57 protein-coding genes, 1 pseudogene and 1 other annotated feature (1 of these 59 cut by a window edge) are annotated in these 56,000 nt (G+C 58.0%); of the genes and pseudogenes, 20 read left to right on the plus strand and 38 right to left on the minus strand.

Going from position 1 to position 56,000, the window contains the following annotated elements:
- Positions 1–1,005: carbohydrate porin (locus tag HMPREF1024_RS10900; RefSeq protein ID WP_032451377.1), on the plus strand; the 1,005-nt coding region annotated here is incomplete at its 5' end.
- Between the two features lie 198 nt (positions 1,006–1,203).
- Here HMPREF1024_RS10900 and phnV read toward each other — a convergent pair.
- The 5 genes from phnV to phnR form a co-directional block, all read right to left on the minus strand.
- Positions 1,204–2,001 carry a 2-aminoethylphosphonate ABC transport system, membrane component PhnV gene (gene phnV, locus HMPREF1024_RS10895; protein ID WP_009308826.1) on the minus strand — a complete coding sequence of 266 codons (798 nt, stop codon included), beginning with the start codon at positions 1,999–2,001 and terminating at the stop codon, positions 1,204–1,206.
- A 2-nt stretch (positions 2,002–2,003) separates the two neighbouring features.
- Complete coding sequence (phnU, locus tag HMPREF1024_RS10890) at positions 2,004–2,864, minus strand: 2-aminoethylphosphonate ABC transporter permease subunit (RefSeq protein ID WP_009308827.1); 861 nt, start codon at positions 2,862–2,864, stop codon at positions 2,004–2,006.
- Positions 2,864–3,976: a 2-aminoethylphosphonate ABC transport system ATP-binding subunit PhnT gene (phnT, locus tag HMPREF1024_RS10885; protein WP_009308828.1), complete on the minus strand. Its 1,113-nt coding sequence runs from the start codon at positions 3,974–3,976 to the stop codon at positions 2,864–2,866. The genes phnU and phnT overlap by 1 nt, the downstream gene beginning before the upstream one ends.
- Before the next feature lie 5 nt (positions 3,977–3,981).
- Complete coding sequence (gene phnS, locus HMPREF1024_RS10880; RefSeq protein ID WP_009308829.1) at positions 3,982–4,995, minus strand: 2-aminoethylphosphonate ABC transporter substrate-binding protein; 1,014 nt, start codon at positions 4,993–4,995, stop codon at positions 3,982–3,984.
- A gap of 178 nt (positions 4,996–5,173) precedes the next feature.
- Positions 5,174–5,893 carry a phosphonate utilization transcriptional regulator PhnR gene (phnR, locus tag HMPREF1024_RS10875; RefSeq protein WP_004145049.1) on the minus strand — a complete coding sequence of 240 codons (720 nt, stop codon included), beginning with the start codon at positions 5,891–5,893 and terminating at the stop codon, positions 5,174–5,176.
- A gap of 141 nt (positions 5,894–6,034) precedes the next feature.
- On the opposite strand from phnR, the gene phnW reads away from it, so the two are divergent.
- Positions 6,035–7,138 (plus strand): 2-aminoethylphosphonate--pyruvate transaminase, encoded by a 1,104-nt coding sequence (phnW, locus tag HMPREF1024_RS10870; RefSeq protein WP_004181579.1) that lies wholly within the window; start codon positions 6,035–6,037, stop codon positions 7,136–7,138.
- 9 nt (positions 7,139–7,147) lie between these two features.
- Positions 7,148–7,957 carry a phosphonoacetaldehyde hydrolase gene (gene phnX / locus HMPREF1024_RS10865; protein WP_009308830.1) on the plus strand — a complete coding sequence of 270 codons (810 nt, stop codon included), beginning with the start codon at positions 7,148–7,150 and terminating at the stop codon, positions 7,955–7,957.
- Here the strand turns inward: phnX and nepI are convergent.
- Complete coding sequence (gene nepI, locus HMPREF1024_RS10860) at positions 7,954–9,147, minus strand: purine ribonucleoside efflux pump NepI (protein ID WP_004186250.1); 1,194 nt, start codon at positions 9,145–9,147, stop codon at positions 7,954–7,956. The two genes, phnX and nepI, sit on opposite strands and share 4 nt — an antisense overlap.
- 211 nt (positions 9,148–9,358) lie before the next feature.
- On the opposite strand from nepI, the gene HMPREF1024_RS10855 reads away from it, so the two are divergent.
- Both HMPREF1024_RS10855 and HMPREF1024_RS10850 read left to right on the plus strand, forming a co-directional pair.
- On the plus strand, positions 9,359–9,718 hold the full coding sequence (locus tag HMPREF1024_RS10855) for a type II toxin-antitoxin system RelE/ParE family toxin (RefSeq protein ID WP_009308831.1): 360 nt from the start codon (positions 9,359–9,361) through the stop codon (positions 9,716–9,718).
- The gene (locus tag HMPREF1024_RS10850) at positions 9,702–10,025 is read left to right on the plus strand and encodes a DNA-binding transcriptional regulator (protein WP_004173862.1); all 324 of its coding nucleotides are present in this window, start codon (positions 9,702–9,704) and stop codon (positions 10,023–10,025) included. Before HMPREF1024_RS10855 ends, HMPREF1024_RS10850 begins: the two co-directional genes overlap by 17 nt.
- Positions 10,026–10,153: 128 nt before the next feature.
- Here the strand turns inward: HMPREF1024_RS10850 and HMPREF1024_RS10845 are convergent, their stop codons facing one another.
- The 8 genes from HMPREF1024_RS10845 to ivbL form a co-directional block, all read right to left on the minus strand.
- The gene (locus HMPREF1024_RS10845; protein ID WP_004889129.1) at positions 10,154–10,606 is read right to left on the minus strand and encodes a DUF1198 domain-containing protein; all 453 of its coding nucleotides are present in this window, start codon (positions 10,604–10,606) and stop codon (positions 10,154–10,156) included.
- A 136-nt stretch (positions 10,607–10,742) separates the two neighbouring features.
- Entirely contained in the window at positions 10,743–12,134 is a 1,392-nt protein-coding gene (uhpT, locus tag HMPREF1024_RS10840) for a hexose-6-phosphate:phosphate antiporter (protein WP_002923280.1), read from the minus strand.
- Between the two features lie 145 nt (positions 12,135–12,279).
- Entirely contained in the window at positions 12,280–13,608 is a 1,329-nt protein-coding gene (locus tag HMPREF1024_RS10835) for an MFS transporter (RefSeq protein WP_009308832.1), read from the minus strand.
- Between the two features lie 11 nt (positions 13,609–13,619).
- Positions 13,620–15,101: a signal transduction histidine-protein kinase/phosphatase UhpB gene (gene uhpB / locus HMPREF1024_RS10830; RefSeq protein WP_020324525.1), complete on the minus strand. Its 1,482-nt coding sequence runs from the start codon at positions 15,099–15,101 to the stop codon at positions 13,620–13,622.
- Positions 15,102–15,118: 17 nt separating this feature from the next.
- On the minus strand, positions 15,119–15,712 hold the full coding sequence (gene uhpA, locus HMPREF1024_RS10825) for a transcriptional regulator UhpA (protein WP_002923282.1): 594 nt from the start codon (positions 15,710–15,712) through the stop codon (positions 15,119–15,121).
- A 150-nt stretch (positions 15,713–15,862) separates the two neighbouring features.
- Complete coding sequence (gene ilvN, locus HMPREF1024_RS10820) at positions 15,863–16,150, minus strand: acetolactate synthase small subunit (protein ID WP_002923283.1); 288 nt, start codon at positions 16,148–16,150, stop codon at positions 15,863–15,865.
- A gap of 3 nt (positions 16,151–16,153) precedes the next feature.
- Positions 16,154–17,842, minus strand: a complete 1,689-nt coding sequence (gene ilvB, locus HMPREF1024_RS10815) for an acetolactate synthase large subunit (protein ID WP_009308833.1) — start codon at positions 17,840–17,842, stop codon at positions 16,154–16,156.
- Between the two features lie 104 nt (positions 17,843–17,946).
- Complete coding sequence (gene ivbL, locus HMPREF1024_RS28920) at positions 17,947–18,042, minus strand: ilvB operon leader peptide IvbL (protein ID WP_002923286.1); 96 nt, start codon at positions 18,040–18,042, stop codon at positions 17,947–17,949.
- A 12-nt stretch (positions 18,043–18,054) separates the two neighbouring features.
- On the opposite strand from ivbL, the gene HMPREF1024_RS31340 reads away from it, so the two are divergent.
- From HMPREF1024_RS31340 to emrD, 5 genes are all read left to right on the plus strand, one after another.
- Complete coding sequence (locus tag HMPREF1024_RS31340; RefSeq protein ID WP_014343455.1) at positions 18,055–18,222, plus strand: hypothetical protein; 168 nt, start codon at positions 18,055–18,057, stop codon at positions 18,220–18,222.
- A gap of 452 nt (positions 18,223–18,674) precedes the next feature.
- Complete coding sequence (tisB, locus tag HMPREF1024_RS10810; protein ID WP_004145059.1) at positions 18,675–18,794, plus strand: type I toxin-antitoxin system toxin TisB; 120 nt, start codon at positions 18,675–18,677, stop codon at positions 18,792–18,794.
- A gap of 90 nt (positions 18,795–18,884) precedes the next feature.
- Positions 18,885–19,331 carry a GNAT family N-acetyltransferase gene (locus tag HMPREF1024_RS10805; RefSeq protein WP_002923294.1) on the plus strand — a complete coding sequence of 149 codons (447 nt, stop codon included), beginning with the start codon at positions 18,885–18,887 and terminating at the stop codon, positions 19,329–19,331.
- A gap of 67 nt (positions 19,332–19,398) precedes the next feature.
- A complete protein-coding gene (locus HMPREF1024_RS10800; protein WP_002923296.1) occupies positions 19,399–20,232 on the plus strand; it encodes a DMT family transporter in 834 nt (277 codons plus the stop codon).
- Positions 20,233–20,407: 175 nt separating this feature from the next.
- Positions 20,408–21,592: a multidrug efflux MFS transporter EmrD gene (gene emrD / locus HMPREF1024_RS10795; RefSeq protein WP_004181587.1), complete on the plus strand. Its 1,185-nt coding sequence runs from the start codon at positions 20,408–20,410 to the stop codon at positions 21,590–21,592.
- A gap of 159 nt (positions 21,593–21,751) precedes the next feature.
- On the opposite strand, the gene dsdC is transcribed toward emrD, so the two are convergent.
- Together dsdC and HMPREF1024_RS31345 are read right to left on the minus strand one after the other, a co-directional pair.
- The gene (gene dsdC / locus HMPREF1024_RS10790; RefSeq protein WP_004150274.1) at positions 21,752–22,675 is read right to left on the minus strand and encodes a DNA-binding transcriptional regulator DsdC; all 924 of its coding nucleotides are present in this window, start codon (positions 22,673–22,675) and stop codon (positions 21,752–21,754) included.
- Positions 22,663–22,809: a hypothetical protein gene (locus tag HMPREF1024_RS31345; RefSeq protein ID WP_032451378.1), complete on the minus strand. Its 147-nt coding sequence runs from the start codon at positions 22,807–22,809 to the stop codon at positions 22,663–22,665. Before HMPREF1024_RS31345 ends, dsdC begins: the two co-directional genes overlap by 13 nt.
- Positions 22,810–22,900: 91 nt before the next feature.
- Here HMPREF1024_RS31345 and dsdX point away from each other — a divergent pair, with 91 nt between their 5' ends.
- Entirely contained in the window at positions 22,901–24,238 is a 1,338-nt protein-coding gene (gene dsdX / locus HMPREF1024_RS10785) for a D-serine transporter DsdX (protein WP_009308834.1), read from the plus strand.
- A 17-nt stretch (positions 24,239–24,255) separates the two neighbouring features.
- Entirely contained in the window at positions 24,256–25,584 is a 1,329-nt protein-coding gene (dsdA, locus tag HMPREF1024_RS10780; RefSeq protein ID WP_009308835.1) for a D-serine ammonia-lyase, read from the plus strand.
- A 3-nt stretch (positions 25,585–25,587) separates the two neighbouring features.
- Here dsdA and HMPREF1024_RS10775 read toward each other — a convergent pair whose 3' ends face one another.
- The 5 genes from HMPREF1024_RS10775 to HMPREF1024_RS10755 form a co-directional block, all read right to left on the minus strand.
- The gene (locus HMPREF1024_RS10775) at positions 25,588–26,010 is read right to left on the minus strand and encodes a hypothetical protein (protein WP_002923302.1); all 423 of its coding nucleotides are present in this window, start codon (positions 26,008–26,010) and stop codon (positions 25,588–25,590) included.
- 74 nt (positions 26,011–26,084) lie between these two features.
- Positions 26,085–26,447, minus strand: a complete 363-nt coding sequence (locus tag HMPREF1024_RS10770) for a DUF202 domain-containing protein (RefSeq protein ID WP_002923304.1) — start codon at positions 26,445–26,447, stop codon at positions 26,085–26,087.
- Positions 26,437–26,784, minus strand: coding sequence for a YidH family protein (locus HMPREF1024_RS10765; RefSeq protein WP_002923305.1), 348 nt, complete (start codon positions 26,782–26,784; stop codon positions 26,437–26,439). The genes HMPREF1024_RS10770 and HMPREF1024_RS10765 overlap by 11 nt, the downstream gene beginning before the upstream one ends.
- 101 nt (positions 26,785–26,885) lie before the next feature.
- Complete coding sequence (locus HMPREF1024_RS10760; protein WP_009308836.1) at positions 26,886–28,208, minus strand: 6-phospho-alpha-glucosidase; 1,323 nt, start codon at positions 28,206–28,208, stop codon at positions 26,886–26,888.
- The gene (locus HMPREF1024_RS10755) at positions 28,205–29,827 is read right to left on the minus strand and encodes an alpha-glucoside-specific PTS transporter subunit IIBC (RefSeq protein ID WP_002923307.1); all 1,623 of its coding nucleotides are present in this window, start codon (positions 29,825–29,827) and stop codon (positions 28,205–28,207) included. Before HMPREF1024_RS10755 ends, HMPREF1024_RS10760 begins: the two co-directional genes overlap by 4 nt.
- 298 nt (positions 29,828–30,125) lie before the next feature.
- On the opposite strand from HMPREF1024_RS10755, the gene HMPREF1024_RS10750 reads away from it, so the two are divergent.
- Positions 30,126–30,848 carry a GntR family transcriptional regulator gene (locus tag HMPREF1024_RS10750; RefSeq protein ID WP_004151520.1) on the plus strand — a complete coding sequence of 241 codons (723 nt, stop codon included), beginning with the start codon at positions 30,126–30,128 and terminating at the stop codon, positions 30,846–30,848.
- Here HMPREF1024_RS10750 and HMPREF1024_RS10745 read toward each other — a convergent pair.
- From HMPREF1024_RS10745 to ibpA, 4 genes are all read right to left on the minus strand, one after another.
- Positions 30,840–32,501: a putative transporter gene (locus HMPREF1024_RS10745; RefSeq protein WP_004187999.1), complete on the minus strand. Its 1,662-nt coding sequence runs from the start codon at positions 32,499–32,501 to the stop codon at positions 30,840–30,842. The two genes, HMPREF1024_RS10750 and HMPREF1024_RS10745, sit on opposite strands and share 9 nt — an antisense overlap.
- A 101-nt stretch (positions 32,502–32,602) precedes the next feature.
- A complete protein-coding gene (dinD, locus tag HMPREF1024_RS10740; RefSeq protein ID WP_009308837.1) occupies positions 32,603–33,427 on the minus strand; it encodes a DNA damage-inducible protein D in 825 nt (274 codons plus the stop codon).
- 136 nt (positions 33,428–33,563) lie between these two features.
- Entirely contained in the window at positions 33,564–33,992 is a 429-nt protein-coding gene (ibpB, locus tag HMPREF1024_RS10735) for a small heat shock chaperone IbpB (RefSeq protein ID WP_004145074.1), read from the minus strand.
- A gap of 116 nt (positions 33,993–34,108) precedes the next feature.
- Positions 34,109–34,522 (minus strand): small heat shock chaperone IbpA, encoded by a 414-nt coding sequence (gene ibpA, locus HMPREF1024_RS10730; RefSeq protein ID WP_004151523.1) that lies wholly within the window; start codon positions 34,520–34,522, stop codon positions 34,109–34,111.
- Positions 34,516–34,591: a sequence feature (ROSE (Repression Of Heat Shock gene Expression) occurs in the 5'-region of heat shock genes and acts as an RNA thermometer to modulate expression.), on the minus strand. Its footprint overlaps the gene before it by 7 nt.
- A gap of 245 nt (positions 34,592–34,836) precedes the next feature.
- Between ibpA and HMPREF1024_RS10725 the strand changes: the two genes are divergently transcribed.
- Positions 34,837–35,169 (plus strand): YceK/YidQ family lipoprotein, encoded by a 333-nt coding sequence (locus HMPREF1024_RS10725; RefSeq protein ID WP_004151524.1) that lies wholly within the window; start codon positions 34,837–34,839, stop codon positions 35,167–35,169.
- Position 35,170: 1 nt separating this feature from the next.
- Here the strand turns inward: HMPREF1024_RS10725 and HMPREF1024_RS10720 are convergent, their stop codons facing one another.
- From HMPREF1024_RS10720 to dnaA, 13 genes and pseudogenes are all read right to left on the minus strand, one after another.
- Positions 35,171–36,403, minus strand: a complete 1,233-nt coding sequence (locus HMPREF1024_RS10720; RefSeq protein WP_009308838.1) for a DUF3748 domain-containing protein — start codon at positions 36,401–36,403, stop codon at positions 35,171–35,173.
- 51 nt (positions 36,404–36,454) lie between these two features.
- Positions 36,455–37,793 (minus strand): annotated as a pseudogene (locus HMPREF1024_RS0126705) (MFS transporter).
- Between the two features lie 177 nt (positions 37,794–37,970).
- Entirely contained in the window at positions 37,971–39,119 is a 1,149-nt protein-coding gene (gene dgoD, locus HMPREF1024_RS10715) for a galactonate dehydratase (RefSeq protein ID WP_004150286.1), read from the minus strand.
- A complete protein-coding gene (locus tag HMPREF1024_RS10710) occupies positions 39,116–39,733 on the minus strand; it encodes a 2-dehydro-3-deoxy-6-phosphogalactonate aldolase (protein WP_004187992.1) in 618 nt (205 codons plus the stop codon). Before HMPREF1024_RS10710 ends, dgoD begins: the two co-directional genes overlap by 4 nt.
- Positions 39,717–40,595, minus strand: coding sequence for a 2-dehydro-3-deoxygalactonokinase (locus HMPREF1024_RS10705; protein WP_004145083.1), 879 nt, complete (start codon positions 40,593–40,595; stop codon positions 39,717–39,719). The genes HMPREF1024_RS10710 and HMPREF1024_RS10705 overlap by 17 nt, the downstream gene beginning before the upstream one ends.
- Positions 40,592–41,281, minus strand: a complete 690-nt coding sequence (gene dgoR / locus HMPREF1024_RS10700; RefSeq protein WP_004145084.1) for a D-galactonate utilization transcriptional regulator DgoR — start codon at positions 41,279–41,281, stop codon at positions 40,592–40,594. The genes HMPREF1024_RS10705 and dgoR overlap by 4 nt, the downstream gene beginning before the upstream one ends.
- 229 nt (positions 41,282–41,510) lie before the next feature.
- Entirely contained in the window at positions 41,511–42,644 is a 1,134-nt protein-coding gene (locus HMPREF1024_RS10695) for a BamA/TamA family outer membrane protein (RefSeq protein WP_009308840.1), read from the minus strand.
- Positions 42,641–43,723, minus strand: a complete 1,083-nt coding sequence (locus tag HMPREF1024_RS10690) for a hypothetical protein (RefSeq protein WP_009485044.1) — start codon at positions 43,721–43,723, stop codon at positions 42,641–42,643. The genes HMPREF1024_RS10695 and HMPREF1024_RS10690 overlap by 4 nt, the downstream gene beginning before the upstream one ends.
- Positions 43,724–43,872: 149 nt before the next feature.
- Positions 43,873–44,685 carry a sugar-phosphatase gene (gene yidA, locus HMPREF1024_RS10685; RefSeq protein ID WP_004151530.1) on the minus strand — a complete coding sequence of 271 codons (813 nt, stop codon included), beginning with the start codon at positions 44,683–44,685 and terminating at the stop codon, positions 43,873–43,875.
- Between the two features lie 201 nt (positions 44,686–44,886).
- Positions 44,887–47,301 carry a DNA topoisomerase (ATP-hydrolyzing) subunit B gene (gene gyrB, locus HMPREF1024_RS10680; protein ID WP_004173845.1) on the minus strand — a complete coding sequence of 805 codons (2,415 nt, stop codon included), beginning with the start codon at positions 47,299–47,301 and terminating at the stop codon, positions 44,887–44,889.
- Between the two features lie 28 nt (positions 47,302–47,329).
- A complete protein-coding gene (recF, locus tag HMPREF1024_RS10675; RefSeq protein WP_004151532.1) occupies positions 47,330–48,403 on the minus strand; it encodes a DNA replication/repair protein RecF in 1,074 nt (357 codons plus the stop codon).
- A 146-nt stretch (positions 48,404–48,549) separates the two neighbouring features.
- Positions 48,550–49,650 carry a DNA polymerase III subunit beta gene (gene dnaN, locus HMPREF1024_RS10670; RefSeq protein WP_004145090.1) on the minus strand — a complete coding sequence of 367 codons (1,101 nt, stop codon included), beginning with the start codon at positions 49,648–49,650 and terminating at the stop codon, positions 48,550–48,552.
- 4 nt (positions 49,651–49,654) lie between these two features.
- On the minus strand, positions 49,655–51,058 hold the full coding sequence (dnaA, locus tag HMPREF1024_RS10665) for a chromosomal replication initiator protein DnaA (RefSeq protein WP_004151534.1): 1,404 nt from the start codon (positions 51,056–51,058) through the stop codon (positions 49,655–49,657).
- Between the two features lie 621 nt (positions 51,059–51,679).
- On the opposite strand from dnaA, the gene rpmH reads away from it, so the two are divergent.
- From rpmH to HMPREF1024_RS10650, 6 genes are all read left to right on the plus strand, one after another.
- Complete coding sequence (gene rpmH, locus HMPREF1024_RS0126710; RefSeq protein WP_000831330.1) at positions 51,680–51,820, plus strand: 50S ribosomal protein L34; 141 nt, start codon at positions 51,680–51,682, stop codon at positions 51,818–51,820.
- 15 nt (positions 51,821–51,835) lie between these two features.
- The gene (gene rnpA / locus HMPREF1024_RS28930; RefSeq protein WP_004151535.1) at positions 51,836–52,195 is read left to right on the plus strand and encodes a ribonuclease P protein component; all 360 of its coding nucleotides are present in this window, start codon (positions 51,836–51,838) and stop codon (positions 52,193–52,195) included.
- A complete protein-coding gene (gene yidD / locus HMPREF1024_RS0126720; protein WP_004151536.1) occupies positions 52,159–52,416 on the plus strand; it encodes a membrane protein insertion efficiency factor YidD in 258 nt (85 codons plus the stop codon). Before rnpA ends, yidD begins: the two co-directional genes overlap by 37 nt.
- A 2-nt stretch (positions 52,417–52,418) precedes the next feature.
- Complete coding sequence (yidC, locus tag HMPREF1024_RS10660) at positions 52,419–54,065, plus strand: membrane protein insertase YidC (RefSeq protein ID WP_004150295.1); 1,647 nt, start codon at positions 52,419–52,421, stop codon at positions 54,063–54,065.
- Positions 54,066–54,259: 194 nt separating this feature from the next.
- A complete protein-coding gene (mnmE, locus tag HMPREF1024_RS10655) occupies positions 54,260–55,624 on the plus strand; it encodes a tRNA uridine-5-carboxymethylaminomethyl(34) synthesis GTPase MnmE (RefSeq protein ID WP_004186273.1) in 1,365 nt (454 codons plus the stop codon).
- Positions 55,625–55,743: 119 nt separating this feature from the next.
- Positions 55,744–56,000 carry the 5' portion of a GNAT family N-acetyltransferase gene (locus HMPREF1024_RS10650; protein ID WP_004151539.1) on the plus strand. It continues 163 nt past the right edge of the window, so 257 of the gene's 420 nt are visible here — the first part of the coding sequence; it begins with the start codon at positions 55,744–55,746; its stop codon lies beyond the right edge, outside the window.

The raw sequence follows: 56,000 nt of genomic DNA on the forward strand, positions 1-56,000 counted from the left end.
ATCAGCAAGGCCTTCAAAAGCGCGCAGGGGGCTATCTGGGATCTCAACGTGATGTTCGACCACTGGAGCGACGAAGTTAACCTGAAGAAGGCCTACGTCGGGGTCACCAACGTGCTGGAATCCAACCCCAACGCCTATATCTGGGCCGGCCGCGACTTCCACCAGCGTCCGCAACAGGGGATCAACGACTACTTCTGGATGAACCACGACGGCCAGGGCGCCGGGGTAAAGAACTTTGATATCGGCGGCGTGCAGTTCGACGTGGCGGCGGTCTCGCAGGTGAAATCCTGCAGCCCGGAAGTGATGGCCGACGAGACCAACCCGTCGCGCATCACCTGTACCGGCAGCTCCGACACCGGCGACAACGGCCACTACGCGCTGACCACCAAAACCCACAACATCAAGGCCGGGCCGATCGACGTCGAGGTGTACGCCAACTACGGCTTTGACTCAAAGGCGGTGGACAGCGACGCGCGTCTCGAAGCCTGGCAGGGCGGCCTGGTGCTGAGCCACACCAACGACAGCGGGGTGAACAAGGTGATCCTGCGCTATTCCGACAACTCGGATAACAGCGTCTACAACAAGACCGACGACCTGACCACGGTCTACGCCAGCTTCGAGGGCAGCCATAAGTTCACCCAGCAGGCGCAGGTGGAATATCTGCTGGCCTTCCATGACTACGACAACGGCAAAGATAATACCGACAACCGCAAAAACTACGGCGCCATCGTGCGGCCGATGTACTTCTGGAACGACGTGCACTCCACCTGGCTGGAAGCGGGCTACCAGCGCGTGGATTACGACCAGGGCGGGGATAACCACGGCTGGAAGCTGACGCTGTCGCAGAACATCGCCATCGGCATGGGGCCGGAGTTCCGTCCGATGCTGCGCTTCTACGTGACCGGCGGCCAGGTGGACAACGAGCATACCGCGAAGGTCAACAACACCCAGGACCAGCAGCTGGATTCGCTGAACGTCGGCGGGATGTTTGAGGCGTGGTTCTGATGCGATAGCGTTGCCGAAGGAGCGTTCCCGGCTGGCGCTACGCTTAGCCGGGCTACGACTGGTGCGCTCCATTTATGCCGGATGGCGGCATAAATGCCTTATCCGGCCTACGTTCCTTCCTGTCGGGCCCCCCCCAGGACCGGCAAGCGCAGCGCCGCCGGGCAGTCAGACCCGTGCCCTGGTGGCGTCATCAATTCTTTATCTCTGGCTTAATCGGCGGGCGATACGCTCAAGCTTCATCATCAACAGCAGCGTGACGCCCACCAGCACAATGGTCAGCGCCGAGCCATCGGCGATATTGCCGCGATCGGTGAGGCTGAAAATAGTCACCGGCAGCGTCGTCCAGCCCGGCGGATAGATCATCACCGTCGCGCCCAGTTCCCCCATCGACAGCGATAAGCTCAGCGCCAGCGCTGAAATCATCCACGGCGTCATCAGCGGCAGCGTCACATGACGCAGGCGATACCACGGCGAGGCGCCAAGACTGGAGGCGACGTTTTCAATATCGGCGGAAATCCGCGCCAGCCCGGTCGTTACGTTGCTGAAGGTAAAGGCGGAAATCAGTACAAAGTGCGCCGCCAGGACGATCCAAAAAGTACCATTCATCTGCAGCGGCCCCTGGCTGAACGCCACCAGAATGCCCAGTCCGACGGAAACCGAGGGGATAGCGCTGGACAGATAAAACGCCAGGCCAAGATATTTCTGTAACTTCGCGCCATACTGGCGCAGCGCCAGCGCCGCCCACATCCCGCACAGCAGCGCCAGAAGGCTGGCGCAGAAGCCCACCATCAGGCTCGAAAACAGCGAATCCCACGCCGCGCCGCGAAAGGCGTTAACAAAGTGGGTAAAGGTAAAGCCGATGGGCAGCAGGCCGTTCCATTGTTTACTCAGGCTGGAGAGTAAAATCACCGCCAGCGGCAGCAGGAAAATGCCGGCAAAAAGCGTCACCGCCAGCGCGCCCGCCGCCGCGCGGCCTTTACGCGACCAAATCAACATCGTTAACTCCTTACGCCAGTGCGCGCCGCCGCCAGCCGATAGAGCATAAACAGCCCCAGCGACAGCAGAATATTGATCAGCGCAATCATGCAGGCCACGCTGTAATCCGACTCCAGAATCGCCTTGCTGTAGACCATCATCGGCAGGGTATTGACCCCTTTGGCGCCAATAAACAGCACGATCCCGAACTCGTTAGTGGTCAATAGCAGGCACAGGCTGCCGCCCGCCATCAGCGCCGGGAGCGCCGCCGGGAAGATAACCTGAGTAATCACCCGTAACGGATGAGCGCCGAGAATACTCGCCGCTTCCAGCTGGCTCTTATCTATCTGCCGCAGTCCCGCCATCAACGGACGCATCACCAGCGGCGTAAAGACGGTAATCTCCGCCAGAATCACGCCGTTAATCGAATAGAGGAAGTCTACCGGCGGCAGTTCAAAAGCAAACAGCGCCATCAGGGTGCCGTTGAGCAGCCCCGCCGAGCCGTAAATAAAGGTGAATGCGAGAGTGATAAGAAAGGTCGGCAGCGCAATAAAAGTATCAATGACCCGGCCCACCAGTTGGCTGCCGGGGAACGGAATAAACACCAGAATCAGCGCCAGGACGCTGCCGAGCACCAGACAGCCAAGGGTAGCGAACACTGCAATCTGTAAGGTATTGAGCAGCGCGCCAATAAAGCGTTTTGAGTCAATCACCTGCCAGAAAGTCTCGAGGCTCAGCTTGCCGCTGGCGTCACGTAATGCCTGTTCGGCGATCAACAGTAGCGGATAGAAAAACAGCGTCGCCAGCACCAGCAGCGGCAATGCCAGCCACAGGTAAGGCCGTAAGTTTCGCGCCGGACGCGCAAGCGTGAGGGTTTGCGCCATCATTGCACCTCGATCAGAACCGCATCGCCAGGTTCGAAGTAGAGCGCCAGCTTGTCCCCCGCGCGCGGCAGCGGGTTCACGTGGGTCATCACAATCCGCACCGCTTCGCCGGCAACATCGCACAGCAGATGCGTCAGATCGCCCTGCCAATGTACCGAGGTCAGGGTAGCATTGAGACGATTACTGGTTGCCGATCGCGGCGCCAGGCTCATGTGCTGCGGGCGAATGCATAACAGTTTGTTGTTGCCATGCAGGCCGCCCCGGCTGAAGGCGTTAATCAGGCCGCCGCCACAGCTCACGCTAACCAGCCCCGGCTCGGGGCTGTCTTTCAGCGCCGTCGCCTGCAGGATATTGGCGCGGCCGAGGAATTCGGCGCTAAAGCGGTTCGGCGGATAGTGGTACAGCTCGTGCGTTTCACCGTGGGCGATCAGCGACCCGTCTTTCATGATGCCGATTTTGTCCGCCAGGGTCAGCGCTTCGGTCTGATCGTGGGTGACGTAGAGGATGGTGAGCTCCGGCAGTTCGCGATGCAGGCGGGCAATCTCTTCCACCATGTTATGGCGAATTTGCGCATCCAGCGCCGACAGCGGTTCATCAAGCAATAGCACCCGAGGACGCACGGCAATCGCGCGGGCTATCGCCACGCGCTGCTGCTGGCCGCCGGAAAGCTGATGCGGGTAGCGGGTGGCGTAATCCGCCATGCCGACGATTTTTAAGGCTTCAGTCACCCGCTCGGCGATAAACCCCCTGGGCTGCTTTTGCGCCCGCAGGCCGAAAGCAACGTTATCTTCCACCTTCATATGCGGGAACAGCGCGTAGTTCTGCACCACCATCGCCAGCCCGCGTTTGTACGGCGGCAGCTGGGTGACGTCCGTATCGCCGATCAGGATCCGCCCGCCAGCCGGTTGCACAAAACCGGCAATCGCCCGCAGCACCGTGGTTTTCCCGGAACCGGAAGGGCCAATCAGCGCCAGCACCTCACCGGGCTCAATGGTCAATGACAGCGGTTTTAAGACCACGTTGCCGTGGTATGAAACGCGCAGCGAGTCCAGGGTGATCCCGGACGTCCCCGCCAGCGACGGGGAAGAAGTGACGGTGGTTTTCATCAACATCAGGCTTACTCGCTATCGGTCACTTTATGCCAGCGGGCAATGTCAGCCGACAGCGATACCGCGACATCATCCCAGTTCGGCTCCCAGCTCTTCACGCCGTCGAGCGCCGCTTTCGCCGCCTTAAAGTTAGCATCATCCGGCGCTACATCGTTGCGTACCGGCAGGCCCCAGGAGCGCGCGCTGACGCTGGATTGCGCCGGTTTATCCAGCAGGAAATTGATCAGCTTTTTGCCGTTTTCGCTGTTCGGTCCGTTCTGCACCAGCCCGATGGTGTAGGGCAGCGCCAGCGCGCTGCGCTCGCCTTTATCATCCGCCGGCCAGAAAATTTTAACGTTCGGGTTACGCGCCATCTGCGACAGGTTCATCTGCAGATCGCCGTTGGCGACGTACAGCTCGCCTTTGTTGACCAGCGCCGTCAGCTTACCGGTCGAGGCCGATGGGCCAACGTTATTGGCCTGCAGCTTACCCAGATACGCAAAACCGGCGTCTTTGCCGCCGAGGCTGTGGAACGCCTGCAGCATCACCGCGGTACCGTCGCCCGCCTGACCCGGCGTGGAGTACTGCAACTTGTTCTTAAAGCGGCTATCCAGCAGATCCTGCCAGCTGGCCGGCGCGCTTTTCAGCAACTGGCCGTTATAGATGAAGGTCAGATAGTTGTTCACCAGCGGCGAATAGCGGTCGTTGGCGCCGGGGATCTGCGCGCTACCTTGCGGGGTAAAGGTTGCCAGCAATTGCTCTTTCGCGGCGCGCTGGATAAACGGCGGCACCGTGACCAGCACGTCAGCCTGCGGATTGGTGCGCTCCTTCGCCAGACGCTCGACGATCGCGCCGGAGCCGCCTTCCACATACTGCACTTTGATGCCCGTCGCTTTGGTGAAGGCAGCGAACTGGCTCTGATACCAGCTGTTATCGCCGTCATGCAGGCCGTCGGCGGAGTAAACCGTGACGACGCCGTCCGCCCAAACCGGAGAGCTGGTCAGCGCGAACAGGGACAGCAGAGCAAGTCGGGAGAGTTTCATCGTGTAAGCCTCATCGGATAGTCAGTTATTCTGGTGTAGACCAGATTTAGCTTCACGCTACCGGGGGTTTATGACAAAACGATGAAAGAAGTGTGTCGAAGGAGTTAAAACGAACGGGATGCGTAGCCCCGGCACGCGCTAGCGCCACCGGGGAGATCAAAAAATTTAACTAATAAAATCAATGGGTATCGACTTCGATCCGCAGGCTGTCATGCCGCCAGTATTCAATATCGTAATCGAGAATACGCCCGTGCTGATCGTAATTCAGCCTGCGCAACAGCAGCGCCGGGCGCCCCTCCATCACCCCCAGCGCCTCGGCGGCCTGCGGCGGCATTGAGGTGGGATAAAACGACAGATGCATACTGGTATAGATCAGGTCGTAGTGAGTTTGATAAATCTCGGTCAGACTGCCGTTGAGATCATGGCGCAGCAGCTCAGGCACCCGCGCGGGCAGACAGTGGTTTTCGCAGTAGCATACCGGCCGCCCGTCGGCATAGCGCAGCCGGGTCAGCAGGTAGACCTGATCGAAGGGCTGCAGCGCCAGCGGCGCCATCACATCCAGCGGCACGGCAGCCAGGCGGCCATCAAGCAGCACCGTTTTCGGTTCGCGCCCCTGTTCGAGACACAGCTTGTGGAAGTTGGTATTTTGCGTCGGATCCAGCCACAGACGCTCCGGCGTTACAAACCAGCCGCGGCGGTCGGCGCGGTAAATCACGCCGCTGGCCTCCAGCTGCGCCAGGCTCTCACGCACCGTAATCCGCGTCGTGTTGAACAGCGCGCACAGCTCGCGCTCGGAAGGCAGCTTGTCGCCGCTTTTGAGGGCGCCGTTTTGAATACGCGCCTGCAGCTGCGCCTTAATCATCAGGTATTGCGGCATCTCGCCAGAGGGTGATTTCATGTTTACTCACTGCCACTTTTCGTGCGCTCATTATACATAGCCAGATGAATTTTTTGTTGCAGCGCCACATTTCCTTTGACCCTTTCCCGGCTTTGTCTCCATGATAATTATAAATCTGGTATAGACCAAATGGTGAGACAAATGACTTCACGAAATTACCTGCTGCTGACCCCCGGCCCGTTAACCACCTCCCGTACGGTGAAAGAGGCGATGTTGTTCGATAGCTGCACCTGGGATGATGATTACAATCTCGGCGTGGTACAGACCATTCGCCAGCAGCTGGTGCAGTTGGCTACCCCGGCCGACGGTTATACGGCGGTGCTACTGCAGGGTAGCGGCAGCTACGCGGTCGAAGCGGTGCTCGGCAGCGTCATCGGCGAACAGGGCAAAGTGTTGATCGTCAGCAATGGCGCCTATGGCGCGCGTATGATTGAGATGGCGCAGCTGATGGGCATCGCCTGCCACCCTTACGACTGCGGCGAAGTCTCCCGTCCGGACGCGGCCGCGATCGAACAGATCCTGCAGAACGACCCGGCGATCACCCATATCGCGATGGTACACAGCGAAACCACCACCGGTATGCTGAATCCGATCGAAGAGGTGGCCGAACTGGCGAAACGGTACGATAAACGCTATATCGTCGATGCGATGAGCAGCTTCGGCGGCATTCCACTGGATATCGCCGCGCTGAATATTGATTACCTGATAAGCTCCGCCAACAAATGCATTCAGGGCGTGCCGGGCTTTGCCTTCGTGATTGCCCGCGAAGCGGAGCTGGCCGCCTGCAAAGGCCGTTCGCGCTCGCTGTCGCTGGATCTGTACGCCCAGTGGCGCTGCATGGAGGACAACCACGGCAAGTGGCGCTTCACCTCGCCGACCCATACCGTGCTGGCCTTCGCCCAGGCGCTGAAAGAGCTGGCGCAGGAGGGCGGCGTCAGCGCTCGCCATCAGCGCTACCGCAACAATCAGCGCCGGCTGGTCGCCGGGATGCGCGCGCTCGGCTTCCGGCCGCTGCTCGACGATAGCCTGCACTCGCCGATCATTACCGCCTTTTATTCACCGGATGCGCCGCAGTATCGCTTTCACACCTTCTACCAGAAGCTGAAAGATCAGGGCTTCGTTATCTATCCGGGCAAAGTATCGCAAAGCGACTGCTTCCGCATCGGCAACATTGGCGAAGTCTACGACGCCGATATCACCGCCCTGCTGGCGGCTATCGACAACGCCATGTACTGGAAACAATAAGGAACCGCCATGAACCGTATTAGCGCACTGATCCTTGACTGGGCAGGCACCACCGTAGACTTCGGCTCTTTCGCCCCGACGCAAATCTTCGTCGAGGCCTTCCGCCAGGCCTTCGATATTGAGATCACCCTTGAAGAGGCCCGCGTGCCGATGGGGCTTGGCAAATGGCAGCACATTGAGGCGCTGGGCAAACTCCCTGCTGTCGACAGCCGCTGGCAGGCCAAATTCGGCCGCGCGATGACTGCCGCCGATATCGATGCGATCTACGCCGCGTTTATGCCGCTGCAAATCGCTAAGGTTGTCGATTTTTCCGCACCAATAGCCGGCGTGGTCGACACCATCGCCACGCTGCGCGCCAAGGGCCTGAAGATCGGCTCCTGCTCGGGCTATCCGCGTCCGGTGATGGAAAAGCTGGTACCGGCCGCCGCCGCCCAGGGCTACGCCCCGGACCACTGGGTCGCCACCGATGACCTTGCCGTCGGCGGTCGTCCGGGCCCGTGGATGGCGCTGCAGAACGTGATTACCCTGGGCATAGACGATGTGGCCCACTGCGTGAAGGTCGACGACGCCGCGCCGGGCATCAGCGAAGGGTTACATGCCGGGATGTGGAGCGTCGGGCTGGCGGTGTCCGGTAACGAATTCGGCGCAACCTGGGAGGAGTACCAGGCGATGTCGAAAGCGGAAATCGCCACCCGCCGCGAGCGGGCGGCAGGCAAACTGTATGCCGCCGGGGCGCATTATGTGGTTGATACCCTGGCGGACCTGCCGGAAGTGATTGCCGACATCAATGCCCGGCTGGCAAAAGGCGAGCGGCCTTAAGCGGGTGAATTCACCTTCACTTTGGCCGCCACCAGCAGGCCGGTAAACAGCATCAATATCCCTGACAACACCAGCGGCGACAGCAGCCCTAAGTGGTCAAGCGCAATGCCGCCGACCGCGGCGCCGCAGGTGTTGGCCAGCTGGATCACCGCCACCTGAATCGACCCGGCTTTTTCCGCCTGATCGGAGAGGGAACGGGTGATCCACGTTGACCACCCCACCGGGATCAGCGCAAACGCGAAGCCCCAGATAATCGCCACCGTCGAGGCGATGATTTTGCTCTCTCCCCACAGCACCAGCGCCACCGCGCAGGCGGTCAGCACCAGCGGCGCGATCGCCAGCGCCGCTTTTACCGAACGCTTGAGCAGCACCGAGGAGAGCGAGGTGCCGATAAAGCTGGCGATACCAAAGCTCAGCAGCACCAGCGTCAGGCCGTCGACGTCAAAACCGGCGAGGGTCATGTAAACCGGGCGAATATAGGTAAAGAAGGCGAACTGTCCGGCAAAGGCCATGAAAATGGCGCACATTCCGGCCATCACCCCCGGACGCTTCAGCAGACCAAACATATTTTGCTGCTGAGAAGCCGATTCACCGGGCAGCGACGGCAGCGCTTTCAGCACCCAGAGCGTACACAGCACGCCCATCACCGCCGCGCCGTTAAAGACGTTGCGCCAGCCGATAAGCCCGCCAAGGAAACTGCCCAATGGGGCAGCAATTACCAGCGCGATCGATACCGCGCCGAAAATAATCGATAGCGCTTTCGGCACCACGCGCATCGGCACCAGCCGCATGGTCAGCGATGCGGACATCGCCCAGAAACCGCCGAGCGCCAGGCCCAGACAGGCGCGCCCCAGTAGTAGCAGGGTGAAGCTATCAGCGAAAGATACCAGCAGGCAGGAAAGGGTCAGCAGCAGCGAAAACAGGATAACCACGTAGCGGCGATCGGTTTTACCTATCACCGTGGTGATAAACAGGCTGGAAAACATCGCGACGAATGCCGTCGTCGTCACCGACTGCCCGGCCATCCCTTCGGAGATGCCTAAATCCAGCGCCATCGGCGTCAGCAGACTGACCGGTAGAAATTCGACGGTAATCAGGCAGGCAACGCAGAAAGCAACCGCGAAGACCGCCGACCAGTTTGGTCGCGCCAGCTCGCGTGCATGGGGTTTGGTTTCATTTGAATGACTCATGAGTGACCTGCGAAGAAAGTGGCTGAAAGCCGCGCAGTGTAACATTTTGTTTGTGACGAATTTAACGTTTTCGCAACTCTCATCGCTTTTCATAAGAGGATGCGTAGCTGCTCGTATGTTTAAAAAAACGATGCTTGCTATCGCTTTAACAAATCTCAGGAGAATTTAATATAGCACTATGTGCTATACTTTTAACGACAGGATGTCAGTAATGCGTATCTTTAAAACCAAATGGTTCGCCAGAGAGGCTAGCTCTCATGGCATTTCCGACGACGAGCTCTATCAGGCAATTCAATCTGCGCTTCAGGGCAAAGTGGTTGATTTAGGAGGAGGGGTTTATAAAAAGCGACTCAACAAGAATCGCGATCGCGCACTCATACTTACCAAAAGCGCAGAGTATTGGTTTTATACCTTTCTATATGCCAAACAGGATATGGCCAATATCAACCATCGCGAATTAATGGGGTTTCGTGAGTTAGCAAAACACTATGCCAATCTCTCTGAAGAGAGAACGACGGCCTTAGTTAAAAGTAAAGAATTAGTGGAGATTTGCGATGACAGCAAAAAATAAATACAAAAGCCCGGCTTTCGAAGCGATCCATAGCGCTGCGTCGGGGCTATTCAGCGTTGGCGCAATCCCACAGGAAACAATGCGCCATTTTGATGAATCTTGTCTCGGTAGCGTAGCCGCACTTCAACCCATTGAAATTAAAGCGCTACGTGAACAACTCAATGTTAGCCAACCCGTGTTCGCTCGTTATCTGAATACCAGCGTGTCTACCGTGCAAAAATGGGAGACTGGCGCTAAACGACCGAGCGGAATGTCATTAAAATTGCTTAGCGTCGTACAAAAACACGGCCTGAAAATCCTACTGTAGTTATCCTGCCGGATGGCGCTTACGCTTATCCGGCCTACAAGTGACGAGTGCGTAAACCGTAGGCCGGATAAGGCGCAGCCGCCATCCGGCACAAAAAGCGATGAACCCCAGGCCGAATAACTATGAGATCAGTGCAGCCAGTGCACGCCGTCTTCCGGGAGAAACAGGTCGTTGTAGCGCTGCTGAAGGTTATGCAAATCGCTCATATCCGGATCCAGCTCGCGCAGAAACCCTTGCGCCAGGCGGATCTGCGCGTCGGTAATCGGCGCCGCTAAACGCGCTTTTTGCATCAGGCGATACCAGTAATGCAGGTTTTTTTCGCTAGCGTCGACAATTGCAACCTGCCAGATCAGCAGCACCTGGGCGGCGTTCTGCAGATGCGCTTCATTCGGCCGCTCCAGGTAACGCAAATACTCATTACCGGCGGTTTTTCCCAGCTGATCGATCATCGATTCCAGCGGGACAGGCGTGATGCCGAGGCGTTCGCTCAGGCGGCGGATCGCGCGGCGTGAATCAGAGGTAAGCACCCGAAATCCCACAACAAACACCACTACCAGGGTGGCCAGTCCTATCCAGATCATGCATCCTCTCATCCAATCGCAGCCTGACTATCATAATGGGAATTTGCCTGCTGTCGACTGTCGGACCTGGCATAATGCGCAAGAAATAAAAAAGCCCGGCGCGAAGGCCGGGCAAGGTTACCAAATACCTGGTGAATCAGGCGGTCTGCAAAATACGGTTCTTTTTCTCGCGGCGAATTTTACGCTCTTCAAAGATAGCCACGATGGCCATCAGGCAGATACAGCCGACGGCGGCGGCGTCCAGCGCCGCAAAGGTGCCGGCCCAGCCGGTCAGGCCGAAGACCGGGGTGCCGTCGGCGATCATCCCGAGACCCAGTTTGGCGAAGCTATCGCCGATCAGATAGGCGAAGGTGCCCTTGATCCCATCGGCGGCGCCGATCGCTTTTTTCGGTACGAAACCGACGGCGGCGACGCCGATCAACAGCTGCGGACCAAACACCAGGAAGCCCAGCGCAAACAACGAGGCCAGATAGACGTACTGGTTGCTGGCGTGTTGGTAAACCCCGAGGGTGGCGATAATCAGCGCCAGCGCGATGCAGGCCACCAGCGCGCGGCGGCCGTTGGCCAGATCCGACAGCCAGCCCCACAGCAGCGTGCCGACCAGCGCGCCGACCTCAAACAGGGTAAAGCCCTGAATCGCCACCTCTTTCGACAGCTTCAGCTCCTGGAAGGCGTACACGGTGGACCACTGATCGATACCGATACGCACCACGTAGAGGAAGATGTTGGAGAAGCACAGCAGCCAGATCACTTTGTTTTTCAGCACGTACTCAACAAAGATCTGCCACTTGGTCATCGCATTTTCTTCGGTCTCTTTGTCCTCTTCGCTGATCGCTTCGCCAAACAGCTCTTCCGCCGTGCCGAGGCCGTAGGATTCCGGAGAGTCGCTACCGTAGCGCAGGCCGATAAAGCCAACGATCAGCGCAATAATCGACGGGAAGATAAACATGCCGATCACATGGCCGTCGAACAGATAGTTGGCGCCAAACAGCGCCACGCCCGCCGCGCCCGCGCCGCCGAGGTTGTGGGAGATATTCCAGAAGCCGAGGAAAGTGCCGCGTTTGCGTCTGGGCGTCCACTTGGTGATGGTGGAATAGCTGCACGAGCCGCCGGTGCTCTGGAAGAAACCGCTCAGCGCATAGAAGGCGATCATCAGGAACAGGCTGGTAGAACCCGCCCCCATGCTGGCGCTAAAGCCCAGCATACAGATGGCGGAGAGGATCAGCATAAACGGCAGGAACTGCTTGGTGTTTTTGCCGTCGGCATAATAAGAGACCAGCGTCTTGCCCACGCCGTAGGTGATGGAGAAGCCCAGGCCAATCATCCCCAGCTGGGTCATGCTCAACCCGTAGGTGGAGATCATGTCGTTCTGCGCGATGTTAAAGTTCTTGCGGATCAGGTACATGGTCAGGTAGCCGATGAAAACCACCAGATAGGACTGCATGAAAGGTTTGAACCACATTTTGCGCCGCACATCGAGCGGCAGATCCAGGGTCGGCTTGCGCACCTGATTCAGAAAGGCCAGCATGGGTATCTCCTGAGCTGATTTTTTATGCCTGCGTAATAACCAGGCATTGTAAAAACCAGCGCGCCGTCTGGCCTGAGACGGCGTCCAGGTAAAACCGGGAAAATTTCTTAGTTTTGCCCCGTTCGCGGCGAAAGGGTGAGCTACATCACGCTTCGCTGGCGGTACGCGGCGCCTGCGCGTTTAAAAACGGCAGCAGCAGCAGCGCGGAAATGCCGGCGGCAATCGCAATCACCACGAAGAATCCGGTCCAGTGCCAGATATCCATCACCTGCGCCAGCGGCCAGCCGGAAAGCGAGGCGCCAAGATAAGCGAACAGGCCGACAAACCCGGTTGCCGCCCCGGCGGCTTCTTTATGCGAACATTCCGCCGCCGCCATGCCGATCAGCATCTGCGGGCCGAAAACGAAGAAACCGGTAGTGAAGAAGCAGGCCGCCTGCATGACATAGCTGGCGAACGGCATCAGCCACAGGCCGCCAACCGACAGCAAAATTCCGGCGGCGAAAATCAGGTTCATCGGCCCACGGTTGCCGTTAAACAGCTTATCCGAGCCCCACCCCGCCACCAGCGCGCCGATAAAACCGCCCAGCTCAAACATGGTCACCGCCGAGTTAGCGGTCACCAGATCGACGCCTAGCGTCTCCGACATATACAGATTGCCCCAGTCGTTAATCGCCGCCCGCACCACGTACACCAGCACATAGTACAGCGACAGTAGCCAGATGTAGGGATTGGCCAGCACGTAGCGGGTCAGGATCGCTTTACGAGACATCCCAGCGCCTTCCTGCTGCTGGGCGATTTCCAGCGCATCGTGACGCCAGTCGCCCACGGCGGGTAACCCCACCGCCTGCGGGCGATCGCGCAGCCGCCAGCACAGATACAGTCCGGCGAGGATCGCCAGACAGCCGGCGATGGTCATCCCGGCACGCCAGCCGTAGTGCAGCGCCGCCGCTCCCACCACCATCGGGATCAGCGCGCCGCCGACGTTATGCGCCGTATTCCATAGCGCCCACCAGCCGCCGCGCTCGGTCCGCGAATACCAGGCCGTCAGCAGTCGGGCGCAGACCGGCGAGCCCCAGCCCTGGAAGAAGGCATTCAGCGCCCACAGCAGCGCGAAAGCCCATAGTGAGGAAGAAAAACCGAACAGAATATTCACCACCCCGGTGGCGATAAGCCCCAGCCCCATAAAATAGCGGGCGTCGGAGCGGTCGCTGACGATACCGGAGAAAAATTTCGACAGTCCGTAGGTGATATAGAACAGCGTGGCCAGCAGGCCAATATCGCTGCGGGTCAGGACGTTGCTGGCGAGAATTTCCGGGACCGCGGCGTTAAAGCTTTTGCGGGTGAAATAGAACAGCGCGTAGCCCAGCCAGATGGTCAACAGGATATGGCGACGCCAGTAGCGATAACGCGCATCAAGCTCGCGTTTATCGCTAATCGGCGCAGCGTCCGGCGGGGCTTTTAAAAAGGCGAACATCGGCGATCCTCTCAGGCGTAACGCAGCGGTAGATTGACGCACACCCGGGTACCATGGGTGCAGGAGATCGTCAGTGTGCCGCCCAGGGCGGTCACGCGCTCGCGCATGCCGGTCAGGCCGAACCCCTGCAGATTCGACCCCGGCGGCAGGCCGCAACCGTCATCTTCCAGCACCAGCATTAGTCGCTCATCCTGCTGCCAGCCCTGCAGAGTGACAGCGCTGGCGCTGGCGTGCTTGACGATATTATTCAGCCCCTCCTGGCAAACGCGAAACAGCGTCACGCGCTGGTTCTCGCTCAGTCCCGCCTCGTTAATCCGCCAGTCGAGATGGCTTACAATGCCGCGGTCCTCCAGCTCCATCTCGCGCATCAACGAACGTACCGCCTGCTCCAGCGGCAGGTCGTCGAGCTGACGCGGACGCAGACGGCCTAGCAGTCTACGCACCGAGTCGTAAACTCCCAGCGACAGCTGTTCTATCAGCTGACCGCTCTGGCGCACGCTGGCATTGTCCGGCGCCAGCCGCTGTACGATCCCGGCCTGGGTGCGGATCGCGGTGATGGTCTGGCCGATATCATCATGGAGCTCGCGGGCGACGTCTCGCCGCACGCTCTCTTCGGTCTCCAGCAGGCGTTCAGCCAGCCGACGATTACGCGCCAGCTCGCTTTGTAATGACTGGTTCAGCTCGCGTAACCGCTGGATCCCCGCCCCCAACAGCAGCCCGGTGAGGCTCTGTGCCAGCAGGGAAAGCAATAAATCGACCGGGTGATCGTGCCAGGTCTGGCTGGCAATCAAGGCGATAGCGTTCATCAGGGTGGCGATCAGCGCGCCCTGCCAGCCGTAGTGCCAGGCGAGGGCGATAATCGGCAGCGCCAGACAAAACGGGGTAAAGCGGGAGAGCTCGGCGGGCAGGCCAAGCTGCAGCCACAGGCTAATGGTGAATAACAGCAGATACCAGATCAGATGCCGCCCGCGCCAGTTAACCGGCTGCGCCACCAGCGCCGGCCCCAGCGGCCGCCAGACGGTGCTGGTAAGATAGTGCCAGAAAACCAGGCAGGTCGGCGCCAGCGTCAGGCCGCCGGTCAGCGTCAACAGCAGGGCGTTAAGCCCCTCGTCCCCCTCCGCCAGCCACGGCAGCGATTGCAGCAGCGCGGCGGCCATTAACGCCCCGCCCTGGCGCAGCAGCGTCAGCCAGTCGCGCTGCTGCCGGTAGCGCGAGATCAACGCCACCGGCAGCAGAGTCAGCAGGCTTCCGGTCATCAAAATTATCGGGTGCGCCAGCGCCACCTCCTGCGCCAGCCAGAAGATAAGCAGCCACTCGGTTCCCAGCAGCACTGGCCAGTAGCCGCGGGGGCATTGCAGCATTAACCCCAGCCGCAGGCCAAAGGGAAACAGCAGCACCGCTAAATCCGCGCGTTCCACCAGATGCAGACTGATGCTCCACAGGCAGAACCAGGCGGCCGCGAAGATAAAGGCGCAGCCGATGACCGACAGCAATCGTGAGACGACGGCCTTCATTGCCAGCTATCGAACATGCGGCGCGCCAGCTCAACGTCGTTGCTGACGCCCAGCTTTTCCAGCAGGTTGGCGCGGTGTACGTGGACGGTTTTCGGCGACAGACCGAGCTCGGCGGCAATCTCTTTCACCGCCATGCCCTGCGCCAGCTTTTCCGCCACCTGACGCTCGCGTTTGGTGAGCGGATCCTGGCGCCCGGCGGCCAGCTTCATGGCGATATCCGGCGTGAGATAGCAACCGCCCGCCGCCACCGTGCGTACCGCGGCGATAAGTTCATCGGGGCTGCAGCGTTTCGACAGGAAGCCGCGCGCGCCGGCGTTCAACGCCTGCTCGATCAGCGCCGGGCTATCGTGTACCGACAGCATGATGGTCGCCATCCCCTTCGGCAGCTGGCTGAGCAGCTCCAGCCCGGAAATATCCGGCATTGAGATATCGCAGATACAGACCTGCACGCCGCGCCCCGGTAGCCCCGTCAGCGCCTCGCGGCCGCTACCAAATTCGGCGACAACCTGAAAATCAGCTTCCAGCCCCAGCAGCTGAGCAAAGCCGGAGCGGACAATCAAATGATCGTCAATAAGGGCGATGGTGGTCATGGTGTGTCCTGGTGCCTGAAAACGCCGGATGGCGGCGTAAACGCCTTATCCGGCCTACGGATTCACTGCTTGTAGGCCGGATAAGCGCAGCGTCATCCGGCAAAGGCGCCTACCTTAGCGATAAGCGCGTGGCTGTTCAAGCCTTGAGCGCTATTCGAAGAACACCGCAATTTTGTTAAACATGGTGGGATCGGACTGGTTACGCGCCACTTTGGTGACATCTTCCAGCTTTTCAATCTGGCTAATCATCTGCCCCAGTCGCTGGTCATCATTTACCAGCAGCCAGATGCGGCTGTGTTCGCTGCCCTGAATTGGCAGACAGAGAATGCCTTCGACGTTAAACGCGCGACGGGCAAAAAGCCCGCACACGTGGGTCATGACGCCGGGATGGTTGCGGACGGTGAGTTCCAGAATGACGTTATCACATTGTTTTTGCATGGCTTATTCCCCCACCATTTCAGTATTGGCCGCACCCGGCGGTACCATCGGATACACTTTCTGCTGTGCGTCGATGCGCACGTGGATCAGCGCCGGCCCCGGACGGTCGATAATCGCCTGCAGCGCCGCCTGCGGATCGACTTCATTATTTAAATCACAGGTTTGCAGGCCAAAACCGGCGGCAATCTGCATAAAGTTAATCATCCCCGGATAGGTGGCGGCAAAAACGCCCTGCTGATAGAACAGGCTCTGCTGCTGATGCACCAGCCCCAGCGCTTCGTTGTTCAGCAGAATAATTTTGACATCCAGCTGATTTTCGGCGGCGGTGGCCATCTCCTGAATATTCATCATCAGGCTGCCGTCGCCGGAGAAGCAGATAACCTTGCGCTGCGGATTCGCCAGCGCCGCGCCGATGGCCGCCGGCAGGCCGAAGCCCATGGTGCCGAGGCCGCCGGAGGTCAGCCACTGGCGCGGACGATTGAGCGGGTAGGCCTGCGCCGTCCACATCTGGTGCTGGCCAACGTCGGTAGTGATGATCGCTTCATCATCCACGCAGGCGGCCACGGCGTTAATCAGGCCGTAATGGGAGAGCGGGTCGCTTTCCTGCGGGATGGCGCAGGGGAATTCGCGCTGCAACTCGGCCACCAGCTGGCGCCATTCCTCGCGCGGCTGCGCCTCAATCTGCGGGTTCAGCTGAGCTAAGACTTCCGCCACATCGCCCTGAATCGCCACGTGCGGTTGCTTGATTTTGCCCAGTTCGGCGCGGTCGATATCGACGTGGATAATCTTCGCGTTCGGGCAGAACTGCTCGGTCTTGCCAATCGCCCGGTCATCAAAACGGGCGCCTAAAACAATCAGTAAATCCGCCTCCTGCAGAATGAAGTTGGTGCTGCGCGCGCCGTGCATCCCCAGCATGCCCAGCGACAAAGGATGCGCCTTCGGCAGCATGCCCAGCGCCATTAAGGTCATGGTGGTCGGCAGGTTGGCTTTTTCCGCCAGCTCACGGATCGCCTGCGGCGCGTTAATCACCCCGCCGCCCAGATACAGTACCGGGCGTTTCGCCGCGTTGATCATTGCCGCCGCTTCACGCACGCTTTCAGGCGCGAATGCCGGTGCCGGGGCGCGCTCGCCAGGCTCAGGCAGCGCTTCCAGCTCAATGGTCGCCGACTGCACGTCCTTAGGAATGTCTATCCACACCGGCCCGGGACGCCCGGACTGGGCAATACGGAAGGCGTCGCTGATCACCTGCGGCAGCTCGGCAATGTCGCGCACCAGATAGTTATGTTTGGTGATGGGGATAGAGATGCCGTAGGTGTCCACTTCCTGGAAGGCGTCGGTACCGATCATCGAGGCCGGTACCTGGCCGGTGATGCAGACCAGCGGAATCGAATCCAGGCGGGCATCGGCGATCGCCGTCACCAGGTTCGTCGCCCCCGGGCCGCTGCAGGCCATACAGACCGCCGGCTTGCCTTCGGTACGCGCCATCCCCTGGGCGATAAAGCCCGCGCCCTGCTCATGGCGCGCCAGGATGTGGCGGATCTGCGTGCTCTGGCTTAAGGCATCGTAGATAGGCAGGATGGAGCCGCCCGGAATGCCGCTGACCATAGTGATACCCTGGCGCTCCAGTAAATGAACAACCAGCTGCGCGCCGGTAAAGCGCATTGTGTTTGATGTGGTGCCCGAACTTGCCATGCTCCAGTCCTTTTCTTCTGGGCCGACTTTACCGGGGGGCTCGCCAACAAAAAACCCCGCTCGGTTTGCGCCGGCGGGGTTTGGAATTCGTGTTGTTCCGGACCCTACGGCGCATTGCCGACGACGACCACCACAGACACGACGACCACCGCGGCTGGCGCGGTTTTTAGTAGGGTCGAAGCGATCAGGGTTGCGTTCATTAGGGACCTGTTGTGTCGAAAAATAAGCTGAATTTATACAAACACAGGTTTTACGTTTTCACAATGGATTTATTTTCATCCACGAAAATTTGCGCGAAAGATCACAGTTCGGCGCAAAAGGGCAGAAAACAAAAAACCCCGCCGGAGCGAGGTTTTTATCAGCATGGTTACAGGTGGTAGCCGCAAGCACACTGTATTACGTCAACGCCAAAAGTATACGCGATCGCTGCAGTTCGCGCAATTTAAGGTCGGTTTTTCTCTGTCATAGAGTATGGATGAGAGGGGCGGATTTGTCCAAAAAATACTGTTCATCCATACAGTATTTATCTATACTGGGTGTGTTCACTTTGTGCCATTCGGGGGCCGCAAGTTTGACCGGCGCAACGAAGTCCTGGCTGAAACGGGTGGTGCCGTCAGTGCCTTAACCCCGAGAGAGCACACTGTGTTACGTCAACAACGTGCAGTCACTGGCCCGCGCGGCAACACGTGGTTCAGCGCTGCGCACCCCTGTCGTTGCAGGCGGCGGGCCGGGAAGCCGTTCATGGAAAGGACGAACTATCGGCCAGGGCAGACGCCGCCGGCGACAGGCAGGGATAAGCTGGCAACGGGCAGCGGAAAGGTACGTCAGCTTATTGTGCTCCTTAACCACAGGAGACGCGCGTATGGGCGGAATGGATATTATTATTTTGATCCTGAAACTCATGGTTGCTGTGTTGCAACTACTTGATGCAGTCCTGAAACAGTTCCGCTGATTCAGGTTCAAGTCGCACCTGAGGGGGGCGGGAAACCGCCCCCCTGCAGGCGCCCGCCGGGCGTCCCGGGATGACTTGATGGAGGATGCTATGCCACCCCTGTTAATTGCCGCCACGACGCCGGATGCCCCGGGGTTCGCGGCGCTACGAATTGAAAGCCTTGAACAGCATTTCAATATGCTGCGCCGCCTGGCGGAAAACTGGCAGAGCGGCAAAAACCGCTTTAACGCGCCGGGCGAAACGCTGCTGGGCGCCTTCGTCAACCACCAGCTGGTAGGGGTATGCGGCATCAATAGCGATCCCTTCAGTCCGCAGCCGCGGGCCGGGCGCATTCGCCACCTCTACATCAGCGAACGCTATCGTCGCCGGGGCATCGGCCAGCAGCTGCTGGTCTCGGTTATCACCCACTCCAGCGCCTGGTTCGACTTTCTCAACACCCATGCCCCGGCGCAGGCCTGGCCCTTTTATGAAAGGCTTGGTTTTCGCCCGGTGTACGATGAACCGCGGGTGACGCATCGCCTGTTTTGTTCGCTTTAACCCCCGCTGGCAGGCAGCGCGGGCGCGTGTTACATTCCGGTGACCTTCACTGTTGAACCTGTCTGCGATGACCCTCACCGTATTCTGCATTTTGCTGTTCGCCGCCCTGCTGCACGCCAGCTGGAACGCTATCGTCAAAGCCAGCGGCGATAAAATGTACGCGGCGATCGGCGTCAGCGGCTCGGCCGCGCTGATCGCCCTGGTGATGCTCCCCTTTGCCCCGCAGCCCGCGCTGGTCAGCGCCCCCTATCTGCTGGCGTCGTGCGCGTTACAGGTGGTGTATACGGTGCTGGTGGCGAAGACCTACCAGGTATCGGATATGAGCCAGACCTATCCGCTGATGCGCGGCACTGCGCCGCTGCTGGTGGCGGCGATAAGCGTGCTGTTCCTCGGCGATCGTCTGTCGCCGCTGGCCTGGCTGGGTATCGGCGTCATCTGCCTGGCGATTCTGGCGATGGCCTTTAACGGCCGCGCCAGCTCGCGCAAAGGCATCGTGCTGGCGCTGATCAACGCCTGCTTTATCGCCGGTTATACGCTGGTGGACGGCACCGGCGTCCGGCTGGCGGGCTCGGCGCTGGGCTACACCCTGTGGACCTTTTTTATGAACGGCTTCTGCCTGCTGTGCTGGGCGATGGTGGCGCGACGGCGTGAGGCCAGTCGTTATTTACGTCAGCACTGGAAAAAAGGCATCCTCGGCGGGATCGGCACCATGGGCTCCTACGGCCTGGCGCTATGGGCGATGACCCAGGCCCCGCTGGCGGTGGTCGCCGCGCTGCGTGAAACCTCCATTCTCTTCGGCGCGCTGATCGCCTTTATCGTCCTGAAAGAGCAACTGATGCCGCTGCGCATCGTGGCCGCCTGCGGGATTGCCGCCGGGGCGATCCTCCTGCGCCTGGCGTAGCCTGAGATGGCAACATTAGTTGCCGTTCCTGTTTACATAATCTGCCTGGAATTCCCTCAACAATCGGCACTTTGCAGTTGTTCTGTCATTTTAATATGGTAGATTCCTCCATCGTTTACGGGATGTGCCAGTCACATATTCTTCATTTCTCTTTACTCGCAAAGTATTCATCGACATGAAACGGCATAAGAACTTCAATTTGTTGTTGATGCTGGTACTGCTGGTGGCCGTCGGCCAGATGGCGCAGACCATTTATATTCCGGCCATCGCCGACATGGCGGTCGCGCTGAACGTCCGCGAAGGGGCGGTACAAAGCGTGATGGCGGCCTATCTGCTGACCTACGGTATTTCACAGCTGTTCTACGGCCCGCTCTCTGACCGCGTCGGTCGCCGACCGGTGATCCTCGTCGGGATGTCGATTTTTATGCTGGCGACGCTGGTAGCTATTACCACCCATAGCCTGCCAGTGCTGATCGCCGCCAGCGCCATGCAGGGGATGGGCACCGGGGTCGGCGGCGTGATGGCGCGTACCCTGCCCCGCGACCTGTACGAAGGCGCTCAGCTGCGTCATGCCAATAGCCTGTTAAATATGGGTATTCTGGTCAGCCCGCTGATTGCCCCGCTGCTCGGCGGCATCCTCGACACCCTGTGGAGCTGGCGCGCCTGCTACGCTTTCCTGCTGGTCCTGTGCGCCGGGGTGACCTTCAGCATGGCGAAGTGGATGCCGGAAACGCGCCCGGAAGGGGCGCCGCGCACCAAACTTCTGGCCAGCTACAAAACGCTGTTCGGCACCGGCGCCTTTAACTGCTATCTGCTGATGCTGATCGGCGGCCTGGCGGGGATTGCGGTATTCGAAGCCTGCTCCGGAGTGCTGATGGGCGCGGTGCTCGGCCTGAGCAGCATGGCGGTGAGTATTCTGTTTATTCTGCCGATCCCGGCGGCGTTCTTCGGGGCGTGGTTTGCCGGCCGGCCGAACAAGCGTTTCCCGACCCTGATGTGGCAGTCGGTGATCTGCTGCCTGCTGGCAGGTCTGATGATGTGGATCCCAGGGCTGCTGGGCATCATGACCGTCTGGACCCTGCTGGTGCCTGCGGCGCTGTTCTTCTTCGGCGCCGGGATGTTGTTCCCGCTGGCCACCAGCGGCGCGATGGAGCCGTTCCCGTTCCTCGCCGGAACCGCCGGGGCGCTGGTGGGCGGCTTGCAGAATATCGGCTCCGGCGTGCTGGCCTGGCTGTCGGCGATGATGCCGCAAACCGGTCAGGGCAGCCTCGGCCTGCTGATGATGCTGATGGGCCTGTTGATTCTGCTGTGCTGGCTGCCGCTGGCCTCGCGCTTTACCCACCATCAGCAGCCGGTATAAGCGCGGCGGCCGTTCCCCGGATGGCGGCTGACGCCTTATCCGGGCTACCGGACTGGTCGTCTGCCGGCCCGCGCATGCGCAGTGCCGTCATTTTGCCGGGTGGCGGCTCACGCCTTACCCGGCCTGCCCAACAACTCCGAGGGATAGCCCGGCTCTTTTTCAGGTCAGGCTATGCAGCCACTCGATAAAGGCGTCGATTTTCGGCCACTGGCGGCCCGGCAGGGTGGTCACGTAATAATGCTGATGGCATTTCAGCGTCATATCGCCGAACGGCGCGATAAGCTCGCCGCTCTCTAACCGCTTCTGCACCAGCCGTTTACGCCCCATCGCTACCCCGACATGATTCATCGCCGCAATCACCGCTAAATCAGAACGATCGAAGCCAATGCCCGACGATTGCGGCAGTTCAATTCCAAATTGCTGTGCCCAACTGAACCATTCATCGGTGCCGGAATCATTGCTCCATGCCTGGCGATCGTGAAGCAGCGTACAGTGGCGCAGACTGGCAGGATTTGACGTTAACTGCAGCTGGCGGGCGTAATACGGCGTACATACCGGCACGATCGCCTCATCCATCAGAAAATGGTGGCTTAGCTGCGACGACGGCGCGTCATCAAAATAGATTGCCAGATCGATACCCGCCCGCTGCAGGTTGACGTTATCGTTGCCGGTCAGCACGGTCAGCGAGATGGCCGGGTAGCGGCGACTGAAATCCCCCAGCGCCGGCACCAGCCAGCACTGGGCGATAGAGGGCCGCGAGTAGACCGTCAGACTGCCGGAGAGCTCCTGGTTTTTGATGTCCAGAATCTCCTGATTGAGACCATCCAGCGACGCCTTCAGCGCCCAGTAAACGCGCTTCCCTTCACGCGTCAGCTCCACTTTGCGGTGCGAGCGGACAAAGAGCTGGATCCCCAGCTCCTCTTCCAGCTGATTAATCCGGTGACTGACGGCGCTTGGGGTGAGCGCCAGCTCGTCGGCGGCAAGGGCGAACGACTCGTGCCGCGCCGCCACCTCAAACGTCGACAGCCTGGAGAGCTGCCAGCCGTTCAGCAACCGGGTACCTAAGGTTTTTAGCACATCCATTCTGCGCTCCTGGCGATAAAAGGGAGTCTGGATGATAAAAAAATAATGCCGGAACTTCCGCTAAAGGATGATTTAATTTGACCCATAGCATATTTAGAGGTCACTTTTAGAGCTAAATCACCTTTTTGATTCAATCTGGCTCATCTGAAAGGTCATTTATATCGTTTGTCAGCCCATGCCGAGTTTCTGTTCAATAACCACACGTTACTTACGGCGAGGTGGGGTATGGAATCGCAAATTTGGGTTGTGAGCACATTGCTGATTAGCATCGTGTTAATTGTATTAACCATCGTCAAACTGAAGTTTCATCCGTTTCTGGCGCTGCTGCTGGCAAGCTTTTTCGTCGGGGCGATGATGGGAATGGGCCCGCTGGAGATGGTCAACGCCATTGAGAGCGGGATCGGCGGTACGCTGGGCTTCCTGGCGGCGGTGATCGGTCTCGGCACCATTCTCGGCAAGATGATGGAGGTCTCCGGCGCGGCGGAGCGCATCGGCCTGACGCTCCAGCGCTGCCGCTGGCTGTCGGCGGATGTGATTATGGTGCTGGTCGGCCTGATCTGCGGCATTACCCTGTTTGTCGAAGTCGGGGTGGTGCTGCTGATCCCGCTGGCATTCTCCATCGCCAAAAAAACCAATACTTCGCTGCTGAAACTGGCTATTCCGCTGTGTACCGCGCTGATGGCGGTGCACTGCGTGGTACCGCCGCATCCGGCCGCGCTGTTCGTGGCGAATAAACTGGGCGCTGATATCGGGACGGTTATCGTCTATGGCCTGCTGGTCGGTCTGATCGCCTCGCTGGTCGGCGGCCCGCTGTTCCTCAGGCTGCTCGGCAACCGCCTGCCGTTTAAACCAGTGCCAGCCGAGTTTTCCAACCTCGACGTTCGCGAAGAATCGACGCTGCCGTCGCTCGGCGCTACGCTGTTTACCGTGCTGTTACCGATTGGCCTGATGCTGGTGAAAACCGTCGCTGAACTGAATATGGCGAAAGGCGGCACGCTGTATACAGTGCTGGAATTTATCGGCAACCCCATCACCGCGATGTTTATCGCCGTCTTTGTCGCCTATTACATGCTCGGCATCCGTCGGCAAATGGGGATGGGCGTTCTGCTGACTCATACCGAAAACGGCTTTGGGTCCATCGCCAACATCCTGCTGATTATCGGCGCCGGCGGCGCATTCAACGCGATTTTGAAATCCAGCGGCCTGGCCGATAGCCTCGCGGTGATCCTGTCGAACCTTGATATGCACCCGATTTTGCTGGCCTGGCTGGTGGCCCTGATCCTTCACGCCGCCGTTGGCTCCGCCACCGTGGCGATGATGGGCGCTACCGCCATCGTTGCCCCGATGCTGCCGCTTTATCTCGGCGTAAGCCCGGAGATCATCGCCATTGCCATCGGTTCCGGCGCCATTGGCTGCACGATCGTCACCGATTCCCTGTTCTGGCTGGTAAAACAGTACTGCGGCGCCAGCCTCAGTGAAACGTTCAAGTACTACACGACAGCGACATTTATCGCGTCGCTACTTGCACTGGCCGCCACCTTCCTGCTTTCTTTCATTATCTGAGCGCAAAGAGACGTATGATGAAACACGCTGACCTGACCACCTTAACCGCGACCTTCCCGCTTGTGCAGGATCTGATCGCCCTGAAAGAAACCACCTGGTTTAACCCGGCAACCACCACCCTGGCGGAGGGGTTGCCTTACGTCGGTCTGACCGCCGACGATGTGCAAGACGCCCATGCCCGCCTTCAGCGCTTCGCGCCCTATCTGGCGGCAGCCTTCCCGGAAACCGCCGCGAGCGGCGGGATTATCGAATCAGAAGTGGTTGCCATTCCGGCAATGAAACGCAGCCTTGAGCAAAAATTCGTCCAGCCAATTAGCGGCGAACTGCTGCTGAAAAAAGACAGCCATCTGCCGATCTCCGGATCAATCAAAGCGCGCGGTGGGATTTATGAAGTGCTGACCCATGCGGAAAAGCTGGCGCTGGAAGCCGGGCTGCTGACGACCGCAGACGATTATCGCAAATTGCTGACGCCGGAGTTTAAACAGTTCTTTAGCCAGTTCAGCATCGCCGTCGGCTCCACCGGCAACCTTGGGATGTCGATCGGCATCATGAGCGCGCGCATTGGTTTTAAAGTCACGGTGCATATGTCCGCCGATGCCAGGGCGTGGAAAAAAGCCAAACTGCGCAGCCACGGCGTAACGGTGGTTGAGTATGAAGAGGACTATGGCGTGGCGGTCGAACAGGGGCGCAAGGCAGCGGAATCCGACCCGAACTGCTTTTTTATCGATGATGAAAACTCGCGCACGCTGTTCCTCGGCTATGCCGTAGCCGGCGAGCGCCTGAAAGCGCAGTTCGCGCAAGCAGGACGCGTGGTCGATGCCGATCATCCGCTGTTCGTCTATCTGCCGTGCGGCGTCGGCGGCGGCCCCGGCGGCGTGGCATTTGGCCTGAAGCTGGCCTTCGGCGACCACGTTCACTGCCTGTTCGCCGAACCGACCCATTCGCCATGCATGCTGCTCGGCGTCTATACCGGGCTCCACGACCAGATAGCGGTGCAGGATTTAGGCATTGATAACCTGACCGCGGCCGACGGTCTGGCGGTCGGCAGGGCGTCCGGGTTCGTTGGCCGGGCAATGGAGCGCCTGCTCGACGGGTTCTATACCCTTGACGACCAGACGATGTATGACATGCTGGGCTGGCTGGCGGCAGCGGAAAATATCCGCCTTGAACCCTCCGCGCTGGCCGGGATGGCCGGAGCGCAGCGGGTCTGCGCCAGCAAAGCGTACCATCAGCTGCAGGGGCTGAGTGAGCAACAGCTGCAGCAGGCCACCCACCTGGTGTGGGCCACCGGCGGCGGCATGGTGCCGGAAGAGGAAATGGCGCAGTACCTGGCGAAGGGGCGCTAATCTTTAGCGCAGCAGCGGCATCAGCGCCTCTGGCGGCCGCTGCTGTCGCCGCAGGTCCCGCATCACTCGCATATAGGGCCCGCTAAAATCGTAGAACTGCCGGTAACCCGCGCACAGCGGGTCTTCCTGTTCGCCACAGCGGCACAGGCGCAGCCACGGGCAGCCGTAGCAGGTGCTGTTGGCCGCCGGCGCGCCTGGCTGGGTCAGCGTCTCGCCGCACCAGGCGCTCAGCGTCTCGCTAAACAGTAAAATATTGATGCGCCCAATATCTTCCCGCACCCAGCGGTGAAAGACTGCGCAGAGAAACTCTCCCCAAAGCGCGGCGTCGCCGGCCGCCAGCTGCGGAATAAAATGGATAGCGGTGAGCCCCTGTTGACGAAGCTGCGCATAGAACGCCTGCGGTTGATGGCAATGATGCGCCTCCACCACGACAGCCTGAAAGGGAGTGTCATGTTGCTGGCCGGGGGCATGAGTGAGAGGCAAATTCGCCGGACATCCTGTCATGACATATCCCTAATGAATAAAACGATCGGTTGAAGGTGAGTAACAGCAAACAGGAATGCCAGAGAAAGTACTGCGAGTGCGATCAAAAATTTGTCACGAACCGCCCGCGGCTGTAAAAAATCGCTATCGTCGACATCCATCAGATGACGACGGCGGGTATAGCCCCAGAGGATCACCGCCACAATCGCCAGTACGCCGATCGACAGCCAGAACGGCAGGCCGGCGCGGTGCCAGCTGTGCTTAATCGCCAGCGCCATCAGCGCGCCGTAGCCCAACAGGGTGCGAAACCAGGCCAGCGAGGTGCGCTCTGGCTGAAGACCGGGATCGCTTTCCCGCCGCGCCCGGCGTTTATCCGCCATACACCACCAGCAGCATCACCGCGGCCACCACCGCCAGCAGCAGAATGCTAATCACCAGCAGCGTGCGGGTATAGGGAAGGTCCTGCTTGAGGCGCATCGCCTTCTCGTTATTCAGCCAGCGCAGATAGCCATAGATGGCCATGCCGCCGGCAAAGAGACACAGCAGCAGGGCGAGAATTTCACGGATCAGCGGCGTGGCAAAGTCCGGCGCTAACTGGTCAAGGCCGACGCCGGCGGCGAGAAAACCGAGCGCCGTGCGGATCCATGCCAGAAAGGTGCGTTCGTTAGCCAGCGAAAAGCGGTAATCCGGCGCTTCGCCGAGGCGGGAGATTTTCATTACAGTTCCTTGTTCATCGCGCTGCAGGCTTCAGCATAGCGTAAATCAGGAACCGGGGAGAAGAACCGGCGCCCCGCAGGGCGCCGGTATTACAACGGGGATTAATGCAGCTCAGGCCAGTAATCTTTGTTGGCGGCAATGAGGTCGTCGAGGATCGCTTTCGCCACCGAGGCGCTCGGCACGGTTTTCGACAGGGTAATCGCCTGCCACAGCTTGTGGTAAGAGCGCTGTTCCCAGGCATCGACCACCAGTTTTTCCACTGCCACCTGCTGGCTCATCAGCCCTTTCTGGAAATGCGGGATGTCGCCGACCGTCAGCGGCTCCGGTCCGTTGTGGCCTACCAGACAAGGGATCTCCACCATCGCGTCGGCGTCAAAGTTATGGATCGCGCCATTGTTCGGCACAATCAGCAGCATCCTTTCCTGCGTGTTAAAGGCGATAGCCGTCGCCAGATCGACGATATAGGAGGCATGCTCGTCAATCTCCAGATCGCCGGCGGTGGATTTCCCGGCGGCGATGATCGCCCGGCAGGCGCTGAAGACGTTTTTCTCCCGATGATCCATCACCTCATTGGCGCGGGTGCGTTCCGGGTTGGAGTGGGCTACCACATAGTCCGGGAACAGATAATATTTCAGGTAGGTATTCGGCATGGTCTGCGGATCCAGCGCCTGCACATCTTTCGCTTTGGCAAAGGTGTCGTTCCAGCTGGCCTCGGTGTGCGGATCGTTCGAGGGCGGCACATAGCCGTATTTCGCCACATATTCGCGCAGTTTCGGCATCAAATCATTGCCGTCGAGGTCCTCAATCGAGGTCCACCAGCCAAAATGGTTGAGGCCGTAGTAGCGCACGCGCATCTGTTTACGGTCTTTGAGGCCGATAATCTGCGCCATCCGCCCTTCAATGCCGATCGGCATATCGCAGATGTTGAGGATTTTGGCGTTCGGCCGCAGACGACGAGTGGCTTCCGCCACAATCGCCGCCGGGTTGGAGTAGTTAAGCATCCAGGCGTTCGGCGAATATTTTTCCATATAATCCACCAGCTCCAGCACGCCGCCGATAGAGCGCATACCGTAGGCGATCCCGCCCGGTCCGCAGGTCTCCTGGCCCAGCACGCCGTGGCGTAGCGGGATTTTCTCATCCTGTTCACGCATCGGATATTTCCCGACGCGGATATGCGCCATGACAAAATCAACATCGGTAAACGCCGCCTGCGGATCGGTGGTATAGCTGAACTCAATCTCCGGCGCCTGCTCTTTGAGGATCACTTTGCACGCCTCGGCGATGGTCTCCTGGCGCGCGCCGTCGTTGTCATAAAATTTCAGCGACCGCAGCGGAAAACGATCCTGGTTTGCCAGCAGCATCAGGACAATGCCCGGGGTGAAGGTGCTGCCACCGCCTGCGATAACAACTGAGAATTTTTTCATGATACTGCCTCCGTCATGGTGGTATGTTCGGTCGAAAGAGAATCTTTCATCAGGTTTTCCAGCTGGTCGCGCACCTGGGGAACGTGCAGGCCGACGATGACCTGAATCCCGTTGCCGCGGCGTACTACCCCGTGGGCGCCCAGCGCTTTAAAGACGTCGTCACTTTGCGTTTTCGCCATATCGACCAACGCGATGCGCAGTCGGGTGGCGCAGTTGTTGATGCTTTCAATGTTGTCGGCGCCGCCGAGGGCCTGCAGGAAGCCAGCGGCCTGACCCAGCCGGGTCTCTGGCGCGGCGGCGGCCGTGGTTTTACCTCGTGCCGCCTGGTAATCTGCCTTGCTGTAGAGCTTGATTTCGCTCTCTTCCCTGCCAGGCGTCTTCAGGTTCAGACGCAGGATCAGGGTACGGAAGACTACGAAGTAGAGGGCGGTGAAACAGAGGCCGATGCCTATCTGAATGAACATCATCGAAGCGTGGTGATGGAACATTGGGATCCAGTTTTGCGGCAAGAATTGATCGAGCAGGCCGCCGCCGAAGTTGCCTACTACCCCGCAGATGTACATCACCGTCGCCATAGTCGCCGCCAGCACCGCGTGAACGGCGAACAGCAGCGGCGAGATGAAGAGGAAGGTGAACTCCAGCGGCTCAGTGATCCCGACCAGCATCGCGGTCAGGGTGGCGGGGATCAGCAGGCCGGCGACCTTGACGCGGTTTTCCGGCGCGGCAGTGAAGTAGAGCGCCAGCGCAATCCCCACCGAACCAAACACTTTCGAGTTACCGTGCAGGGCAAAGCCGCCCTCCGGGAACAGCGTCTTCAGCGGTTCCGTACTCTGACTGAACGCCTGCAGATGCTCTGCCCAGTAGACCTGCAGTCCGCCCTCCACCACCGCCGGGCCAAAGATGAACGGGCCATAGACGAAGTGGTGCAGGCCGGTGGGGATCAGGATGCGCTCAAGGAAGATGTAAACCCACACCCCAAGCGCCCCGGCTGAGCGCAGAAAGGCCTGCAGCGATTCAATACCCAGCTGGACCTTTGGCCAGCCGAGCAGGGTCAGCCAGGCGCAAGGGATCATCGCGAGGAAGGCGACAATGACCACAAACGATGAACCCTGAAAGATGCCGAGGAATACCGGCAGGGGTTTATCGAAATAGCGATTGTGCAGGGCCGTCACCAGACCGGAGATGACGATGGCGCCGATAATGCTGGTGTCGAGGGTTTTAATCCCGGCAATCATCGTCAGGCCGCTGCCGGCCGTGGGTTCAGCGGAAAAATCGACGCCGAAGAAGTGGCCCCAGGTCATCCCCATGGCGTTGATAAAGTAGTTCCAGGTGAGAAAGCTCACCAGCACCGCCAGACAGGCCCGGCCCTGGGCCTGTTTCGCCAGGCCGATCGGCAGACCGACGGCGAAAATCAGCGGCATATTACGAAAGACGGTCCAGCCGCCCTCCTCAATGATGTGAACGATCTGGGCAAACAGGCTGTCGGGTGCGGTCAGCGCTTCGCCGACGAACATCGGGTTGCGCAGCATGATGGCGATACCAACCACAATCCCGGCAAAAGGGAACAATAAAACCGGGGTAAACATGGCGCCGCCAAAGCGTTGTATTTGACTGAGCATTGGGAAATCCTCATGTAACAACTCGTAGGGTGAGTGGCCTTCTTTTTCTTGATTACCGGCCTGACTGGAGAATAAAAATTTGCCCGTCCGACAACATGCCGCGCCGTTGCGATTCGTGATCCCATTCATGGTTTTAATTTGGCCAAAGTTGTCTACTTCGATAACAAAAGTTAGACATCGATAAGTCAGGCAGCGAAATTAACTAAATGAATGTGTCTTAATTGATTGTAATTAACCTACTTTTTTAGAAAAAAGAGCACAAAGCGACATCCCCTTTTCCTGCACAAGAGGACTACTGGTGATCTACAAATCCATTGCTGACCGCCTGCGGCTGCGGCTGAATTCCGCCGACTTCGCCATCGGCAGCCCGCTACCAGGAGAGAAAAAACTGGCCGAGGAGTTCGGAGTGGCGCGCATGACTATTCGCAAAGCCATCGATCTGCTGGTGGACTGGGGATTGGTTGTGCGTCGCCACGGCTCGGGAACTTACGTGGCGCGTAAAGACGTCCATCATGAAACCAGCAATCTGACCGGCCTGGCGGAAGTGCTGCGCAAGCAGGGTAAAGAGGTGGTGAGTCAGGTGCTGGCCTTCGAGGTGATGCCCGCCCCGCCGGCCATCGCCAGTCTGCTGCGGATTAAAATTGATGAACGGATCTACTTCTCACGGCGGGTGCGCTACGTCGACGGCAAGCCGCTGATGCTGGAGGATAGCTATATGCCGGTGAAGCTGTTCCGCAACCTGTCGCTGAGTCATCTGGAAGGGTCGAAATTTGATTATATTGAGAAAGAGTGCGGGATCATCATCAGCGGGAACTATGAAACGCTGACGCCAGTGCTGGCGGACAAGCAGCTGGCGCGCTCAATGAACGTCCCGGAGCAGACGCCGCTGCTGCGTATTACCTCCCTTTCCTACAGCGACAGCGGCGAGTTTCTTAACTATTCGGTCATGTTCCGCAACGCCAGCGAGTATCAGGTGGACTATCACCTGCGCCGCGTCCAGGCGCAAAGCCCGCTAGCTTAGCCCCCAGAACAGCACGGCGAGTAGCTGCGGGGTGATAATGCGCAGGAACATCACCAGCGGATAGACGGTGGCGTAAGAGAGCGCCGCTGCGCCGCTGGTGGCGTGCAGGTTGTTGGCGAAGGCCAGCGCCGGCGGGTCAGTCATGGAGCCGGCCAGCATGCCGCACAGCGTCAGATAGTTCATTTTCGCCAGCATGCGCGCGAGGATGCCCACCGTCAGCAGCGGGATGGCGGTGATGAAAATGCCGTAAGCGATCCAGCTCAGACCATCGCCCTGGGTCAGGGTGGCGACAAAGTCACCCCCCGATTTTAGCCCGACCACCGCCAGAAACAGCACTATCCCCAGCTCGCGCAGCGCCAGGTTGGCGCTCGGCGGCATAAACCAGTACAGCTTGCCGATACTGCCGATACGCCCAAGGATCAGCGCCATAATCAGCGGCCCACCGGCCAGTCCCAGCTTCAATGCGGCAGGGAAGCCGGGAATAAACAACGGGATAGATCCCAGCAGTACCCCGAGTCCGATGCCGATAAACACCGGCAGCATCTGGACCTGCTGCAGCTTCTGCTGAGCGTTACCCAGTTCGGCGGCCACGGCGTCAATTGCCTCCGGACGGCCGACCAGGTTGAGGATGTCACCAAACTGCAGGCTGGCGCTGCTGCTGGCTACCAGCTCGACGCCTGCCCGGTTAAGCCGGGAGATCACTACGTCATAGCGCTGTTTGACGTGCAGATCGCGTATTTTCTTCCCCAGCACTTTTTCGTTAGTGACCACCACCCGCTCCACTTTCAGATCGGTGCCGCGCGTCGACAGCGAGGTCGCCACCTCCTGGCCTATCACCAGCTGCGCATTGTGCAAATCCTCAGGTCGCCCCACCAGGTGCAGCAGGTCGCCAGCCTGGATAAGGGTGCCCGGCGCAGGCACCATCAACAGCTCACCGCGTTTCAGCCGCGAACAGACGATGTTGTCGTTGTTGAGCATCGGCACATCCTGAATCGCCATCTGGTTGAGGTTGGGGTTCTCTACCCGCACGTTAATGGTGTGCAAATGAGCGTGGCCGTTGCCGCTGCTCTCCTCAAACCGCTGGGCCTCTTTCTCGATATTGATGCGAAAGAACAGACGCACCAGCCACATGGTCAGCAGAATGCCGCAGATGCCGAACGGATACGCCATCGCGTAGCTCATCCCCATTTGATCGACCACCTCGAACGGTACGCCGAGATCGCGCAGAATTTGCTGCCCGGCCCCCAGCGCCGGCGTGTTGGTCACCGCACCGGAGAAGATACCGAGCACCACCGGGAGAGGAATATTGAACAGCTTATGCAGCACCGCGGTCACCAGGCCGCCGAGGATAACGATAAGGATAGCGAACAGATTGAGCCGCAGGCCTGAGACCCGCAGCGAGGCGAAAAAGCCCGGCCCCACCTGAATACCGATGGTGTAGACGAACAGGATCAAGCCGAATTCCTGAATAAAATGCAGCATCGGGCTGCTGAGGGCGACGCCCGCCTGATCGACAAAGTGGCCGACGATAATGCCGCCAAATAACACGCCGCCAATACCAAAGCCAACGCCGCGGATTTTGACATTGCCGATCCACAACCCAACCACCGCCACCAGCGCCAGCACGCTGACCGTCAATGCTATCTCACTCATGGTACCGTCCCTGTGAATAACATTATTATTAACAGGGATTATGACCGCGGCCAGGCGGATTGTATGCTGCCTGGCGCACAATAATCATGGAGTAAGATACGCTACTCAGGCGCGTTCTTATTTTTCGCTGCGATAGTGAGTTGCTGAATACTTTTCTCCGGGGAAGGAAGTGCTTCAGGCATAGTGCCACCCAGGTCTTTAATAGTCTGGCGTACTTTTTGCCCTACGTCATAATGCGTTTTGTTGGCGAGTTGCTTCGAATCAACCGCGTCCCGACGTAGTTTTTCTTCCGTTTGGGTAGCACGAAACAGGTTGGCCGCGAGCTCAGTCGATCCCATATAGTCGAGTATTTTTTGGCTTTTCTTTAGGCCCTTACGCTCATGGATTGCTTTTTGGTCAAGACCACCATAGAGACCTTTATAACCATGGTTTTGAAAGACAGCAAAATCAAGAGTCGTCTCAACACCAGCACGTTGGGCCGTTTCAACCAGATGTTTATTATGCTCTTTGAGCTCATTGCGCAGGAACAGTCGCTTTTCATCCTCTCGTAGAGACTTAAATATTTGATCATCTTGCAATTCCTGGCGCCGGGTTTGCAAGGCAAAGTACGTTTGCCCCGCAGCAATCACCGGTTTCGACGGATCGCCATTTTGCACTACCAGATAGCAGGCGTAGCGTGAGAGGTGGAAATCTTCAAGATTCCTGCTGGCGCCAGAACCTAATTCGACCATTTTGTTGGTTTCAACAAAATGGTCTGCCGAGGGATGACCACTCGCCTCACATGAAATTATCGCTTTTGCAATGACCTTATAAAAATTCCGCCACTCTTTATAGTCAAGCAGGGGACCAAGGTTGCGGGCAGACCAATACTCCCGCCCCGCCTCATCGCTCTTTCTAATCGCTTCAAATGGCTGCTGTTCGTTCATAACGTATCCTTGTTTGAGTGAGTCCCAAAGTATGATTGTTTTTTAAACTGAAACACCCGTTGCAGCAAGGAAGTTTATTGTGCTCTCGCACACAAAAAAGCCCCGAAAATCGGGGCTTTATAAGTTATTCGCTTAATTAACTATTTAATGCCGGTCGTTCGCTGATGGCGATACGCTGCGGGGCGATCTGCTCAGGCTCATTGCGGGTCAGATCGATATGCAGCAGGCCATTGGTGAAGGTCGCGCCAGAGACCTCCATGTTGTCGGCGAGGGTGAAGCTCAGGCTGAAGGCCTGGCTCACCAACCCCTGGTGCAGCCATGTGGTCTCTTTTTCCGGCTGCTGCGGCGTGCCTTTCACCACCAGACGGGTGCCTTCCAGTTGAATATCCAGATCTTCCTGACGGAAACCGGCCAGCGCAAGGGTAATGCGGTAGTGGTTATCGTCGCTTTTTTCGATGTTATAGGGCGGGAAGCTTTGGCTTTCACCGGCGGTTTGCAGGGCGCTGGCCAGTTTGTCAAAACCGATCCACTGACGCAGCAGGGGGGATAAATCGTAGTTACGCATACTGTTTTCTCCTTCTAAGAAGCGAGTGAATACCTGCGAATTCTGTAAATTCGCATCTGCTCCCTGACGGCGAGCAGGTTGTTACATCAGGCCGCCACGCGGCCTGAAACGGACAATTAGTTGATTTCGATGCGGCGCGGCTTGTTCGCTTCCGGGATCACCCGTTCCAGATCGATATACAGCAGGCCGTTCACCAGATTGGCGCCGCGGACGTGAATGTTTTCCGCCAGCTGGAATTTGCGCTCGAAGTTGCGCTCGGCGATCCCCTGATACAGGTAGGTCCGCTCTTTCTGCTCGGCGGCGTGGGCGCCTTTGACGATCAGCAGATTGTCCTGGGCAGTGATCTCCAGCTCGCTTTCAGCAAAGCCAGCCACCGCGATAGCGATGCGATAGTGGTTTTCGTCTACCAGCTCGACGTTATACGGAGGGTAGCCGCCGTTGCTCTGGCTTTGATTGTTTTCCAGTAGGTTGAACAGGCGGTCGAAACCAATGGCTGAACGATATAGCGGGGAAAGATCGAAGTTACGCATAGTAAATAGCTCCTGAAAATCAGCGAGAATCAAATGACCTTCCATCGTGGACAGGCCGCGGTAATCCGGAATACCCCTCAGGCGTATTCTCAGTGGGTTACACCTATAAAATGGGTTTCTCCCCGTCCTTTTCAAGGGATTGAGGGCAATTTTTTTTGCAGTTTATCGATGATTGCTTAGACTGGGTGGAGGAGCACAAAAAGCAAAGTGCGATGCCCGCCACAGTGCGGCGCAATAACACTATGCATTCACGGGATGGCCCGATATAACCGCTGAAAGGTTATCTCAACGCCCGAAACGACAATGGAAGAACAATGAAAAGCAGACGACTGTTAAAGCTGGTCCTGTTCAGCGGGATAATAAGCCTGAGCGGTTGCTCCAGCGTAATGTCACATACCGGTGGCAAAGAGGGAACCTATCCGGGCACGCGATCCAGTGCGCAAACGCTGGGGGACAGCGATACCAACTGGGGTGTGAAATCGCTGGTGGCGCTGGACATGCCGTTCACCGCCGTCATGGATACCCTGCTGCTGCCGTGGGATATGTTCCGCACCGACAGCTCAATCAAATCTCGGGTCGAAAAGAGCGAGAAGGCTACGCTGGCGACCAACTCGGTGATCCCGCCAGCGCCGATGCCTGCCCAGTAAGTTATCGTCCGGTCTGCGTAAGCCACAGCTGACGATAACCGTCCACCTCCTCCATCCAGGCAATCTGTTTACCGTCTGGCGAAAAGACGATCGCGTCCGCCGAGGGCGCATGCGCATGCGCATGCGTATCGGTTAAAAAGGTGATATCTCCCGTACCGGCATGGCAGCAGGCAATCCGATCCTCCAGCGCAAAACCCAGCCACTCTCCCGACGGATGCCAGTTAAACGCCGACTGGATACCCGACGCGTGATGCGTCAACTGCCGCGGCTCGCCCCCCTGCGGGGAAATAAGCCACAGCTGCACTACGCCGGCGTCGTCGCGCATCAGAAAGGCTATCGCCGTCGCCTGGGGATTGGCGCGCACCCAGTGGCGCGGGACGTTCACCAGTCCCGGGTAGCGGCGATGGTGGGTGAAGGTCAAACGACGCTGGCTGACGCCCGCCGGCGGCGCCGGCATTGTGGTTGCGGTACCGGCCAGCGGCGCCCCGCCAGGCTGCTTCCAGCCGGCTTCATCCTGCGGCAGATCGACAATAAACAGCTCAGGCACTTTATCGCCATTTTCCGCCAGCGTATCGCCAATAAACGCCAGAGTATGGTTCCCGACCCAGCCCTCCTCATAGGCGCGATTAATCTCATCGCTGCCCGGCGCGGGTGCCGGCGTCGTGCGGCTTACCAGCACGCACCAGTGGCTGCCGCCATATTCGCGCGGATGCTGTCCCTGCGGCGTCACCGGTCCATAGGGCGCCGCCACGCCGACGTTGCGCAGATCCAGCGCCGGATCGCGCTCGTGCAGCACGTGATCGTTGTAGGTAAAACTGACAAACTGACCGTTGGGGCTATAGACATGGACGTGGCTGCCGCCGCGCAGCGCGCCGGGCGTGTAGGGGGGGGTAATGTCCATGGCGTCCAGATTCTCGACAGCCCCCTGAAAGGCCACCACCCCGCGGCGATGATGAAAATCATACTGCCACTGCGCATCCGGCCGCTCGGGGCCATGAATAAACACATAGCGCTCCTGGGTTGGATGCACGGTTACCACGCCCACGTGCGCGCCCTGCGTGGCACGATAAATGGTCTCCACAGTACCGCTGTTTACGTTCACTCGCTCAATGGTTTCGCCGGTAAACGATGCGCCGGACGGACGAACGTCGAATACCAGCCACTGGCTGTCGGGAGTCCAGGTATTAATATTGGTAAGCTGGTGATGACGGGGAGCAAAAGTGACTTGTTTCATGACGATACCCTGATGCGAGACTTACGCATCAGGGTAGCGTATCGCAAAAAATTAGCCTACACGTTTCACATCGCCGACCAGCAGGATATAAGACAGCGCGCCTATTAACGCCACCACGGAGATATAAACCAGCGCCGGGCCAAAGCCGTAATCCTGCGCCAGATAGCCAATCACCAGCGGGACGGTGATGCCGCCCAGGCCGCCAACAAAGTTAAACACCCCGCCGGTCAGGCCGATCAGGCGCATCGGCGCCAGGGAGGAGACCAGCGACCAGGTGATAGACGCAAAACCGTTACCGAAGAACGCCAGCGCCATCAGCGCCATGATCCAGATGGGGTCGTTGGTGTAGTTTGCCCCCATGATGCAGGTGGAGATCAACAGTCCACAGATGATCGGCGTTTTGCGCGCCACGCCCAGCGAGTAGCCTTTTTTCACCAGCTTATCCGCCAGCCAACCAGACAGCAGGACGCCAAAAAACGCGGCGAGGAAGGGCACCGTGGTCATAAAGCCGGCCTTCAGCGCGGTGATGCCTTTTTCCTGGGTTAAGTAGTTCGGAAACCAGGTCAGGAAGAACCACAGCGTCGAGGTTACCGCGAACTGTCCAAGGTAAACGCCAACCAGCTTGCGGTGAAAAACCAGCTTCCAGTCCGCTTTCGATAACGGTTGACGCGCCTCTTTCTTCAGCGGCGCATCGCCATCCACCAGGCCGCCGCCGTCGCGGATATAGTCGAGTTCGGCTTTACTGATGCTTTTAGTCAGGCGTGGCGGTTGATAAACCTTGAACCAGATCAGCGACCAGATAATGCCGATACCGCCGGTAACGATAAACACCCAGTGCCAGCTCAATAGCTCCTGGATCCAGATCAGCAGCGGCGTGAGGAAAGCCAAGACCCACAAATTGCCCCGAGGTATAAAACCCGACGGCGGAAGCGCGCTCGTGCTCCGGGAACCAGCTGGTCACCATGCGGTTGTTGGTCGGGAAGGCTGGCGCTTCGAAGATGCCGGTAATGGCGCGTAAACCGATAAGCGACATTAAACCGGTGGCGAAGCCTTGTAGCAACGTCGCCACCGACCAGCCAAATATAGCGATAAAGTAGGTAAGCCTGGATCCCACGCGGTCAAGGAACCAACCGCCAGGGATCTGGCAGAGGGTATACAGCCAGGCAAAGGCGGAAAATACGTAGCCCATTTCCGCTTTGCTAATACCAAACTCCTCCTGAATATGCGCCGAGGCGACGGCGAGGTTGGCACGGTCTACATAACAAATAACCACGGTAATAAAGATCATGATGAGCGTCAGATAACGGCGACGCCCGGTTTTTACAGCGGTAACTGAAATATCCATCGCAATCTGTCTCCAGATTTTGGGCATAGCGAAGCCGCTCACCATGCCCGGTAATTTACAGAGGGTGTTTTTGTTTTTTATTAATAACTATGTTGCGATGCGCTAAATAATTCGTGCTGGGGAAAGGCGGCAAATTTTCGCATCCCTGGGAGCATACAATAGTATGTGATCAGGGTAAGAAAATGCAGCCAACGCATCACCAGTGCGAAGTATGACGCGCATTTACCATTCGGCGACAGATCCATCCTCATACCGCCACAACGGATTTCGCCAGTCCGGCGCGTTTTTACTTAACTCAATCACGCGGGCCTCATCAATTTCCACGCCCAGCCCCGGCTTCATCAGAGGTTTAAAGAAGCCGCCTTCCATATTGAAATCTTCTTTGTTTTTCACAAAATCAAGCAGTTCGGCGCCTTTGTTGTAATGGATCCCCATGCTCTGCTCCTGGAAGACCGCGTTATGCGAAACGAAATCAACGTGCAGACAGGCTGCCAGCGCGATCGGCCCCAGCGGACAGTGCGGCGCCAGCCCAACGTCATAGGCTTCCGCCATGCCGGCAATTTTATAGCATTCGGTAATACCGCCTGCGTGCGACAGATCGGGTTGTAAAATAGCCACCCCGCCCGCTTCCAGGACCCGTTTAAATTCAAAGCGCGAAAACATACGTTCGCCGGCGGCAATGGGAATATGGGTTTGCGCCGCCAGCCGCGGATAATATTCCGCCTGCTCGGCTAATACCGGCTCCTCAATAAATAATGGGCGATATGGCTCCAGCTCTTTAATTAATACCTTAGCCATCGGCGCGCTAACGCGGCCGTGAAAATCGAGACCAAACTCAATTTCATTGCCAAACGCTTCACGGATTTGCGCCACGGTATTCACCGCGGCATCAACCGCGCGGGAATTATCAATGATACCCATCTCTTCGCAGCCGTTTAATTTAAAGGTGTCGAAACCAATGCCGCGCAGCTTCTTAATCCCGTCAATCACTTCGGCGGGACGGTCGCCGCCCACCCAGCTATAGGCTTTAATTTTGTCGCGCACCAGCCCGCCCATCAGTTGCCACACCGGGGCATTCAGGACCTTACCTTTAATATCCCATAGCGCCTGATCAATACCGGCGATGGCGCTCATCATAATCGGGCCGCCGCGATAAAAGCCGCCGCGGTACATTACCTGCCACAGGTCATTAATCCGCGCCGGATCCTGACCAATCAGGTAATCGCCAAATTCATGAACGGCTGCCTCCACCGTACGGGCGCGCCCTTCAATCACCGGTTCGCCCCAGCCGACGATGCCTTCATCGGTTTCAATCTTCAGGAACATCCAACGCGGAGGTAAACGGTACGTGGTGATATTGGTTATTTTCATTTCACTGCCTCTCGATACGCTTTTACGAATGCGGCTGCCTGCTGCGCGGTACGTTCAACCGACTGGCCGGCACGATAGAGATCGCTACCCAATCCTGCCCCAACACAGCCGGCATTAATCCACTGCGCCAGGTTTTCCGGCGTCACGCCGCCAACGGCAAAGACCGGAACCTCGGGCGGCAGCACGGCTTTCAACGCTTTGATGTAATCCGGGCCAAAAGCCGATGACGGGAAAATTTTTAGCGCCTGCGCACCGGCATCCAAGGCGCTGAAGGCTTCGCTGGCGGTGGCGCAGCCTGGACACACGGTCATGCCGTAACCCACCGCTCGCCGGATCACTTCCGGTTGAATGTTTGGCGTCACAATCAGCCGACAGCCCATGGCCGCCAGCCTGTCGACCTGCTCCGGTTGCAGCACGGTGCCCGCGCCGATAAGCGCCTGCTCGCCGTAAGCGTCGACGACCTGCGGAATACTTTTCTCCCACTGCGGCGAGTTCAGCGGGATTTCAACCGCGTCGAAACCGGCCTCGATAACGGCGCCAACGTGAGCCAGCGCCTCGTCTGGCGTAATACCGCGCAGGATAGCGATAAGTGGAAGGTTAGTTTGCCACTGCATAAGCGATGCTCCTTATTCCTGTCTGAAATGCCGTATCGCCCGCAACCGCGCTGACTTCGCGGCCAATGGCGGCGAATGCCTGCTGATAGCGGGATGTTAACGATGACCCAGCGACGAGACTGATCGCCTGCTGTCCGGCGAATGTGTCGCTGAGGGTGGCAACTTCAGCGCCAATCAGCAGGCCGGAAAGAAATTCGCTAACCTGCTCGCGAGGCAGCGCGCCCAGCACGTGCGAAGCGCGAACTTCAAACAGCTGCGGCAGGACGGCGGGGTTGTTGATACCGCGCTGCAGACCTGCCGCGAATGCGGCAGCGGACGTTTCCTGCGGCGGTAAGCCGGCGCCCACCAGCGAGTGCTGAAGCAACAGATGATGCAATTCACCGGTCAAAACGGTACGAAAATCGTGAATTTGCCGGCGATCGGCCAGTACCCACTTGCAGTGGGTTCCCGGCATCACGTAGACAGACGAAGGGGCTAAGGCGCGAGCGCCCAGCAGCTGCGTTTCTTCCCCACGCATGACGTTATGGTTATCGTCACGGGAAACGCAAAGTCCGGGAATTATCCAGATATTATCGCCAACGGCAGTTAACTGCTGGCCAATATCCGAGAAAGCGGCAGGAAGCGGCAAATAAGGGGCGATTTTCCAGCCCACGTTGCTGCCGACCATCCCTGCCATCACCACCGGCGTGGCGCCATCGCGCCAGTGCTGGGTGATTTCCGCTAACACCGCAGCGGGAGAGCGACCATTCAGGCGCGTTACGCCTGCTTCAGATTGCCTGCTTTCCAGGCATTCTTCGCCCTGATAAAGCCAGGCGCGTAAATTCGTCGATCCCCAATCTATTGCGATGTAGCGAGCCGTCATGTGATTTCCTTAAGCCTTCGTGTCGAGCTGGCGATCATCGTCAACGCCGCCTGCTCCGCCGCGTCGCTATCCTGATGCCGAATGGCGTCAAATAGCGCTTTATGTTCCTGGAGGGTTTTCGGCATGTTGCCTTCATCGCCCATCCAGGTCCGTTCAAATACCGCCCGCTGCAGCGAACTGATCGCCACGCTAAGCTGCTGTAAAACCGGGTTATGTACTGACTGCAGCACCGCCTCGTGGTAGCGAATATCCGCTTCGTTAAAGGCATCCCGGTTTTGGTTGTTGGCGATCATGTCATTGAGCGCCGACTCGATTTCCGCTAGATCGCTTGAGGTGGCGCGTTCCGCCGCCCAACGCGCGATGGCGGGTTCAACCAGGTTGCGCACTTCACTCATCGCGCTGATAAGACGCGGGTCATAGTCATTTTCCAGTACCCACTGCAGCACCTCGGTGTCGAGGTAGTTCCACTGGTTTCTGGGAGCGACAAACGCGCCGCGATAGCGCTTCATTTCAATCAGCCGCTTCGCCATCAGGGAACGAAACACTTCACGAATGATGTTGCGCGAGGTTTCAAACTCCTCACAGAGTTCCGCTTCGGCCGGAAGCGCCGAACCCGGGACGTATTTACCGCTGACGATCTGTTTGCCCAGCGAGATCACAATGCGATCGGTCTTATTGAGAGTCATGGAGAGTCCTTGTGCTCTATGTGTACTGCTCTACTTTACCGTCGCTGCTGAATTTCGCCTCATGTTTGTACTACTAACATGATGCTGTACGTTATCAACATGAGCGTAATGTAGTACAACATTATTGTGTTGTACTACAATTTGGATCACAAAAAGAACAATTCATGAAAACTAAAGCGCAGCGGCCCTGACAAGAGGCGATAAGAGAGAAAATTAAGGGGAGGAGGCGTTAAAACGCTTCGCCGACCTGGAAGTAAAAGCCGCTGCTGCCATTGCCGATACCGTAGTCGAGGCGAACATTAACGCGAGGTTTGAATTCAAAGCGGTAGCCAACGCCCGCCGAAGGCAGCCAGCGGCCATTATTCAGCGACGACAGTGAGGGCCCCATGGTTCCCGCCCCGGCCCAGGCGACAATCCCGTGCCGCCAGGTGAGCTGCCGGCGATATTCCAGCTGACCGCTGACGACGTTTTTATCCCGGTAGCGCCCCTGGTAGTAGCCGCGCATCCGTTCATCGCTGCCGAGCAGCGGCATCATGCTCCACGGTACCTCGCCCTGGGTGAAGGCGCCATCGGCCTCCCAGGCGAGCACGCTTTTCTCGCTCAGGGCATGATAATGGCTATAGTGCAGCTGAAATTCCTCAAAGCGGGTATCGCTACCTAATCCGGGCGCATAGTGGGTATAGCGGAGGTTGGCATACTGACCCCGGCGCGGGTTAGGGACAAAGTCGCGATCGTCCCAGTTGATATCGATGCTGGCGCCGGAGCTGAATACCGACGGCCCCTGCGGAGTGTTTTCTATCTTCGGCCGATCGTCATGGTCCATCTCATCGGCATTCTGCGCCGCCAGCGACCATCCCGCCCCGAGATAAACATGATCGATAAGCTGCCGATAAAGTGTGGGTCGCAGGGTCAGTACCTGGGCGGTATACTTCTCTTTTTCATTGTCTTTATCTCCGGCATGAAAACCCTGCCCCCAATAATAAGTGGGCGTATTGGCTATCGACCCGTCGACAAAAACGCGCCACAGATCACGATCGAAAAAGGTGTAGTTTTTCACGTTGAGGCCAAAGGCGCCGGTAGAGCTGGCGTAGCCGCTGAGCGTCAGGGTCGAGTTCTGGCTGGTGGTATCCTGCGGGTCGGGACGATACAGGCCGACGACAGCGGTGCCAATGCCCAACCCTAGTTCCGGCGTATAGAACGGACCGGGCATCACGCCCCAGTCGATGCCTTTGCTGGCGTCGAACTTATCGCTGGCGCCGAGATGCTGCAGCCAGCCGTCGATTTTCTCGCGGCTGAGCGCCTCGGCCTGGCTGCCTGTCGGGCAGACCATCAGCAGCAGAAAAGTGATAAACAGTCGGCTCAAAAGCGATACTCGCCGGCAATAAAGAAACTGTTACGTTCGGCAAAGCCAAACTCGGTAGTAATATTAAAATTCTGCGTCAGCTCGTATTGCGCGCCCACCAGAACGTTCCATGGCGACTGCAGATGCTGCTTCACATCGAAGCGACCGTTATTGTCCTGGTTGGCCAGATTAACCATATTCTGCAGCATCGGCGACGGCATCGAGAGATCGCTGAGGCTGCCTTTAAACTCCTGCTGCACATCCTGATACATGCTGCCAACCCACAGATTTAGCTTTCCGGCGGGGAGATGCAGCGCATCGACCGATGGCGTACTGAAACGATAGCCAACGCGCGGCGAAAAGGTAAGCGCATCGATGCTGCCGTCGAGGATATCAAAGCGCGTTTGCGTGTAGTTGGCGTCCAGCACGGTAAACCAATTGCCGACGCCGCCCACCAGGGTGGTGCCCATCCCGTAGGTAGTACCTTTAAAATCGAGACGAAAGTCGAGATCCTGCATCCCCGGCAGGGGCACCACTTTACCGTTCGGTCCCTTCAGGCCGACAGCTATCTGCGAAATTGAATGCCCTTCGGTGTGCCCCACCAGGCCATAAACGTTCATAAACGGCAGCAGCCAGGCATCCAGCTTGAGCGTCTCGGTTTTGCTGCTTTCCCGCGTATGACCGACGCCAATCTGGAAAGCGTTATCCAGCGAGACCGGCCCATTAGCGAAAATGTTATTCACGGCGTGCTTGCAGACAGGATCCTTACCGCAATCGATATTGCGGCCATCCAGCGACAGCCCGGTGAAGTTTATGCTGTCGACATTAATATTCTGCCGCATATCCATATAGTTAATGCTGACGCCAAACGGCAGCGGCAGGACGTAGCCGCGCTTTCTGGCCTCATCGCCTAGCAAAGGGAGTAGCGAGGACGATGCTGCGGCCGCAGGCTGGCGACTTTCTGGCGCCGGCAGATCCGCGGGCTCTGCGCCGTGATAGGCATACGCCGGTTCGAGCGGCGCCGTTGGTTCCGCGGCCGCGCAAATCTGAACAGAGGCGAATGGCAGCGTAACCAACATCAAACGGTGGTATATATTCATGAAAAGTATGATGTTAGTTCTGAGTTGCTAAAAAGAGGGCGGGTAGCTTATAGAATCCCCTGCAAGGATTGAGGGATTTAAATGCGGATTAACATCTGTTCATGAAAAAAGAGAAGACAGACCCGGCGAACGCCGGGCCGGAAAGAAGTTTACGCTAAAACGTATTTTTCAATGGCGAAGGCAACGCCATCTTCAAGGTTCGATTTGGTGATGAAGTTCGCCGCTTCTTTGACCGCAGGAATGGCGTTATCCATTGCCACGCCGACGCCGGCAAATTCAATCATCGCGATATCATTTTCCTGATCGCCAATCGCCATAATCTCTTCCGGCTTGATGCCCAGCGCATCGGCCAGCGACTTCACGCCAGTGCCTTTATTGACGCGTTTATCCAGTATTTCGAGGAAGTAAGGCGCACTTTTCAGCACGGTGTACTTCTCTTTCACTTCCGCTGGAATACGGGCGATGGCCTGGTCGAGGATTGCCGGCTCATCAATCATCATCACTTTCAGCAGCTGGATCTCAGGATCCATTTTCTCCGCTTCGCAGAACACCAGCGGAATGGTTGCCACATAGGATTCGTGGACGGTGTAGTAGCTGATATCGCGGTTCGCGGTATACAGCGTATTGCGATCCAGCGCATGGAAGTGGGAGCCGACCTCGCGGGAGAGCTGCTCAAGGAAGCGATAGTCGTCATAGCTCAGCGCGGTTTGCGCGACGGTGCTTCCGTCACCAGCCTTCTGCACCAGCGCGCCATTGTAGGTAATGCAGTAATCACCCGGCTGCTCCATATGCAGCTCTTTCAAATAGCTGTGGACGCCAGCGTAAGGGCGACCGGTGGTCAGCACCACGTTAACACCGCGCTCGCGCGCCGCGGCGATGGCGGCTTTCACCGCTGGAGAGATGGTATGGTCGGGCAGCAGCAGCGTGCCGTCCATATCGATTGCAATCAGTTTAATAGCCATAGGGTCCCCGGGTAAGATGAGTCTCCCCTCATGCTAACGCGATTCCGCTCAAAAAACAGTAAAAGTGTCGGCCAGAAAGGGGGATGGAACCGCAGCAGCGGATTCCTCTTTTAGCGGCAAAAGAAAAGCCCGATCGCGCGATGCGACCGGGCTTATACATCCTGTTGCCCCGGTAAAACTCGTTACCGGGAAACATGCGGCTTAAATATCGATATTCGCCGCTTTCAGGGCATTCTCTTCGATAAACGCGCGACGCGGCTCAACGGCATCACCCATCAGGGTGGTGAACAGCTGATCGGCAGCGATGGCATCCTTGACGGTCACGCGCAACATGCGACGGCTGTCCGGATCCATGGTGGTTTCCCACAGCTGATCCGGGTTCATCTCGCCCAGACCTTTATAGCGCTGGATGGAGAGACCGCGACGGGACTCTTTCACCAGCCAGTCCAGGGCCTGCTCGAAGCTGGCTACCGGCTGACGACGTTCGCCGCGCTCGATGTAAGCATCTTCTTCCATCAGGCCGCGCAGTTTCTCGCCCAGGGCACAAATACGACGATATTCCGGCCCCATAATGAACTCGTTATCCAGCGGATAGTCGGTATCCACGCCGTGGGTACGTACGCGAATAACCGGCTCAAAATGCTGCAGTTCTTTGTTCTCGTGGAGATCGAATTTCCACTGGCTGCCGTGCTGTTCTTTCTCGTTCAGCTCGGAGACCAGGGTGTTCACCCAGCGGGTCACCTTCTGCTCGTCCGCCAGGTCGGCCTCGGTCAGGGTCGGCTGATAGATAAGCTCTTTCAGCAGCGCTTTCGGGAAGCGGCGCTCCATGCGGCCAATCATTTTCTGGGTGGCATTGAACTCGGCAACCAGTTTTTCCAGCGGTTCGCCCGCCAGCGCCGGCGCATTGGCGTTGGTGTGCAGGGTCGCACCGTCGAGCGCGATGGAGATCTGATACTGATCCATCGCTTCGTCGTCTTTAATGTACTGTTCCTGCTTGCCTTTCTTCACTTTGTACAGCGGCGGCTGGGCAATGTAGACGTGGCCGCGCTCGACGATCTCCGGCATCTGACGATAGAAGAAGGTCAACAGCAGGGTACGAATGTGCGAGCCGTCGACGTCCGCATCGGTCATGATGATGATGCTGTGGTAGCGCAGTTTATCCGGATTGTACTCATCGCGACCGATACCGCAGCCCAGCGCGGTGATCAGCGTCGCCACTTCCTGGGAAGAGAGCATTTTATCGAAGCGGGCTTTCTCAACGTTAAGGATTTTACCCTTCAGCGGCAGGATCGCCTGGTTCTTGCGGTTACGACCCTGTTTAGCAGAGCCGCCCGCGGAGTCCCCTTCCACCAGGTACAGTTCGGACAGCGCCGGGTCGCGCTCCTGGCAATCCGCCAGTTTGCCCGGCAGGCCTGCCAGATCCAGCGCGCCTTTACGACGAGTCATCTCACGAGCGCGACGTGCGGCCTCACGGGCGCGCGCGGCGTCAATAATTTTGCCGACCACGATTTTCGCATCGGATGGATTTTCCAGCAGGTATTCGCTCAGCAGTTCGTTCATCTGCTGCTCCACCGCCGATTTCACCTCGGAGGAGACCAGCTTGTCTTTGGTCTGCGAGGAGAATTTCGGATCCGGCACCTTCACGGATACCACGGCAATCAGGCCTTCACGCGCATCGTCGCCGGTGGCGCTGACTTTCGCTTTTTTGCTGTAGCCCTCTTTGTCCATATAGGCGTTAAGGGTACGGGTCATCGCCGCGCGGAAGCCGGCGAGGTGAGTACCGCCGTCACGCTGCGGAATGTTGTTGGTAAAGCAGTAGATGTTTTCCTGGAAGCCGTCGTTCCACTGCAGGGCCACTTCCACGCCGATACCGTCTTTTTCGGTGGAGAAATAGAAAATATTCGGGTGGATCGGCGTTTTGTTCTTGTTGAGATACTCAACGAACGCCTTGATGCCGCCTTCGTAGTGGAAATGGTCTTCTTTGCCATCGCGCTTATCGCGCAGGCGGATAGAGACGCCGGAGTTCAGGAACGACAGCTCGCGCAGGCGTTTCGCCAGGATGTCATATTCAAATTCGGTGACATTGGTGAAGGTTTCCAGGCTTGGCCAGAAACGCACCATGGTGCCGGTTTTGTCGGTTTCGCCAGTCACGGCCAGCGGTGCCTGCGGCACACCGTGTTCGTACATCTGCTTGTGAACTTTGTTATCGCGCTGGATAACCAGCTCCAGCTTCTGCGACAGGGCGTTAACCACCGAGACGCCTACGCCGTGCAGACCGCCGGAAACTTTATAGGAGTTATCATCGAATTTACCGCCAGCGTGCAGGACGGTCATGATAACTTCCGCTGCGGAGACGCCCTCTTCCGGGTGAATGCCGGTCGGGATGCCGCGGCCGTCATCCTGGACGGAGACGGAGTTATCGCTGTGGATGGTGACAACGATATCTTTGCAGTAACCCGCGAGCGCTTCGTCGATAGCGTTATCCACAACCTCGAATACCATGTGGTGCAGACCGGTGCCGTCATCCGTGTCGCCGATATACATACCCGGGCGCTTACGCACCGCATCCAGCCCTTTCAGGACTTTGATACTGGAGGAGTCATAAGAATTCGACATCAACGTTTCTCGCTCATTTAATCTTGGGTTAATCCGTTATTTTACCTTTTTCCACGCGGAACATCTTCGAATTTTTGTCCGACATGTCCATAACGTGTTCAGCGCTGATCGCGCTGACGAAAACCTGCGACTGCGTCGCTTTCAGGCGGCTGGATAACAGACCGCGGCGAGCATCATCAAGTTCCGAGGCAAAATCATCTATCAGGTACAGGCAGCGCCGCCCGCTGACGCGGGTGAGGAACTCTCCTTGCGCCAGACGCAGGGCGCACATCAGCAGCTTAAGCTGCCCGCGCGACAAGGTATCTTCCACCGGCGCACCGTCGGCGCGAATGCGAAAATCCGCTTTATGCGGGCCGTGGGCGGTGTAGGTTAACATTCTGTCGCGCTCGAAATTCCGCTCCAGCACCTCCGCGTAGTCGGTCTCTTTTTCCCAGCCGCGCTGGAAAGAGAAGGTAAGCGTGAATTCCGGTAAAAATTGCTGACAGGTATCCGCCATGTCTTCGACGATAGCGGCGCTGTATTCGGCACGCCAGCGGCTGATCTGCTCCGCCAGCGGGATTAATTCCAGATCCCAAGGCCGCAGCTGGGCATAGCGGCTGACCTGACGCAGCGCGGCGTTGCGCTGCTTGACCAGGCGCTTCAGATTGCTCCAGGCGGTGAAGAATCCGGCTTCGTTATGAAAGCATCCCCAGTCAAGGAATGCTCTTCTGTATTTGGGGCCGCCGTTGAGTAAAGTAAACCCCTCCGGCGTAATCAGCTGCATCGGCATCAGGTGCGCCAGCTCCGCCACTTTGTGGCCGTCGGTGCCGTCGATACGCACCTTGCTGTCGCCCTGTTTGTCTTTGGTCAGGCCGATGGCGGTTTCCCGCTCTTCGCCCTGTAAACGCCCATGCAGAACAAACGCATCCTGCTCGTGGCGGATCACTCGGCCAATTTGCAAACTGCGAAATGCCCGGCCGTGGCCAAGCGTGTAGATAGCTTCCAGCACGCTGGTTTTGCCGCTGCCGTTCGCGCCAACCAGGAAGTTAAAGCCGGGAGATAAAGCGAGATCCGCGCTTTCAATATTGCGGAAGTCTTTGATGAGCAAGCGCGTCAGTGACATATCAGCGTTCTTTGGGCCAGGGCGTTATCGGCGCAGCCAGTTTCAACGCGGACTGCGCGCAGACCCTGGAGCGTACACAAAGTACGTGACAGGGGCGAGCACAGCCCAGGTTGAAAATGGCAAGTAAGATAGCCCGATATTTTCCACTACAATCTCATAGGCATGACGACATAGGCTGCGGATTGAGAGGCCGCATCCTCAATCTGCACGCTCGACACCGAATCCGTCAGCAGAATGCGTACATTCTCGCACTTCAGCGCATTCAGCACATCCAGCACATAGCTAACGTTGAAGCCAATCTCCATCTCCGTTCCGGCGTAGGTCACATCCAGAATCTCTTCCGCTTCTTCCTGTTCCGGGTTATTGGCGGTGATTTTCAGCTGGTTTTCGCTAACGTACAGCCGCACGCCGCGGAATTTTTCGTTGGAGAGAATCGCCGCGCGCGCAAAAGCCTGCTTCAGAATATCGCAGCCCGCTTCGAGGTGTTTATCCGGATTTTTCGGCAATACGCGGCGATAATCCGGGAAACGGCCATCAACCAGCTTAGAGGTGAAGATAAAATCGCCAACGTGGGCACGGATATTGTTGCTGCCAATCTGCACGCGCAGCGGGGTATCGCCGCCGTCGAGCATCCGCATCAGCTCAATCACCCCTTTACGCGGCACGATCACCGAATGGTTCGGCAGCGACGCTTCCAGCGGCATCGAACAGACCGCCAGGCGGTGACCATCGGTGGCCACCGTGCGCAGTTCGCTGCCTTCGGTTTCAAACAGCATGCCGTTTAAGTAGTAACGAACATCCTGGTGCGCCATCGAGAACTGGGTGGCTTCGATCAGACGCTTCATGGTCGCCTGCGGCAGGGTAAACTCCACTTCACTCTGCCAGTCATCCAGATTCGGGAAATCGGCGGCGGGCAGGGTCGACAGCGAGAAGCGGCTGCGGCCGGAACGCACCAGCATGCGATCGCCTTCCAACTGAACCGCGATCTCTGCGCCTTCCGGCAGGCCGCGGCAGATATCAAAGAATTTGCGTGCCGGAACGGTCGTTGCGCCCGCTTCGTGCGGCTGAACCAGCGCCACGCGCGCCACCATCTCCATTTCAAGATCGGTACCGGTCAGCGACAGCGCGCCGTCCGCGACCTGAAGCAGCAGGTTACCGAGAATGGGCAGCGTCGGACGACCACCTAACGGACCGCTCACCTGTTGCAGCGGTTTTAATAAATGTTCACGTTCTACGGTAAATTTCATAGCGTCACGAGGATAATGTTCTGATTAAATTGGAAAAATCTTCTTTAATGTCGTGGCTTTCTTCACGCAGCTGCTCAATCTTGCGGCAGGCGTGCAGCACGGTGGTATGGTCGCGACCGCCAAACGCATCGCCGATTTCCGGCAGGCTGTGGTTGGTCAGCTCTTTGGCCAGCGCCATCGCCATCTGGCGAGGACGCGCCACCGAACGGGAGCGGCGTTTGGACAGCAGATCCGCTACCTTAATCTTGTAGTACTCCGCCACCGTCTTTTGAATATTGTCGATGGTGACCAGTTTTTCCTGCAGCGCCAGCAGATCGCGCAGCGCTTCGCGCACGAAATCGATGGTGATCGCCCGGCCGGTGAAGTTGGCGTTGGCGATAACGCGGTTCAGCGCCCCCTCCAGCTCACGCACGTTCGAGCGCAGACGCTTGGCAATAAAGAACGCCACTTCGCCCGGCAGGCGGATGTCGTTCTCGTCGGCTTTTTTCATCAGGATCGCGACGCGGGTTTCCAGCTCCGGCGGCTCGATCGCCACCGTCAGCCCCCAGCCGAAGCGGGATTTTAGACGATCCTCAACGCCGTTGATCTCTTTTGGATAACGATCCGATGTCAGGATGATCTGCTGATTACCTTCCAGAAGCGCATTGAAGGTGTGGAAAAACTCTTCCTGGGATCGTTCTTTATTGGCAAAGAACTGAATGTCATCGATCAGCAGGGCGTCAACGGAGCGGTAGTAACGCTTAAACTCTTCGATGGCGTTGTTCTGCAGCGCTTTAACCATGTCCTGAACGAAACGCTCAGAGTGCATATAGACCACTTTCGCGTTCGGCTTACGCGCCACAATGCCGTTGCCCACCGCGTGCAGCAGGTGAGTTTTACCCAGACCCGTCCCGCCATAGAGGAACAGGGGGTTGTAGGCGCCGCCCGGGTTATCCGCCACCTGACGCGCCGCCGCGCGGGCCAGCTGGTTAGATTTACCTTCGACGAAGTTATCAAACGTGTGTTTCACGTTAACGTTAGAGCGGTAGGTCGGCTCCGCCGGCGCCGGGACATTATCCCAGCCAGGGCGCACGATCGTCGGCGCCGCGCGCGCGGTCTGCACCTGCGCCGCCGGAATGGCCGCCGCAGCCGGGCTTACCGCCCCTTTCTGCAGCGAGCTGGCGGGCTTAGCGCCCACCTCAAAACGCAGCTGCGGGGCGTCCGCACCGCAAAAATCATTGAGGAGTCCATTGATATTATTGAGGTATTTGTCCCTTACCCAGTCGAGCACAAAACGGTTTGGCGCATACAGTGCCAGCGTGTTATCGCTCAGTTCCGCCTGCAATGGGCGGATCCACATGCTGAATTCTGTGGCTGGTAACTCATCCTGCAATCGGGCAAGACACTGCTGCCAAAGCGAAAGTGACACGGCGGACTCCACTCGAACATAAAATCGATATCAAAGAAAAACTGAAACAATCGTGATTGTTGGCACACGTCGACAAGACCCTGCATTAGCCGAAAAGCCCCTGCACAAAAGGGGTGACGTGCGAACCGCTATCTGCGGTTATTACCCGCTGCGGATCCGGGGATCGCGATCGGGACCGGGGATCATAGCCTAAACTGAGAAAGAGATCTTGTGTTTCTCAACAGATTCTTCCCGATTTATCCACAGGAAGGATCGAAACCGGGTAAGTGTAATCGATCCTGCGGGGAGTGAAGCACGATTTCCGCCGCATATTGGAAAAATTAATGAGCTATGCCGCTTTTGGGCGGAAACGATCTAATAAAGATCCTTGTGGATCCTTGCGCTTTACTGGCCAGGCCGTATAATCCCCCACCCGGCGCGTAATGCCCGTTTTCGTCACGCGTCTCAGCTTATTTTTTGTGCGATGAGGTGCGAGAAATAAGGAAAGAGAATTGACTCCGGAGTGTACAATTATTACAATCCGGCCTCTTTAATCACCCACGCTGAGGCGTAAGTCGTTCGAAGTTCGTTCGGGTCTACGCAAAAGTCAGTGAATTTATTCAAGTTTAGGTAGAAATCGCCATGAAACGCACTTTTCAACCGTCTGTACTGAAGCGCAACCGTTCTCACGGCTTCCGTGCTCGTATGGCTACTAAAAATGGTCGTCAGGTTCTGGCACGTCGTCGTGCTAAAGGCCGCGCTCGTCTGACCGTTTCCAAGTAATAAAGCTAACCCTGCGTGGTTAAGCTCGCATTTCCCAGGGAGTTACGCTTGTTAACTCCCAGTCATTTCACTTTCGTCTTCCAGCAGCCACAACGGGCTGGCACGCCGCAAATCACCATCCTCGGCCGCCTGAATTCGCTGGGGCATCCCCGCATCGGTCTCACCGTCGCCAAGAAAAACGTGAAACGCGCACATGAACGCAATCGGATTAAACGTCTGACGCGTGAAAGTTTTCGTTTGCGTCAACATGAACTCCCGCCAATGGATTTCGTGGTGGTGGCGAAAAGAGGGGTTGCCGACCTCGATAACCGTGCTCTCTCGGAAGCGTTGGAAAAATTATGGCGCCGCCATTGTCGCCTGGCTCGCGGGTCCTGATCGGCCTGATTCGAGTTTATCAGCGCCTGATTAGTCCGCTACTCGGGCCGCATTGTCGTTTCACCCCAACCTGTTCTCAATACGGAATTGAGGCCTTACGCAGGTTTGGAGTGATAAAAGGCAGTTGGTTGACGATGAAACGCGTATTAAAATGCCACCCTTTACACCCTGGTGGTGACGATCCCGTCCCGCCTGGACCATTTGATACCAGAGAACACTAACGATGGATTCGCAACGCAATCTTCTTATCATCGCTTTGTTGTTCGTGTCTTTCATGATCTGGCAAGCCTGGGAGCAGGACAAAAATCCGCAGCCCCAGCAGCAGACCACGCAGACTACGACCACAGCAGCGGGTAGCGCCGCCGACCAGGGCGTACCGGCCAGTGGCCAGGGGAAACTGATTACGGTTAAAACCGACGTGCTTGAGCTGACTATCAACACCAACGGTGGCGATATTGAGCAGGCGCTGCTTCTGGCGTATCCAAAAACGCTGAAATCGACCGAACCGTTCCAGTTACTGGAAACCACGCCGCAGTTTGTCTACCAGGCGCAGAGCGGCTTAACCGGCCGTGACGGTCCGGATAACCCGGCAAACGGCCCGCGTCCGCTGTACAACGTCGATAAAGAGGCGTTTGTGTTGGCCGATGGCCAGGATGAGCTCGTTATCCCGCTGACCTACACTGACAAAGCCGGCAACGTCTTCACCAAAACCTTCACCCTGAAGCGCGGTGGCTATGCGGTGAACGTGGGTTACAGCGTGCAGAATGCCAGCGAGAAGCCTCTGGAAGTCTCGACCTTCGGTCAGCTGAAGCAGACCGCTGCGCTGCCGACCAGTCGCGATACGCAGACCGGAGGCCTGTCCACGATGCATACTTTCCGTGGCGCCGCGTTCTCCACTGCGGATTCGAAATACGAGAAATATAAATTCGATACCATTCTGGATAACGAAAACCTGAACGTCAGCACCAAAAACGGTTGGGTTGCCATGCTGCAGCAGTACTTCACCACCGCATGGGTGCCGCGGAATAACGGGACGAATAACTTCTACACCGCCAACCTCGGCAACGGCGTTGTCGCTATTGGCTACAAATCGCAGCCGGTACTGGTGCAGCCAGGCCAGACCGACAAACTGCAGAGCACGCTGTGGGTCGGCCCGGCTATTCAGGACAAAATGGCTGCCGTTGCGCCGCACCTGGATCTGACCGTCGACTACGGCTGGCTGTGGTTCATCTCCCAACCGCTGTTCAAGCTGCTGAAATTCATCCACAGCTTCCTCGGCAACTGGGGCTTCTCGATCATCGTTATCACCTTTATCGTTCGTGGCATCATGTACCCGCTGACCAAAGCGCAGTACACCTCCATGGCGAAGATGCGCATGCTGCAGCCGAAGATTCAGGCCATGCGTGAGCGTCTGGGCGACGATAAACAACGTCAAAGCCAGGAGATGATGGCGCTGTATAAAGCGGAAAAAGTAAACCCGCTGGGCGGCTGCTTCCCGCTGATTATTCAGATGCCGATCTTCCTTGCGCTGTATTACATGCTGAGCGCCTCGGTTGAACTGCGTCATGCGCCGTTTATCCTGTGGATCCACGACCTGTCTGCTCAGGACCCGTACTACATCCTGCCGATCATCATGGGCGCGACCATGTTCTTCATCCAGAAGATGTCGCCGACCACCGTGACCGACCCGATGCAGCAGAAGATCATGACCTTTATGCCGGTCATCTTCACGGTGTTCTTCCTGTGGTTCCCGTCTGGCCTGGTGGTGTACTACATCGTCAGCAACCTGGTCACCATTATTCAGCAGCAGCTGATTTACCGTGGTCTGGAGAAACGTGGCCTGCATAGCCGCGAGAAGAAGAAATCCTGATACTCTTCATTCTTCAAGCCGCAGATGCGTTGGCTTCATTAGTTCGCCCCAGTCACTTACTACAGTAAGCTCCCGGGGCCTCACTAACTTGCCGCCTTTCTGCAACTTGAATTATTTCGAGTATCTACGGTAGCGTTAATGCCAGAGAAGGCGGTCAATGGACCGCCTTTTTTACATCTACATAGAGAGTCACCATGAGCCATAACGACACTATCGTCGCCCAGGCAACCCCTCCGGGACGCGGGGGTGTGGGCATCCTGCGTATCTCCGGCCTTAAGGCGCGCGACGTCGCGCAGGCGGTGCTGGGCAAGCTGCCGAAGCCGCGCTATGCCGACTACCTGCCGTTCAACGACGTTGACGGTACCCCGCTGGATCAGGGGATTGCGCTGTGGTTCCCCGGGCCGAACTCCTTTACCGGGGAAGATGTGCTTGAGCTGCAGGGCCACGGCGGCCCGGTCATTCTCGACCTGCTGCTTAAACGTATTCTGACCCTGCCGGGCCTGCGCATCGCCAGGCCGGGTGAGTTTTCCGAGCGCGCGTTCCTCAACGACAAGCTCGATCTGGCGCAGGCAGAGGCCATCGCCGACCTTATCGACGCCAGTTCAGAGCAGGCGGCGCGCTCGGCGCTGAATTCGCTGCAGGGGGCGTTCTCCGCGCGGGTGAATCATCTTGTGGAAGCGCTCACTCACCTGCGCATCTACGTGGAAGCGGCCATTGACTTCCCGGATGAAGAAATTGATTTCCTCTCCGATGGCAAAATTGAAGCCCAGCTGAACGAGGTGATGGCCGATCTCGACGCCGTCCGCGCGGAAGCTCGTCAGGGCAGCCTGCTGCGCGAAGGGATGAAAGTGGTGATCGCCGGGCGGCCAAATGCCGGTAAATCAAGCCTGCTGAACGCCCTGGCGGGCCGCGAAGCGGCGATCGTCACCGATATCGCCGGTACCACCCGCGACGTGCTACGCGAGCATATCCATATCGACGGCATGCCGCTGCATATCATCGATACCGCAGGCCTGCGCGATGCTAATGACGAAGTGGAACGTATCGGCATCGAGCGCGCCTGGCAGGAGATTGCCCAGGCCGATCGGGTGCTGTTTATGGTCGATGGCACCACCACCAGCGCCGTTGACCCGGCGGAGATCTGGCCAGACTTTATCGAGCGCCTGCCCGCTAAATTGCCGATTACCGTGGTGCGCAATAAAGCCGATGTCACCGGCGAAGCGCTCGGTATCAGCGAAGTAAATGGCCACTCACTTATTCGCCTGTCGGCACGTACCGGCGACGGCGTGGAGGTGCTACGTAACCACCTCAAGCAGAGCATGGGCTTCGATACCAATATGGAAGGCGGCTTCCTCGCCCGCCGCCGTCACCTGCAGGCCCTGGAAGAGGCGGCGAACCATCTGCAGCAAGGCAAAGCCCAGCTGCTGGGCGCCTGGGCCGGCGAGCTGCTGGCGGAAGAGCTGCGCCTCGCGCAGCAGGCGCTGAGCGAGATCACCGGGGAGTTCACTTCCGACGATCTGCTGGGCCGCATCTTCTCCAGCTTCTGTATCGGTAAGTAACCGTCAGTCCGTAAACGTTCACTAACCCGTATTAACGCCGCGTTAATGCGGGTTTTTTCTTGCCCTTTGCAACGCAACGTTCTCTACTTTTATCTCCCCCTCTGCCGCGAGACTAAAACATGACCGTTGAATATACCGTGATCGAGAAGGTGCCCTCCGCCGAAGCGTTTTGCCACCTGCGGGTAGCCGCCGGCATGTCGCCGCGCCCCCTGGAAGGCGCCAGAGCCGGACTGCCGCATAGCTGTTATGGCGTACATATCCTCTGGCAGGAGACGCCGATCGCGATGGGACGCATCGTCGGCGACGGCGCGATTAATTTCGATATTGTCGACGTCGCCGTCGATCCGGCTCACCAGGGAAAAGGCCTTGGCCGGCT

Origin of the sequence: Klebsiella sp. 4_1_44FAA (genome assembly GCF_000238715.1) — a bacterium.
In the GTDB taxonomy this organism is placed as follows: Bacteria; Pseudomonadota; Gammaproteobacteria; order Enterobacterales; family Enterobacteriaceae; genus Klebsiella; species Klebsiella pneumoniae.

Excerpts from the sequence above, each read along its gene's own strand:
- HMPREF1024_RS10835 (WP_009308832.1), bottom strand. The coding sequence starts at position 13,608 with ATGTTCGCCTTTTTAAAAGCCCCGCCGGACGCTGCGCCGATTAGCGAT.
- HMPREF1024_RS10855 (WP_009308831.1), top strand. The coding sequence starts at position 9,359 with ATGCGTATCTTTAAAACCAAATGGTTCGCCAGAGAGGCTAGCTCTCAT.
- phnU (WP_009308827.1), bottom strand. The coding sequence starts at position 2,864 with ATGGCGCAAACCCTCACGCTTGCGCGTCCGGCGCGAAACTTACGGCCT.
- phnW (WP_004181579.1), top strand. The coding sequence starts at position 6,035 with ATGACTTCACGAAATTACCTGCTGCTGACCCCCGGCCCGTTAACCACC.
- HMPREF1024_RS10755 (WP_002923307.1), bottom strand. The coding sequence starts at position 29,827 with ATGCTCAGTCAAATACAACGCTTTGGCGGCGCCATGTTTACCCCGGTT.
- yidA (WP_004151530.1), bottom strand. The coding sequence starts at position 44,685 with ATGGCTATTAAACTGATTGCAATCGATATGGACGGCACGCTGCTGCTG.
- HMPREF1024_RS10725 (WP_004151524.1), top strand. The coding sequence starts at position 34,837 with ATGAAAAGCAGACGACTGTTAAAGCTGGTCCTGTTCAGCGGGATAATA.
- HMPREF1024_RS10850 (WP_004173862.1), top strand. The coding sequence starts at position 9,702 with ATGACAGCAAAAAATAAATACAAAAGCCCGGCTTTCGAAGCGATCCAT.
- dgoD (WP_004150286.1), bottom strand. The coding sequence starts at position 39,119 with ATGAAAATAACCAATATCACCACGTACCGTTTACCTCCGCGTTGGATG.
- HMPREF1024_RS10745 (WP_004187999.1), bottom strand. The coding sequence starts at position 32,501 with ATGAGTGAGATAGCATTGACGGTCAGCGTGCTGGCGCTGGTGGCGGTG.
- HMPREF1024_RS10845 (WP_004889129.1), bottom strand. The coding sequence starts at position 10,606 with ATGATCTGGATAGGACTGGCCACCCTGGTAGTGGTGTTTGTTGTGGGA.
- HMPREF1024_RS10770 (WP_002923304.1), bottom strand. The coding sequence starts at position 26,447 with ATGGCGGATAAACGCCGGGCGCGGCGGGAAAGCGATCCCGGTCTTCAG.
- emrD (WP_004181587.1), top strand. The coding sequence starts at position 20,408 with ATGAAACGGCATAAGAACTTCAATTTGTTGTTGATGCTGGTACTGCTG.
- ilvN (WP_002923283.1), bottom strand. The coding sequence starts at position 16,150 with ATGCAAAAACAATGTGATAACGTCATTCTGGAACTCACCGTCCGCAAC.
- HMPREF1024_RS10720 (WP_009308838.1), bottom strand. The coding sequence starts at position 36,403 with ATGAAACAAGTCACTTTTGCTCCCCGTCATCACCAGCTTACCAATATT.
- dsdA (WP_009308835.1), top strand. The coding sequence starts at position 24,256 with ATGAAACACGCTGACCTGACCACCTTAACCGCGACCTTCCCGCTTGTG.
- phnS (WP_009308829.1), bottom strand. The coding sequence starts at position 4,995 with ATGAAACTCTCCCGACTTGCTCTGCTGTCCCTGTTCGCGCTGACCAGC.
- phnT (WP_009308828.1), bottom strand. The coding sequence starts at position 3,976 with ATGTTGATGAAAACCACCGTCACTTCTTCCCCGTCGCTGGCGGGGACG.
- ivbL (WP_002923286.1), bottom strand. The coding sequence starts at position 18,042 with ATGAACGCAACCCTGATCGCTTCGACCCTACTAAAAACCGCGCCAGCC.
- HMPREF1024_RS10805 (WP_002923294.1), top strand. The coding sequence starts at position 18,885 with ATGCCACCCCTGTTAATTGCCGCCACGACGCCGGATGCCCCGGGGTTC.
- dinD (WP_009308837.1), bottom strand. The coding sequence starts at position 33,427 with ATGAACGAACAGCAGCCATTTGAAGCGATTAGAAAGAGCGATGAGGCG.
- HMPREF1024_RS10690 (WP_009485044.1), bottom strand. The coding sequence starts at position 43,723 with ATGAATATATACCACCGTTTGATGTTGGTTACGCTGCCATTCGCCTCT.
- gyrB (WP_004173845.1), bottom strand. The coding sequence starts at position 47,301 with ATGTCGAATTCTTATGACTCCTCCAGTATCAAAGTCCTGAAAGGGCTG.
- phnV (WP_009308826.1), bottom strand. The coding sequence starts at position 2,001 with ATGTTGATTTGGTCGCGTAAAGGCCGCGCGGCGGCGGGCGCGCTGGCG.
- uhpA (WP_002923282.1), bottom strand. The coding sequence starts at position 15,712 with ATGACCACCATCGCCCTTATTGACGATCATTTGATTGTCCGCTCCGGC.
- nepI (WP_004186250.1), bottom strand. The coding sequence starts at position 9,147 with ATGAGTCATTCAAATGAAACCAAACCCCATGCACGCGAGCTGGCGCGA.
- recF (WP_004151532.1), bottom strand. The coding sequence starts at position 48,403 with ATGTCACTGACGCGCTTGCTCATCAAAGACTTCCGCAATATTGAAAGC.
- uhpT (WP_002923280.1), bottom strand. The coding sequence starts at position 12,134 with ATGCTGGCCTTTCTGAATCAGGTGCGCAAGCCGACCCTGGATCTGCCG.
- HMPREF1024_RS10800 (WP_002923296.1), top strand. The coding sequence starts at position 19,399 with ATGACCCTCACCGTATTCTGCATTTTGCTGTTCGCCGCCCTGCTGCAC.
- dsdX (WP_009308834.1), top strand. The coding sequence starts at position 22,901 with ATGGAATCGCAAATTTGGGTTGTGAGCACATTGCTGATTAGCATCGTG.
- mnmE (WP_004186273.1), top strand. The coding sequence starts at position 54,260 with ATGAGCCATAACGACACTATCGTCGCCCAGGCAACCCCTCCGGGACGC.
- yidC (WP_004150295.1), top strand. The coding sequence starts at position 52,419 with ATGGATTCGCAACGCAATCTTCTTATCATCGCTTTGTTGTTCGTGTCT.
- ibpB (WP_004145074.1), bottom strand. The coding sequence starts at position 33,992 with ATGCGTAACTACGATTTATCCCCCCTGCTGCGTCAGTGGATCGGTTTT.
- yidD (WP_004151536.1), top strand. The coding sequence starts at position 52,159 with ATGGCGCCGCCATTGTCGCCTGGCTCGCGGGTCCTGATCGGCCTGATT.
- dgoR (WP_004145084.1), bottom strand. The coding sequence starts at position 41,281 with ATGACTCTCAATAAGACCGATCGCATTGTGATCTCGCTGGGCAAACAG.
- HMPREF1024_RS10710 (WP_004187992.1), bottom strand. The coding sequence starts at position 39,733 with ATGCAGTGGCAAACTAACCTTCCACTTATCGCTATCCTGCGCGGTATT.
- ibpA (WP_004151523.1), bottom strand. The coding sequence starts at position 34,522 with ATGCGTAACTTCGATCTTTCCCCGCTATATCGTTCAGCCATTGGTTTC.
- phnR (WP_004145049.1), bottom strand. The coding sequence starts at position 5,893 with ATGAAATCACCCTCTGGCGAGATGCCGCAATACCTGATGATTAAGGCG.
- HMPREF1024_RS10705 (WP_004145083.1), bottom strand. The coding sequence starts at position 40,595 with ATGACGGCTCGCTACATCGCAATAGATTGGGGATCGACGAATTTACGC.
- HMPREF1024_RS10760 (WP_009308836.1), bottom strand. The coding sequence starts at position 28,208 with ATGAAAAAATTCTCAGTTGTTATCGCAGGCGGTGGCAGCACCTTCACC.
- ilvB (WP_009308833.1), bottom strand. The coding sequence starts at position 17,842 with ATGGCAAGTTCGGGCACCACATCAAACACAATGCGCTTTACCGGCGCG.
- dsdC (WP_004150274.1), bottom strand. The coding sequence starts at position 22,675 with ATGGATGTGCTAAAAACCTTAGGTACCCGGTTGCTGAACGGCTGGCAG.
- phnX (WP_009308830.1), top strand. The coding sequence starts at position 7,148 with ATGAACCGTATTAGCGCACTGATCCTTGACTGGGCAGGCACCACCGTA.
- rpmH (WP_000831330.1), top strand. The coding sequence starts at position 51,680 with ATGAAACGCACTTTTCAACCGTCTGTACTGAAGCGCAACCGTTCTCAC.
- HMPREF1024_RS10765 (WP_002923305.1), bottom strand. The coding sequence starts at position 26,784 with ATGAAAATCTCCCGCCTCGGCGAAGCGCCGGATTACCGCTTTTCGCTG.
- dnaN (WP_004145090.1), bottom strand. The coding sequence starts at position 49,650 with ATGAAATTTACCGTAGAACGTGAACATTTATTAAAACCGCTGCAACAG.